We start from the raw sequence: 57,671 nt of genomic DNA, 5'->3' as shown, positions 1-57,671 counted from the left end.
GTGTGTCCGCGTCCGGGCCGATGATGTTGGCGAAGCGCAGCACGCTGACGGCGACGTCCGGACGCCGCCGTCCGAAGCCGCGGACGTAGCCCTCGACCTCGACCGCGTCCTTGGCGAAGCCGCCGGTGGGCAGCACCTTGGGCTGCATCAGCTCGTGGAAGACGGCCGGGTCGCGCGGCGCGGAGCCGTAGACGCTCGTGGTCGACTTCACCACCAGCCGTTTGACGCTCGGGGCCTTCTGCACCGCGGCGAGCAGCTGCATGGTGCCGATGACGTTGGTCTCCTTGACCACGCCACGGCTGGTCGAACCGAGCGTCGTGGTGCTGACGTTGAGATGCACCACGGTGGTGACGCCGTGCTCGGCCATCACCCGGGCCACCACCGGCCTGCGGATGTCCGCGCCGACGAAGGTGTAGGGGGCGTGGCCCTCCGGCTCCCCCTCCGGGGCCGGCTGCACGTCGACGCCGACGACGTGGTCGACACCGGGCTGGTCTCTGATCACCCGCGCGAACCGGCTCCCCAGATGCCGGCCGACCCCGGTGACGAGCACGACGTTCCCCACGACGACAGCCCTTCTCGATGCACTCGGTGCAGAGGTCGGCAGAAGACAAAAAGCCGCCCGCACCAGACACTAACGTCGGTGCGGGCGGCTGGACACCATCGGCAGTGCCGCGTGGTGTTACTTCTTGTTACGACGCTGAACGCGCGTGCGCTTGAGAAGCTTGCGGTGCTTCTTCTTGGCCATACGCTTGCGACGCTTCTTAATGACGGAACCCATTGACAACCTCACTCACTGGACACCCGCGAGTGCGGGCAACAGGGTCCAAACGACTGATGTAGGCCAACAGACTACCCAAGTCGGCGCGTGAAACGTAATCCGGCCCGGCGTGCGCGACGCCGGGCCGGATGGTTGTGCACTTGTGCCGCTACCTGTGCTGTTCTGTCGCGCCGTTCATGTGCTGTTCAGTCGTGCTACCCACCCGGCTACGCGGTCTCCCGTCCCACGTAGGAGTCGCGGAGGTAGTCGTGCACCGCTTGCTCGGGTACACGGAACGAGCGACCCACACGAATCGCGGGCAACTCACTGCTGTGCACCAGGCGGTACACGGTCATCTTCGACACTCGCATCACCGAGGCGACTTCCGCCACGGTGAGGAAGTTGACCTCGTTCAGAGGCCGCTCTCCAGACGCCATGACAACACCGAACCTTCTCCGTGTGACGGGCACCGGCTTCCCCTCCGGTGACTCCAGCCAGCACACGCGTATCCCCAGAGTAGTTGCGGGTGGTACGGGTGGGAAGAGGGAGAACCGGCCTCTCATTACTGAGACATACCGGCCAGTTGCAGTACGTAGGCAGTCAGCTGTCTGTAGCAGTCGGAGCGCAGGCCGTCGTCGAGCGGGATCGTCACGGCGACCAGTCCGGTCGCCTCCGCGACGAAGACGGCCGGGTCGTTGCTGTCGGCGAAGCCGACCGCACGGACCCCCAGCCGACCCGCGCCGCAGGCCCACCCGTGGTCGCCGAGCACCAGGTCAGGCAGGCTCTCGCCCTCCTCGGCCAGGGCCGCGAGGGCGATCCGCACCGGCTGCGGCGAGTGCGTGTGGACGGGGTCGCCCAGGGAGGGACGGCGGTCCTGCTCCTTGCTTGACGCGCTCTCTTCATACACCCTCAGCACGCCGACGTGCTCCCGGTAGTCAAGGGCGCAGCGGCGCGGGCCCTCGGCGAAGTGCATCGCAAAGCTCCGCCCGCACGCGGGCGTACGCAGGTCGCACCCGGCAGCGCGCAACGCCCGCCCGAACGCGGCGTACATCCCCGCCAGGTGGGGCGGATGCCCGGTCCCCAGCAGGACGCTGCCGCGCGCGTCGGCGGTCTCCCGGAGCACGACAGCGAGCCGGTCGAGCGCGTCGGCGGTCAGCTCGGGGTCGATGGTGTCCGGCCCGTGCAGGTACCCGGGGTCGGGATTGACCCCACAACGCCGCGCCATCAGCGCGAGCACCTCGTCCTTGCTCCAAGCTGTGTCCGGATCGAGCCCGAACAGCGCGTCGGCGTCCCCCCGCGCGAAGCGGGAGTAACTCCGCAGGTTGCTCTCGCGCAGGGTGCCGACATAGCCGGCGAGGCGGGTTTTGAGGAGATGCGCGACGAGGTCTTCTCTGGGGACAGTCACGGCAGCCTCTTTCGGACGTTGCTAAAGCAACAACCCGTGGTGGGGAAAAACCGCCTTGCGCGTAGCGATGATCGCCTGATCCACCCGGTCCGCCGGGTCGTACCCCGCGTCGAAGTCCTTCCACGTCGCGGCGAAACCGTCGCTCATCCGCTCCGGTGCGTGCGACCGCGTCAGGGTCCGGACCTCCTCGCGCCAGGAGGTTGGAGTCTCCGCCGCCGGGTCGATCGGCTGCCCGGCGGCGATCGCGACGAGGTGGGTCCAGGAGCGCGGGACCACGTCGACGACCGCGTACCCGCCGCCGCCCAGGGCGATCCAGCGGTCGTCCGCATGCGCGGACGCCAGCTCCGCCGCCGCGACCATCAGCGCGCGCTGCGCGTCCACGCTGACGGCGAGGTGGGCGAGCGGGTCCTCGATGTGCGTGTCCGCGCCGTGCTGGGTGACCAGCGCCTGCGGCCGGAAGGCCTCGACCAGCTGCGGCACGATCGCGTGGTACGCGCGGAGCCAGCCCGAGTCACCGGTCCCGGCGGGCAGCGCCACGTTGACCGCCGTACCGGCCGCGCCGCCGATCTCCTCCGGCCAGCCGGTCTGCGGGAAGAGCGTGCGCGGGTGCTCGTGGAGGGAGATGGTGAGGACGCGCGGGTCGTTCCAGAAGATCTTCTCGACGCCGTCCCCGTGGTGGACGTCGACGTCGACGTACACCACCCGTTCCGCACCGAGCTCCAGCAGGCGGGCGACGGCCAGAGCGGCGTCGTTGTAGATGCAGAAGCCCGACGCCTGGCCGGGCATCGCGTGGTGCAGGCCGCCCGCGAAGTTGACCGCGTGGCCGCCGTCGCGCCACACCGCCTCGGCCGCCGCGACCGACTGACCCGCGATCAGCGCGGAGGCCTCGTGGATGGCGGGAAAGGCGGGGTTGTCCTCGGTGCCGAGGCCACGCGCCGGGTTGGGGATGCCGGTCTCGGCGACCGCCTCGACGGCGGTGACGTAGCCGGGCTCGTGGACCAGGCTCAGCGTGGAGTCCCCCGCCGACGGCGCGGCGAGGACCTCGACGTCGGGCAGCCGGTCCAGCCCGAAGGCGCGGACCAGGTCCCAGGTCAGCCGCAGCCGGACCGGGTTCATCGGATGACCCGGTCCGAAGTCGTACCTGGTGAGGGCGTCGTCCCAGTAGAGCCGCGTAACGGTCATACCGTCACGGTATCGGCACCGGCCTCCGCCCCCGTCACGGCACCCGCACCGAAGGACCTGCTGACCAGGAAGACGGAGAGGATGAGCACCATCGGCACCAGCATCGCGATCCGGTAGCCCATGGCCCCCGCCAACCCGCCGACCAGCGGGGCGCCGACCAGGAAGCCGACGTAGTTGAAGATGTTGATCCGGGCCACGGCCGCGTCCGAGTCCTTCGGGAAGAGCCGCCCGCCCGCCGCGAAGACCTGCGGGACGATCACGCTGATGCCGAGTCCGACGACGGCGAACGCGGCGACGGCCACCCACGAGGTCGGCGAGAGCGAGACCAGCAGGAACCCGACCGCGCAGACCGCCGCACCGAGCCGGACGGTCCTGACGCTGCCCCAGCTCTGCACCCGGGCGTCGCCGAGCAGCCGACCGACCAGCATGACGACCATGTACGCGCTGTAGGGCACGGTGGTCATCTGCTCGGAGCTGTGCAGGCCCTCCTGGAGGTACTTGGCGGCCCAGTTGGAGACGGTCGCGTCACCGATGTAGGCGGCGCACATGGCCAGGCAGAGCGGCAGCAGCGGCTTCCACGGGATCGAGCGGGCGGCGGCGGCCGCGGCCTCCTCGACGGCGTGGCCGAGCTCCTGCGGGCCCGCGTACCAGCGGCCGACGATCAGCACGACCGCCGCGACCACGACGCCGACGGTCCCGAACATGGACAGCAGGCTGAGCTTGTAGTGGACCTGCGCCCAGGCCAGCGAGGCCCCGAGGATGCCGCCGAGGCTGTACGCGGCGTAGAAGGTCTGCATGACGCTGCGGCCGTAGCGGTGCTGCAGGGCCACCGCCGACATCGCCTGGCTGGCGTCCAGACCGCCGACCGCGAGCCCGAAGGCGGCCAGCGCGAGCGCGGCCTCCCAGAGCGTGTTGCCGAGTCCGACCCCGAGCAGGGTCAGGCAGACGATCGGCTGGACGACGCGCAGCACGGCCCGCGGTGAGGTCCGCTTGACCACGTACTCCAGGGAGATGGAACCGACCCCGGCCAGGATCGGCACCGCCGCGAGGAAGACCGGCAACAGGCCGTCGCTGATGCCGTACTGCTGCTGGATCCCGGGGATGCGGGTGACCAGCAGCGCGAAGACGGCGCCCTGGGCCGCGTAGCTGACCAGCAGGGAGGTGCGGGCCTGCCGAAGTCTCGGCGTGATCTCGGGTGTTGCTGTGGTCATCCGGGAACACCTCTGCTTGGTCCGCTGTGTCGATCCGCTGGGCTGTCGTACGTTGCTTGTCCGCTTCGGTCGTGCTCTGCCGTACTGCAACGGGTTACTACCGGCCGGTATCCGATCAGGTTGGCGTGAGCGTACGGACTCGCGGGCGGGAGCGGAACCCCCGTCCGAAAAGTGATCGCAAAAGGCAACCCGCGTCGGACCACGTCGTTCCCGTGCTGCCGAGCTCCGGTTCCCTACCGTGGGGCCATGGGAATGGGTACGCGTCTGCGGCTCCGCGCGTCCGGCGGGACCGATCCGGTCACGCAGGCGCTTGTCGCGCTCTTCGGGGCACCCCTGGTCGAGCCGATGCTGATCAGCGAGCGGCTGCTGCAACGGGTGCCGGTGCACCGGCTGCAGGAGACGCTGGACGGGCTGCGCGAGCGTCACGGCGAGCTGCGGAGCGTGCGACGGCGGCGTGACCTGCACCTGCTCGTCTTCGCCGGCGGCGGCTCGGAGCTGGTCTGGGCCCGCCTGGACGAGCATGGCCGGCTGGTCTCCTTCGTCACCGGCCCCGGCGCGCTGACGGCCCGCCACGCCGCCACCACGGTCCCCGCGCCGAGCCGCCCGGCGGAGGAGACCGTCCCGGTCGCGGTCGAGGCGCCGGTGCCGGTCGCGGTTGAGGCGCCGGTCGAGGTGCCGGTGCCGGTTCTGACGGTGACGCCGGTGGCGAAGTCGGCGGCTGCGGTGTCCCTGCAACGCACTGTGCTCGCCTACTCCGGCGCCACCGCGGCAGAACTGACGTTCCCTTGGATCACCGGGTCCGGGACGGGCTGGCTGCTGATCCTGGCGCAGACCCCCGCATTCGCCTGGTACGTGCTGCGGACCGCGCCCACCCACGCCCTGCCGCCGTGGTTTCGGCTGCTTGCACCGGCGCCAATCGTGATCACCCTGCTGGCGCTCGCCCGGGTCCTCGGCCTCGGCCTGCCGTGGGGGCTGCCGGGGCTGCCGGAGATCGGCCTCTGCGTGGGCGTGGTCGGCCTGACGGCCTGGACCCGGCAGCGGGCCCGCCCGGTCCCGGGCGCGCCGACGGCCCATCCGCTGCTGCTCCGGTCGCCGCTGCGCGACGGCACCTTCGTCTGCACCGAGGCGGGCGGCCCGGCGACCAACCGCCACGCGGAGGCTTCACTCCAGCCGGGCGGCGACCGCGCCCTCCGCTACGCCGCGGACCTGGTCCAACTCGGCGACGGCCCGCAGTGGCGCAGCCGTCGCGCGCTCGGACTCGCGCCCGCGTCCAACGAGCGGTACGCGATCTTCGGGCACCCGGTGCAGTGCCCCGTCGACGGCGTCGTCCTGGCCGCCGTCGACGGCCTGCCCGACCACGCCCCGCAGGTGTCGTCCGCCAACCACCCGGACGGCAACCACGTCCGCATCGGCACCGACCGCGGCGTGATCGTCCTCAGCGGCCTTCGCGAGGGCAGCGTGCAGCCGCGTCGCGGCCAGCACGTTGCGGCGGGGACGCCGCTGGGCTCGGTCGGCAACAGCGCTGAAGCGCTGGAACCGAGCCTGCGCGTCCGCGCGGAGAACAGCGTGGGGCTGGCCCTGCCCTTCCGCATCGAGGAGTCACCCGGAACCCCCTGCCGGGGGCGCAGGTTCACGATCGAGGACTGAGCAGAACCGTAGGCAAAGGGCGCGCTTGCACTATCCAGGGGCGCGGGGAACTGCGCGAACAACCACTGATGAGCGGATGGCCCTGAACCTTCGGAGCTCTACCGATCAGGGTGGCTTGTCGCGCAGTTCCCCGCGCCCCTGGCAAGTGCAAGCAGTGCCGGAACCTGACGCAGGTCCTCTATCAACCCCGTCGCCGCCCCCAGTCGCTGCCGCGGCGTCAGCGCGGCGTAGCCGTAGACGTCCATGCCTGCCGCCCGTGCCGCCGCGACACCCAGGGGGCTGTCCTCGAAGACCACGCAGCGCTCCGGGGCGACGCCCATCCGCTCCGCCGCGTGGAGGAAGAGGTCGGGTTCGGGCTTGCCGCGGCCCACGTCCTGGGCGCTGAAGAGCACGTCGTCGGAGAAGAACGGGCTCAGGCCGGTCACCGCGTGAGCCGTGCGGATCCACTCGTGGTGCGCGGAGGAGGCCACGCAGTAGCGGATGCCCCGCTCGCGCACCCACTTCAGCAGTTCCGGCGCGCCCGCCACCGGCGTCAGCCGCTCGCGGAAGGACGCGAAGACGCGCGCGTGGAAGTCCTCGTCGAAGGTCGCGGGGAGCTTTGCCCCCGCGTAGCGGTCGGCGATGACGTCGTGGACCGTGTGCGCCGCCGCGCCCATGAAGTCGCGGTAGGAGTCCTCGATCGTGGTCGGGAAGCCGAGTTCGGTCAGGTAGTCGGCGAGCAGTCGGTTGGAGAGCGGTTCACTGTCCACCAGGACGCCGTCGTTGTCGAAGATCACCAGGTCGTAGCGCAGCACCCGGTCAACCCTACTTCCCGCCCTACTTCCCGCCGGAGGCCAGCTCCTGGGAGCGGTTGCGGGCGGCCTCCAGCGCGCCCAGCAGGGCCGCGCGGACGCCGTGGTTCTCCAGCTCGCGGATCGCGGCGATCGTCGTCCCGGCCGGGGAGGTGACTGCCTCGCGCAGCTTGACCGGGTGCTCGCCGGAGTCGCGCAGCATGACCGACGCGCCCACCGCCGCCTGGACGATCAGGTCGTGCGCGACCGCGCGCGGCAGGCCGAGCAGGATGCCCGCGTCGGTCATCGCCTCGACCAGGTAGAAGAAGTAGGCCGGACCGGAGCCGGAGAGCGCGGTCGCCGCGTCCTGCTGGTTCTCCGGGACGCGCAGCGTCTTGCCGACCTGGCTGAAGATCTCCTCGGTGCGGACCAGGTGCTCCTCGCGGGCGTGGGAGCCCGCGGAGATGACGCTCATCGCCTCGTCGACCAGGACCGGGGTGTTGGTCATGACGCGGACCACGGGCGTGCCGGAGGCGAGCCGCTCCTCGAACCAGGAGGTCGGGATGCCCGCCGCGCCGGAGATCACCAGCCGGTCGGCCGGGAGCGCCGGGGCAAGCTCGTCCAGCAGCGTGCCCATGTCCTGCGGCTTCACCGTGAGGATCAGCGTGTCGGCGAGCTTGACCGCCTCCGCGTTGGTCACCGGCTCCACGCCGTAGCGCTCGCGCAGCTCCGCCGCCCGTTCGGGGCGGCGCGCGGTGACGAGGACGTCATCAGGCGCCTTTCCGGCCCGCAGCAGGCCGGAGACCAGGGCCTCACCGATCTTCCCGGTACCGAGGACGGCGACTCGTTGCGTCATGGAGCCAGTGTGGCACCGGGTCGCCGCGTCCTGCGGACGCGTCCGAGTGGCGGTCACCGAGTGGCGGTCATCGGGTGACGGTCACCGAGTCGCCCGCGCTGCCTGAGCGGTTCAGCCCCGGACCAGCGCGCGGGCGAAGAACGCCAGGTTCGCGGGGCGCTCGGCCAGGCGGCGCACGAAGTACGCGTACCAGTCCACGCCGTACGGGACGTAGACCCGGACGGTCTCGCCCGCACCGGCCAGTCGACGCTGCTCGTCCTCGCGGATGCCGTAGAGCATCTGGAACTCGTAGCGGTCCTGCGGGCGCCCCGCGCGGACGGCGAGGGCTCCGGCGATCTCGATCAGCCGGGGGTCGTGGGTCGCCACCATCGGGTAGCCCTGACCCTCCATCAACAACCGCAGGCAGCGCACGTACGAGCGGTCCACCGCGTCCTTCCCCCGGTACGCGACCGAGTCCGGCTCGGCGTACGCGCCCTTGACCAGCCGCACCCGTGAGTCCGCGCCGAGAAGGTCGCGGCAGTCCGACTCGGTCCGGCGCAGGTAGGTCTGGAGCACCACGCCCAGCCACGGGAACGCGTCGCGCAGCGAGGCGGCGGTCTCCAGGGTGAGGTCGGTGGCGGTGTGGCCCTCCATGTCCAGGGTGACCGTGGTGCCTGCGGCCTGGGCCGCCTCGCAGATCGCCCGGACGTGTCCGCGCGCCAGCACCGCTCCGTCCCGACCGAGGCCCGAGCCCAGCGCGGAGAGCTTGACGGAGACCTCCGCCCGCCGCGCCAGCCCGGCGTCGTCCAGGGCGCGCAGCAGGCCCGTGTACTCGGCGGCGACGGCTGCGGCGTGGTCCTCGTCGACGGTGTCCTCGCCGAGGTGGTCGAGCGTGACCCGCAGGCCACGCGCGATCAGCCGGTCGGTCACGGCCACCGCCTCGTCGCGGGTCTCACCCGCGACGAAACGTTCCACCACGGCCCGCCCACCGGGCGCGGCCACCAGCGCCCGCTGCGCCTGCGGACTCCGCGCGGCGGCGAACAGAACACGACGGGACAGCATGGGCTCAAGGCTAGGGCTTGTCGTGGGGGCCTGTCCGGCCACGACACCCGGCCCTGGCTGGGGCCTCCTCCGGGCTGACTAGGGGCAAACTCAGGGAAGTCCCCTATGGCTTCCGCGGCGTCGGAGGCGCACCGTGGACGTATGAGTAGTAGTGAGGTCAACCGGCGGGAGTCCAGCACTCTTGCTGTCGCCTCGGCGTCGCGCGGTCCTTGGAAGACGGCGGCTGCCGTGGGCGTGGTCGGCGCCGGTGCAGCCGTGGCCGTCGATCTGATCACGTTGCACTGGTCGCTGAGCATCCTGGCCGGTCCGGCCAGCATCGGCTTGTTCCTCTTCTTCCTGGTCGGCGGCGCGGGCGCAGCGCTCACCAAGCGGGGCGGGGACCACCGGATCCGGCGCTGGGCCGCGGAGCACCCGTGGGAGGCCGCGCTCGCCCCTGCGGGCGCGCTGTGGGTCACCAACGCGGTGACGGAGTTCGTCTTCAGCTCGGCCGGGATACTGAGCAGCATCCTGACGGGGCTGTGGCACGCGGCGATCCTCTACGCCATAGTCGGCGTGGTCAGCAGCGTCGCCGGCGCCCGCCGAAAGTCCTCCGGCAGCTGACGATCTTGTCAGATTCTTAACCGATCATTCCGGCGCGGCGGTTTGACCGTCGCCATACTGGCGCGGTGCCAGCGACAGATGATCACGAGAAGGACCCGTTCGAGGGGCTGAAGCTCGACGAGGACTTCATTCAGGGGGCCGAGCACAAGGAGCAGTCCGCCCGCGCCCGGATGCTCTCGGCCAGGTGGAAGCGCACCCCTCCGCAGGACACCGGGTGGCGGGTTCCCGTCACCCCGGTCAAGAAGCGCCGTCGTCGCTGGCAGACGCCGCTTTTCGTGCTGCTCGCCGCCGGACTGGTCGCGGCCAGCCTCGACGCGCACGCGATCCACGACTGGGCCTTCGGCAAGGCGCCGGGGGCGCAGTCGGGGAACAGCGTCCAGATCACCCAGGCGCCGGAGACGACCCGCCCGACGACCGCTCCGCCCACGCCGGCAGACACGAACACGCCGACCCTGGAGCACCCGTTCGCCGGCTCGCCCGCGAACACCTGGCCGGCGGGCGCCGCTGCCATCACCGTTCCCGCAGCTCACGCGGTCGGCGTGTACGACGCGAGCACGGTCGCCTCGTACCTGGCGCGGGCCAAGGAGTTCCTGGTCGACAGCAACCTCGCGCCCGACGTGGTCGGCGGCGGCTATCCCAGTGCCGCCCTGGCCCTGGTCGATCCGCTGGAGACACAGCTGGTGGGCCCGCTCCGCAGCGACCTGGCGCATCCCTCCGCCAAGAACGACCCGACCGACATGTTCACCCGCTTCAACCCCGACCAGGCGCGGCTGATCGGCTCGGTGATCAAAGTCGAGGGAGAGCTGAGCTACACGTCCGACGAACAGGGCGGGCTGGACATCCACGCCGACGTCACCTTCGTCTACCCGCTGCAGCCCGGTCCGCACCCTGCGCCGTGGCTGACCGCGTCCCCGAGCCCGTCCGGGGCGGCGGTCCAGGCCTCGCTGACGGACTCCCCCGACGACTGGGACGTGGCCCGCAGCATCATCCGGCGCATCATCGACTTCGACGTGCCCGATGCGGCCCACTGGCAGCACACCCCCGGCAAGCTGTGGATCACCAACTACACCCCCGACATCGGCAACAGCGCCTGCGGGGTCAGCAACGGGTACATCAACCCGGAGTTCCCGAGCGTGGCCAACACGGACACCGAAGCTCCGTCCGGCCCCGCCGAGGACCCGTACGACCGCAGCAAGCTCCCGGACACGAAGCAGCAGGGCTGCGGAACGCTCAGCCGCACCTGATCCGGTCCGGGCTGGTCAGCGCTTGCGCCGGCTGCTCGCCTTGGCGGCCGACCTGCCGCCGCCCGAGCGGGCCTTCTGCGGCTTGGGCGTAGCCTTGCGGCGGGCCGCGGCGGCCACGGCCCGCTCGTAGCGGGACCGCAGGAGGGACTCGCCCGGGGCCTCGACAAGGCTGCGGACGAAGTAGGCGACCAGGGAGCCGACGAAGCCGACGATCATCGGCACGCCCATCGACTTGTCGTCCTCCATCCAGCCGGACAGCGACTCCTTGCCCCGGGAGAGGATGGTCCAGTTCCGCAGCGCGGCGATGCAGCTGCAGACCGCGATGGCGAGCACCATGACCGCCTCGACGAAGCCGCCGGTCTGCGCGATGAAGACGCCCTCCACCGCGAGCTGCATGATGTAGCCGCCGAGCAGGGCGGCGACGAGCGCGCCGACGCTGACCCCGACCCGACGCAGCCAGTAGCCGCGCCCCCGCTCCACCCAGGTGGTGCCGAACCAGCGGATCGGCTCAGGAGCAGGGGCGGAAGCAGGGGTGCTGCCGCCAGAGGTGTTGCCGACATGGCTGTCGGACGTCACAGGGCTCTGGGCGGGGTTCTCGGCGCGCGGGGACACCATTCGATTATGCGTGGTCCGACGGGTGGGCCGTGGGACCACCCGGGTCAGCCCAGCTTCGAGACGTCGCGGACCGCGCCCTTGTCGGCGCTGGTGGCCATCGCCGCGTAGGCGCGCAGCGCGGCCGAGACCTTGCGCTCGCGGGCCTTGGGCGCGTAGACGCCGCCCAGCGCCTCCCGGCGCGTGGCCAGCTCGGCCTCCGACACCAGCAGTTCGATACCGCGGCCCGGGATGTCGATCCGGATCCGGTCGCCGTCCTGGACCAGCGCGATGATGCCGCCCGAGGCCGCCTCGGGCGAGACGTGGCCGATGGACAGACCGCTGGTGCCGCCGGAGAAGCGCCCGTCGGTGATCAGCGCGCAGGCCTTGCCCAGACCGCGTCCCTTGAGGAACGAGGTCGGGTAGAGCATCTCCTGCATGCCGGGGCCGCCCCTGGGACCCTCGTAGCGGATGACGACGACGTCGCCCTCCTTGACCTGCTTGGCGAGGATCTTCTCGACCGCCTCGTCCTGCGACTCGCAGACGACCGCCGGGCCCTCGAAGGTCCAGATCGACTCGTCGACGCCGGCCGTCTTCACCACGCAGCCGTCGACGGCCAGGTTGCCGTGGAGCACGGCCAGGCCGCCGTCCTTGGAGTAGGCGTGCTCGACGGAGCGGATGCAGCCGCCGGCCGCGTCGGTGTCCAGCGTCTCCCAGCGCTCGGACTGCGAGAACGCCTCCGCGGAGCGGACGCAGCCGGGGGCCGCGTGCCACAGCTCGACCGCGTCCGCGGACGGGGAACCGCCGCGCACGTCCCAGGTCTTGAGCCACTCGGCCAGCGAGTCGGAGTGGACGGTACGGACGTCCTCGTTGAGCAGACCGCCTCGGTGCAGCTCGGCCAGGATGGCCGGGATGCCGCCCGCACGGTGCACGTCCTCCATGTAGTAGGTCGTGGTCGGCGCGACGTTCGGGGCGACCTTGGCCAGGCAGGGGACCTTGCGCGAGAGCCGGTCGATGTCGTGGACGGTGAAGTCGACCTCGGCCTCCTGCGCGGCGGCCAGCAGGTGCAGGATCGTGTTGGTCGAGCCGCCCATGGCGATGTCCAGGGACATGGCGTTCTCGAACGCGGCCTTGGACGCGATCGCACGCGGGAGCACGGACTCGTCGCCCTGCTCGTAGTGACGCTTCGTCAGCTCCACGACCGTGCGGCCCGCCCGCTCGTAGAGGTCGCGGCGGGCGGTGTGGGTGGCCAGCACCGAGCCGTTGCCGGGCAGGGCGAGGCCCATGGCCTCGGTCAGGCAGTTCATCGAGTTGGCGGTGAACATGCCGGAACAGGAGCCGCAGGTCGGGCAGGCGTTCTCCTCGATCCGGCGGATGTCCTCGTCGGAGACGTTCTCGTTGACCGCGTCCGCGATGGCGTTGATCAGGTCGAGCTTGCGGACCGTGCCGTCGACCAGGGTGGCCTGGCCGGCCTCCATTGGGCCGCCGGAGACGAAGACCGTCGGGATGTTCAGCCGCAGCGCGGCCATCAGCATCCCCGGGGTGATCTTGTCGCAGTTGGAGATGCAGATCAGCGCGTCGGCGCAGTGCGCCTCGACCATGTACTCGACGCTGTCCGCGATCAGGTCGCGCGAGGGCAGCGAGTAGAGCATGCCGCCGTGGCCCATGGCGATGCCGTCGTCCACCGCGATGGTGTTGAACTCGCGCGGCACCGCGCCCGCGGCCTTGATCGCCGCGGAGACGATCCGGCCGACCGGCGCCAGGTGCGTGTGGCCCGGGACGAACTCGGTGAAGGAGTTGGCGACCGCGACGATCGGCTTGCCGATGTCCTCGCCGGCTACACCGGAGGCGCGCATGAGAGCGCGCGCGCCCGCCATGTTGCGACCGTGGGTGACCGTTCGAGACCTGAGCTGCGGCACTGTTCTCAACTCCTTGGCTAGTGCCGTCGAGGGTACGCCCTATGACCGCCCATCGGACAGACTGTCCGAGATGCGGTCACCTGAAGCGGGGCTGCCGCCGGGCTGGTCTGCGGGTGCGGCGGCGAGGTTGAGCCGGGTGAAGGCCAGCGCCTCGGCGAGGTCGGCCTCCCGTTCGATCGGGCCCGACGCCCGCCGGGTGTTGACCTCCAGCACCACATGCCCGTCGAACCGGTTCCGCGCCAACCGCTCCAACAGCTCCGCGCAGGGCTGGTTCCCACGCCCGGGGATCAGGTGCTCGTCCTTGGCCGAGCCGGACCCGTCGGCGAGATGGACGTGGCCGAGCCGGTCGCCCATCCGGTCCAGCATGGCGAGGGCGTCGGCGCGCGAGGTCGAGACGTGGGAGAGGTCGATGGTGAAGTGCCGGTAGTCCTCGGTCGTCGGATCCCAGTCCGGGGCGTAGGCGGCGACCTCGCGGTCGCGGTAGCGCCAGGGGTACATGTTCTCCACGGCGAAGCGGACGTCGGTCTCGTCCGCCATCCGCCACACGCCCTGCACGAACTCCCGGGCGTACTGGCGCTGCCACCGGAACGGCGGGTGGACGACGACGGTGCCCGCCCCGAGCTTCTCCGCCGCGCTGCGGGCCCGCTCCAGCTTCTGCCAGGGTTCCGTGCCCCAGACCCGCTGCGTGATCAGCAGACACGGCGCGTGCACGGCGAGGATCGGCACCTGGTGGTAGTCGGAGAGGCGGCGCAGGGCCTCGATGTCCTGGGAGACCGGATCCGTCCAGACCATCACCTCGACACCGTCGTATCCGAGCCGCCCCGCGATCTCGAACGCGGCGGCGGTGTTCTCCGGGTAGACGGAGGCGGTGGAGAGCGCGACCTTCGCCTTCGGCACGAGGATGCACTCTTCGTCTCGGTTCACGTCGGTACCGCGTGCTTTCGCCACAGCAATCAGCTTAGAGAAAGGCTGCGCACGGGCGGCCACTCGCACTGCCCCCAGGGGCGCAACTGCCACATCTGCCCACTCCTACTGGCCTGACGCCAGCCGGTCCAGCCGTCGCAGGATGACGCCCTCGCGGAGCGCCCACGGGCAGATGTCCAGCTCGTCCACGCGGAACAGGTCCATCGCGCCCTCGGCGACCAGCGCGCCCGCGAGCAGCTGTCTCGCGCGCCCCACCGAAACCCCGGGCAGCAGCACCCGCTGCTCCGTGCTCATCGCGGCGAGCCGCGGGACCCAGTCCTCCAGCGAGCCGCGGGTCAGCCGCCTGGGCACCAGCGGGCCGTCGGCCTCGCGGGCGGCGCCCGTTATCCGGGCGAGCTGCTTGAAGGTCTTGGACGTGCCCACCACGTGGTCCGGGGATCCCAGCCGGGAGACCTCCGCCACGGTGCGGGCGATCTCCGCCCGCACGTGCTTGCGCAGCTCGCGGACGCGCTCGGGCGCGGGCGGGTCGCCCGGGAGCCACGACGCGGTGAGCCGCCCCGCTCCGAGCGGCAGGGAGATCGCGGTGTCGGGCTGCTCGTCCAGACCACAGGCGATCTCCAGCGAGCCGCCGCCGATGTCGAGCAGCAGCAGTCGACCGCTCGACCAGCCGTACCAGCGGCGGGCCGCCAGGAAGGTGAGCCGGGCCTCGTCGCCGCCGGAGAGGACCCGCAGCTCGACGCCCGTCTCGTCGAGGACCCGCTTGAGCACCTTCTCGCCGTTGGTGGCCTCCCGGATCGCGCTGGTGGCGAAGGGCAGGACCTCCTCGACACCCTTGTCCTCGGCGACCCGCATCGACGAGGCCACCATCTCGACCAGCCGCTCCACGCCGTCCCCGTGGATCGAGCCGTCCGCATGGAGCAGCTCGGCCAGACGCAGCTCTATCTTGTGCGAGTACGCGGGCAGCGGCGCAGCACCCGGGTGTGCGTCCACCACGAGGAAGTGGACGGTGTTGGATCCCACGTCGAGTACCCCAAGTCGCATAACTGTCCACGCTACGCGATCGCTCAACGGATCGTCGCCGGTCAGCGCAGGGAGACGCCCAAGGAGACGGAGGCCGGCGCCACGTGGGGCACCTGGGCCGTGTGCCAGCCCGGCGCGATGCCGTTGGTGTCGCCGGGCTGGTCACCTGTGTAGGTGTAGAGCGGAGCCCCGTCGTAGGTGACCTGGTCGCCGACGCCGTCCGGGCGCTCCGTCGCCGCCAGGGTGCCGGGGATTCCGGGTGGCAGGTTCAGCGGAGTGCCGGGGGTGGTCAGCAGCGGACGGCGGGTCTTCAGGCAGCTGCCGGTGCAGCCGAAGACGCCTGCTGAGGGGTGGTCGCCGTCGAAGTGGTAAAGGACGAGACCGTTCAGGTCGCTGAGCACGCGGCCCTGGGTGTCGGTGTCGGTGACCAGCACGGTGAAGGGCGGCCCGGAGGCGGAGGGAGCTGGCGTCGGAGTGTGCGCGGCGGCCGGCAGCGGAGTGGGCGCGGCGCCGACGAGGGCGGGGACGAGCGCGACGGCGAGCGCCGCCATCAGGACCAGCCTGCGCCTGGTGTGCGGCGCGGCCGGTCCGGCTGGCCGGACGGGATTCGGGACGGGCATTGCGGCCTCCTGGGCCCTCAGTACTTGATCGTAACGCCGCTGACGGAGTGGACGTCGGTCCCCGCTCCTGTGCCTCCGGTGAAGCCGACCCGGACGTCCGTCGGCAGGGTGACCTTCACCGCGATCACCTGCTTGCCCGCGACCGACACCAGCAGACTGCCGTTGGACACCGTCACCGCGACCGCGACCGGGCCCGAGCGCAGGTTGGGGATCGCGCTGGACGTGGCCGCGTAGACGAGGTGCCCGGCCGTCGAGCCGACGGTGACCCCGACGAAGTTGGCCGAGGGGTCGGTCGGGTCCTTGTAGGTGTCCAGGGCGACCGCGACGCCCGGCAGGCCGAGCCAGCCGAGCCCGCCGCCGTCGGCGCCCAGGGAGGCGGGACCGCGCTTGGTCGCGTCGAGCATCGCGAAGGTCAGGCCGTCGGCTCCGGTGCCACCGCCGATGGCAGCGGTGAAGCTCGCCGCCAGGTTCGCGGAGGGGACGGCGGTGGACTGGAAGTCCGATCCGGCCTGGTCGCGCTTGGCCGGGGTGAGCTGGAGCGTGGTGCCGATCATCGTCGCCGAGCCGTTGCGGACCCAGCCGTTCGGTCCGGGCGGCGGGACCGCGTAGGCCGGGGCCGTGATCGCCGCGTTGCGGACGGTGTGAATGTCCGTCAGCGCCCCTGTGCCGCCGGTGAAGGCGAGGAACGCGGCGGGCGGCAGCGAGGCGACCGGGGTGGCGAAGAGCCGGACGCCGTCGAGGGTGACCGTCACGGTCCGGCCGCTGACCTGGACGCCCACGGTGTGCGGTCCGCTGCGCAGGTTGGGGACCTTCGTGCTGGTGGCGGCGTAGGTCAACCCGTTGGCGTTGGAGCCGGTGGCCAGGCCGACGAAGTTGTTCGACGGGTTGGCGGCGTTCTTGTAGGTGTCGAGGGTGACCGCGACGCCCGGCGACGGGGCCCAGCCGAGGTCGCCGCCCGGCTGTCCGACGGCGGTCGGAGTGACCCTGGCCGGGTCGAGCAGGGCGAAGGAGAGGCCGTCGGCCCCCGTTCCGCCGCCGATGACGGCGGTGAAGGTCGCGTTCAGCCCGTTGGTGACCACCGGCACCGGGAAGACCGCGGAACCCGCCTGCCGGGCCAGTGCCTGAGTCAGGTCGAGATCACCGCCCGAGAGCGACGCGGACCCGTTGAGCTGCCAGCCGCCCGCACCGGGGTCGGGGACGACGATCTGTCCGGACGGCTGCGTGCCGGTGCCGGTCAGCGTCTCGGGCTGCGGGCCGCTGCCGTCGTCGGCGGTGATCTGGTAGGCGCCGGTGAAGCTGCCGGTCGAGGTCGGCGAGAAGGTGACGCTCTGGTGCACCACCGCGCCCGGGTCCAGCTCCTGGCCCTCGCTGATCGGTGCGGTGGCGAGGAACGGCGCGGCCGGCGGCGCCGCCTTGGTGATGGTGAGCGGGATGTTGCCGGTGTTGCTGATGTCGAAGGTCAGCGTCTTGGACGTGCCGATCGGCACGGAACCGAACGACGTGCTGGTCGGGGTGATCGTGAGGTGCGCGGCGCCGGTCACGGCGCTGCCGGTGAGCGGGACCGTCGCCGTCCCGTCCGGGCCCACCACGCTGAGCGTGCCGCTGTCGCCGGACGAGGCGGCCGTCGGCGCGTAGGTGACCTGGACGGTCACCGACTGCTGCGGCTGCACCACCGTGCCGGCTCCGGGCAGCCCGGAGGCGGAGAAGGGAGCGCTTGGCGCGGACGTCGAGGTCACCGTCTCGGCGGAGGTGCCGGTGTTGGTGATGCTGACGCCCAGGGTGCTGGTGGTGCCGGTGGCCAGCTGGCCGAAGTCCAGAGCGGCCGGGAAGGCGGTGAAGCCGGGCCGGGTGCCGTAGGCGGTCGCGCCGAAGCCGATGGTGACGGTGGACGATCCGGTGGAGACGGTGAAGCTGACCACTCCGCTGGCGGGTCCGGGCGTGGTCGGCGTGAAGGTGAGCGGCACCGAGTAGCTCGCACCCGTGGCGAGCGTCTTGGGCAGCCCGGTCGCCGCGACGGTGAAGGGGCTGCCGGTGGGGGTGGTGACCGCGGTGACGGTGACCGGCTGGGAGGCCCGCACGGTGAGCGTCCCGGTCCCGGTCGTGCCGACGGCGACGTTGCCGAGCGCCGCCGGGGAGCCGATCAGCGCGGACGCGGCGGGCAGGCCGAAGGCGAGCAGATGCCCGTCGCGGGTGCCGACGTAGACCCGGCCGCCACTGGTCGCGGGCACCGAGAACTTGGACGCGGTCCCGATCGGCGTCGACCAGAGCAGGTGCATCGAGCCGCTGTTCGGTACCGCGTCGTAGGCGCGGAGCTGGCCGTTGGCGCCGTTGCTGCCGTCCGTGTAGACGGCCCAGACGGTCGCCGAACCGGGCGTGGTCCCGTCGGAGGTGACCACCGGGGAGCCGGAGGTGTAGCCGAAGGTCTCCGGACTGGCCCCGGCCGGGGTCAGTGTCGGGTTGCCGCTCCCGTTCAGCCCGAACTGGAGGGCGCGCAGGGGTCCGCGCGACCCGATCTCGTAGACGTAGCCGCCCTGCCCGCCGTAGGCGGCGGGATGTCCCCAGACACCTTCGAACGGGCCGGTGGCGCCGAGCACCGCGTCACCGCCGCCGGGGCCCTGGTCGCGTCCGCCCAGGTTGTCCCGGTCCAGCAGGAAGACCCGGCCGTCCTTGCCGACCTGAACCAGCAGATGCGGATGGGCGGAGCTGGCGCCGAAGGGGGAGGCGGGCAGGGCCACCGGCCCGCCGGAGCCGAAGTCCTGGTCGTTCTGGTCCAGCGTGGGCGCGTTGGACGGGCTGAAGAAGTCCTGGGCGTGCAGCGAGCCGTCGCTGTTGACGCCGAGTCGGATCACGGACTCGGAGAGCTGCCCCGGCGGCCTGCTGCCGGGATCGGGAGCGGGCGACATCCCGTTGCCGGTGGAGAGGATGATCCGGCCCGGCCCGTCGGAGACGAGGCCGCCGCCTGCCTGCCAGACCCCCGCCATGCCGTTGGCGGCGCTGTTCTCGGTGGCCCAGAGCTTCAGCGCCCGAGTGCCGGTGTCGATCCCGGCGACGTAGCCGACGTAGGGGTTGACGTCGCAGTGCGAGCCGAAGCCGGCGTAGACCTTGCCGTCGAGCAGCAGCAGGCCGGCCCGCTGGTTGACGGTGTAGGCGTCGAACGGGCGGGTCGGGTCGTTGGTCGGCGCACCCTGGACCTTGACCGGCCAGCCGCTGCGCTCGGCCCCTGAGCCCGGGTCGATCGCGTGGATGTACCAGTTCGGGTGGGTCTGGTCCGGTCCGTCGTTGACCTTGGAGGTCAGGTAGACCGTGTTGTCGGCCGAGTCGTAGACGGGGGTGCTGGTCACGCCGAGGTTGGGGGTGAGGTCGCCGCACCCGATCGCGGAGGCGGGCCACGGCGCGCCGAGGGTCCGGGTCCAGCGGACCGCTCCGGTGGCCGCGTCGATGCCGTAGACCTTGTCGTTCTCGGTCGCGGCGATCAGCGTCGAGCCGATGACCAGCGGCTGGGCGTAGACCTGGCCGTCCACTGCCGTGGAGAACTGCCGGCCGAACCGCGAACTGGACACCTGCGCGGGCGTGAGACCGGGCTCGCTCTGGTCCCAGCCGGTGCGCAGGGTGTCCTGCGACACGGTCCCCTCGTCGGCACGGGCCCGGTCGCCCGGGGCCACCACACCGACTGCCACCAGAGCAGTGGTCAGACAAGCCGTCAGAACGCTTGTCCAACAAGCAGATCTCCACCCTTTCGTCATGGCGGCAGGATGCGGCCCGGCTCCGGGCGGGACGGCACGGCACTCCGTCCCGACCTGCGGGTTTCATCCGCCCGGACCTGCCCGGTCACACCCTCGGCCCACATGGCCGACCTGCCGACGCCCTGCCCGACGCCTCGCGGGCCCTACCGGGGTCGGGCCGCGGTCGGGGCCGCTCGTCCTTCGGACACATTCGGGCACATACCGACAGGCCGTCGGGAAATTCGCCCGATACCGCCCCGCAGGCCGTGGCGGTGGTACGGCAGAACCGGCATAGGCTGAGCGGGTGGCAGCAGTAGACGTACAGATCAGCGGCACGATGGACCTGAAGGCGGCCAAGAAGGCCGCCAAGGCGGCGCGCAAGCGCGAGGTCGGGCTGGACTTCCCGCGCGCCTGGGTCGAGTTCGTCGACCCCGACGACGCCGAGCAGGTCTTCCGGTGCGACCTCACCTGGCTCACCTCCCGTTGGACCTGCGTCTTCGGCCGCGGCTGCCACGGCATCCGCCCGGGACGGGCCAGCGACGGCTGCTGCACGCTCGGCGCGCACTGGTCCGACGACGACGACCAGAAGCGCGTCCTCGGCCACGCCGCCCGGCTCACCCCGGAGACCTGGCAGTTCCACAAGCAGGGCACCGGCGCCAAGGGCATCTCCGAGCCCGACGAGGACGGCGAACTGCGCACCCGCCGGATCGACGGCGCGTGCATCTTCCTGAACCGTCCCGGCTTCGCCGGCGGCGAGGGCTGCGCGCTGCACACGCTGGCGCTGCGCGAGGGCCTCGAACCGTTGGAGACCAAGCCGGACGTCTGCTGGCAGCTCCCGATCCGCCGCGCCTACGACTGGATCGACCGCCCGGACGAGACCCGCTACCTGCAGATCACCATCGGCGAGTACGACCGCCGCGGCTGGGGCTCGGGCGGCCACGACCTGCAGTGGTGGTGCACCGGCAGTCCGGACGCGCACGTCGGGGCCGACCCGGTCTACGTCAGCTACCGCGCGGAGCTCGTCGAGCTGATGGGCGGGGACGGCTACGCCGAACTGGTCCGCCAGTGCGAACGCCACCTGGCCAACCCGGCCGGCCCCGTCGCCCCGCACCCGGCGGACCAGCAGCCGGACAGCTGACAGACCCTAGCGCCCTCCGGTCGGCACAGCGCTGCTGCTTGACGACGTGTCGGACGGCTGCGGCGTCGGGTCGGCCGACGGAGAACCGGACGGCGTGGACCCGGACGGCGTGGCGGATGCCGAGGCGGACGGCGTCGGTGCGGGCGTGGGCGTGGGCGAACTCGACGGTGTGGGCGGCGGCGTGGGCGACGCGGAGGTGGGGCTCGGCGTCGGGGACGGGATGCCGCGACGGGAGCTGCCGGTGCCGTAGAGGGTGACCGTGCTGCCCGAGGGCTGGAACACGATCTGGGCGGTCCACGGGTCGCGCGGCGTCTGGTCCTCGTCGACGGTGACCAGCACCGTCAGCTGCGCGCCCGGCGCGAGCGTGCCGCCGTCGCGGCTGAGTCGGAGCCAGGGGGCCTGCGTCGACGCGGTCCAGAGCAGGGCGCTGCCACCGGCATTGGTGAGCGTGATCACCGTCCGGCCGCCCGACTGCGCCGCCCCGACCTCGAGTTGCCCGGCGCCGAGGCCCGGGGAGCCGACCGGTATGGGAACCGTCCCCGGCGGCACGGTGGAGCCGGGCGGGGTGACGCCCGGAGTCGTGACCGTGAACGCGACGTTCTCGCCGAGGTGCCCGCTGCCCGAGCCGGCGGGGTCCGTCGCCGACCCGGAGGGAGCGGCCGAGCCCTCGGACGGATCGGCCGACTGCGGGTCGGCCACGCGCACCGACGTGACCTGCGCCGCCGGGATGCCGGGGGCGTCCGCCAGATGCATCGCCCACAGCGCGACCGCAGGCGCGGCCACGACCGCCGCCGCGACCGACCCGATGACCGTGCGATGCCGGACCGCGACCGCGCGCTCCGCCTGCGGCGGCAGGTGCACCGGGAAGCCACGCCGGTCGAACCGGGGGTCCGGGAGCGGCTCCTCCCCGCGAGGGGCCCGGAGGGCGGCGCGCGGCAGGTGCACCAGCGGCAGCGCCCCCGCGTCACGCGGCGTCCCCGGCCACGGGCCCTCCGCGACCGCGCGCTCGGCGGCGCCGCGGCAGGTCGGGCAGTCGTCGACGTGGCGCACCAACTCACCGCGCAGCGCCCGCCCGAGGACGGGCCCGCGTCCGCGTCCGATCCGGCTCAGCTCCGGGCACACGTCGGCGGTGAGCACGGCGAGGGCAGCGGCGGTCCGCTCCACCTCGCAGGTCCCCTGCGCGAGCAGCACCGCCGCGGCGTCCGGCCGCAGGCCGAGGACGGCGGCGACCTCGGGCGTCTCCAGCTGGTGCCGACCGGACAGCTCCAACGCCTCCCGCTGGGCGGGCGTCGTCCCCGCCGCCTCGGGCCAGGCGAGACGCGCGAGCCGGGAGCGCGCGGCGGGCGCGCTGCTCGCGCCGATTGCGCCGAGCGCCGGGGGTGGCGCGGAGGGGGCGGGCGACGCGGTGCGGGCCTCCAGCCGGAGCAGGCAGATGTGACGATTCAGCGCGTACAACCAGGCACGTTGCAGCTCCGGCCGACGGAGGCGTCGGCGGTGCCGAACGGCGAGCCGCCGCGTCTGGCGCACGGCGGCAACGGCTTCGTCCTGGTCACACAGCACGGAGAGGCTGTAGCTGAACAGGGCGTCGGCGAGCTGGTCCAGCACGGTGTCCACGCCTCCGACGGTAGGCGCGCCGCGCCACCCCCCTCGGGGGATGCGCCTCCGATCCACCCTTTCGGGTGATGTACACGCGCCACCGAGACAGCAATCAGAAGTGGGACAGCCACCTTGAAGCGCGAGGGAGGTTGCCCACCGGCTCTGTTGTCAGTGGTGCGCGGTAGCGTTCCCGACATGGCCGCACGATCGAGCTCGTCCAAGTCCCGCAGCAGCTACCGCTGCACCAACTGCGGTGCCACACCGCCCAAATGGACCGGACGCTGTGGCGAGTGCAACGCCTGGGGCACGGTCGAGGAGGCAGGCGGGCCCGCCGTGCGGACCACGGCGGCCGGGCCGGTCTCGGCCCCGGCGCGGCCCATCGGGCAGGTGGACGCGACGACCGCGGCCTCGCGGGCGACCAACATCGACGAGTTGGACCGCGTCCTCGGCGGCGGGCTGGTGCCCGGCGCCGTCGTGCTGCTGGCGGGAGAACCAGGCGTCGGCAAGTCGACGCTGCTGCTGGACGTCGCCGCGAAGGCCGCAGGTCCCGAGCACCGGACGCTCTACATCACCGGTGAGGAGTCCGCGAGCCAGGTGCGGCTGCGTGCGGACCGGATCAAGGCGTTGTCGCCGCACCTCTACCTCGCCGCCGAGACGGATCTGGCCGCCGTGCTCGGGCACATCGAGCAGGTCCGGCCGTCCCTGCTGGTCCTCGACTCGGTGCAGACCATCGCCTCCGCCGAGCTGGACGGCGCGCCCGGCGGACCCGCGCAGATCAGGGAGGTGGCGGGCGCGCTGATCCGCGAGTCCAAGACCCGGGCCATGTCCACGCTGCTGGTCGGCCACGTCACCAAGGAGGGCGCGATCGCGGGGCCGCGTCTGCTGGAGCACCTGGTCGACGTGGTGCTGCATTTCGAGGGCGACCGGCACGCCCGGCTGCGGCTGATCCGGGGCGTCAAGAACCGCTACGGGGCGACCGACGAGGTCGGCTGCTTCGAGTTGCACGACTCCGGCATCACCGGACTGCCGGACCCGTCGGGCCTCTTCCTGACCAAGCGGGCCGAGCCGGTGCCCGGCACCTGTCTGACCGTCACCCTGGAGGGGCGGCGGCCGCTGGTCGCCGAGGTGCAGGCGCTGCTGGTGGATTCGTCGATCCCGTCGCCGCGCCGGGCCACCTCCGGGCTGGAGTCGCCCCGGATCGCCATGATCCTGGCCATGTTGGAGCGCCACGGCGGAGTCCGGCTCGGCAAGATGGACATCTACGCCGCCACCGTCGGCGGGGTGCGACTCTCCGAGCCGGCCGCAGATCTGGCCATCGCACTGGCGCTGGCCAGCTCCGCCGCGGACACCCCGCTGCCTCAGGAGCTGGTCGCCATCGGCGAGGTGGGCCTCGCGGGCGAGGTGCGGCGGGTCACCGGCGTGGAGCGGCGGCTGGCGGAGGCGGCCCGGCTCGGCTTCACCCATGCACTGGTCCCGCCGGAGCCGGGCAAGGTGCCCAAGGGAATGCGCGTGATAGAGGTCACTACGATCGGCGATGCCATGGCGGCAATTCCGGGCAAGCCCGGACGTCTCGGCAGGGACCCCGACCGCCGCGGGCGCAGCAGCAACGGACAGCGGCGCAAGTCGGTCAGCGAGCTGATGGAGCGCGACAGCCTCGCCAACCAGTCCGACAAGGTCGATCTCACGAACGACCAGCAACGATCCGTGCCGGGATACTTGGACATTCCCGACAGTGCGGACGAGCTGATGCGCGGTTGGGACGAGATCGAGCCGGAGTAGTTCGCGAATGCCCACGTATTTTCGCGGAGGATCGGCAAAGGATCCGAAGCTGGAAGAAACCTGGGAGACGGCCGAACGCGTTGCACCGTTTGCCATGCCCCCGCAATATCCCGACACACTCGTAGGCGGTCATCGGTAAACTCGTACGCGCACACCGCACCCCCACCGGAGGAGTCGCCCTCGTGGCAGCCAACGACCGGGCGGATCGTTCCTCCCGCGAGGAGGCCCTGCTCCGGGCCTCGCTGAGTGCCGTCGCACCAGGTACCGCGCTGCGTGACGGCCTGGAACGCGTCCTGCGCGGCCGTACCGGCGGCCTGATTGTGGTGGGCTTCGACAAGCAGGTCGAGGCGCTCTGCACCGGCGGTTTCGTGCTCGACGTCGAATTCTCCGCGACCCGCCTGCGTGAGTTGTGCAAGCTGGACGGCGCGGTGGTCCTGGACAAGGACATCACCAAGATCGTTCGTGCCGGCGTGCAGTTGGTCCCCGACGCCGACATCCCCACCGAGGAGACCGGCACCCGGCACCGCACCGCCGAGCGCGTCAACAAGCAGACGGGCTACCCGGTGGTCTCGGTCAGCCAGTCGATGCGGTTGATCGCCCTCTACGTCAACGGCACGCGTCGCGTGATCGAGGACTCCGCCGCGATCCTCTCCCGCGCCAACCAGGCGCTGGCGACCCTGGAGCGGTACAAGCTCCGACTGGACGAGGTCTCCGGCACGCTCTCCGCGCTGGAGATCGAGGACCTGGTGACGGTACGTGATGTCGCCGCCGTGGCACAGCGGCAGGAGATGGTCCGCCTGATCGCCAGTGAGATCGCTGGCTACGTGGTCGAGTTGGGCACCGACGGCCGGCTGCTCTCGCTCCAGCTGGACGAGCTGATCGCGGGCGTCGAACCGGACCGCGAGCTGGTCGCCCACGACTACTTCCCTGAGCGGGCCGCGAAGCGCGGGCGCACCGTCCAGGACGTCCTTACCGACCTGGAGGCGCTGACCCACACCGAGCTGCTGGAGATCCAGACGGTGGCCAAGGCGCTCGGCTACCCGGGCACCCCCGAGGCGCTCGACTCCGCGGTCAGCCCGCGCGGCTACCGCCTGCTGGCCAAGGTCCCGCGGCTCCCCAACACCGTCATCGAGCGACTGGTGGACCACTTCGGCGGCCTGCAGAAGCTGCTCGCCGCCAGCATCGACGACCTGCAGGCGGTCGAGGGCGTCGGCGAGTCCCGGGCCCGCTCGGTCCGCGAGGGCCTCTCCCGCCTGGCGGAGTCGTCGATCCTCGAGCGCTACGTCTGAGGCCCGACGCGGCCCTACTCCGGCCGCTGCTCCGGTCCGGCTCCGGCTCCGGGCTGGTGCTCGGGCTCCCCGGTGCTCAGCTGCCGAACTGCGCCAGCTTGAACGAGTGCCAGGGCTGGGTGGCCACGCCGTTGATGCCGATGTGCACCACGTAGGTCCCGGCAGGGACGGCCGCACCGCCGGTGCCCGGGGTGCAGCCCGGCCTGGAGCTCGTCCGGCCCCAGCCGAAGGTCGCCTGCAGCGGGCCGTCGGTGGACGCCGGGACGGCGTACCACTGGGCCGAGGTGTCCTTCGGGCAGTCGCCGGACGACCAGACCTGCGCCCCGGTGTCGGCGGTGATGGTCAGCACCGCCGACTTCTGGCCGAGGTCGATCCGGCAGGGACTCTGCGCGGTGTTCGCGATGCCCAGCCGGAAGAGCGGGAGCTGCGAGGCCGCGTACGTCTGCTCGTTGCTGTTCAGGCTGAGGTCGAGGTCGGCCGCGTTGCAGACGGCCAGGCTCATCGTGCCGGGCAGGTTCGGCGCGGCCACGCCGGAGCCGCCGGTGCCTGCGGTTCCGCCCGACGTCGAGCCTGAGGCGCCCGATCCGCCGGTGGACGCGCCGCCGCCCGGCAGGGTCACCACTGGGGCGCCGCTCGGCGAGGGGGTCGGGGTGCTCGACCCGCCCGCGGGGGCGCTCGGGTTGGTACCGCCGGTGCCGCCGCCCGCCGTGCCGTCGCTGGAGCCGTGGCCCGTACTCGTCGGTCCGGGCGTGATCGACCCGACCGGAGTGCTCACGCTTCCGGCCGCGGCCTGCTTGCTGCCACCTGCGCCACCGAACACCAGTACGGATGCCAGCACGACCGCGCCCGCGAGGGCCGCCAGCACGACAAGACGCCGCCGCCAGTAGATTGACGCGGGCAGCGGTCCGACGGGATTGCGCAGAGAAGGCACGAGCAAACCTTACGAGAGTTCCACCCCGGCTCTGTGCAACACCACCGTACCTGCTGCTTCTTCTTTCACATCATCGTCCTGTTGAGCCGACTGATGGTCAGCGGTCCTCCGCTCGACTGATGTTGGGACTGGAGGCGTTATGACCGGCAGTACGGGAGCCGGACGGGTCCTCGTCGTCGACGACGACGCGGCGATCCGGCGCTCCCTGGAGCGCGGACTGCGGCTGAGCGGGTTCACCGTGCTGCTCGCCGCCGACGGGACGGCGGCCCTGGACCTGATCGCCACCGCCTCCCCCGACGTGCTGGTACTCGACGTCTCCATGCCCGGGCTGAGCGGCACCGAGGTCTGCCGCAGGCTGCGCGCGGGCGGCGACGAGACGCCGGTGCTGATGCTCTCCGCGCTGGACGAGCTGGCCGACCGCGTCGCCGGGCTGCAGGCAGGCGCGGACGACTACCTGATCAAGCCGTTCGCGCTGGAGGAACTGGTGCTCCGGCTGCACGCCCTGCTGCGTCGGCGTCCCGCTCCCCCGCCGACGGAGGTGCTGCAGGCGGGTCCGCTGGTGGTCAACCCGACGACCCGCCAGGCCTTCCGCGACGGCGTCGAACTGCGGCTCACCCGACGCGAGTTCTCGCTGCTGGAGCAGTTCGTCCGCAACCCCGGCATCGTGCTCACCCGGGACCAGCTGCTGGACCGCGTCTGGGGCTACGACTTCGACGTCCGCACCGACGCCGTGGACACCTTCGTCAGCTACCTCCGGCGCAAACTGGAGGAGGGCGGACGCCTGCGGCTGCTGCACACCGTGCGCGGCGTGGGTTTCGTGCTGCGGCTGCCCAAGGCCGGCGAGGGCCCGGGCGCCTCCGGCGGGCCGCGGAGTCCCGACAGGCCCGGCAGGTCCGGCAGGCCCGGCAGGCCCGGGAGTGCAGACAGAGCCGGCGCCCCCGGCAGACTCGGTAAGGAGGCCGGACGATGAAGCTCTCCACGCGGATAGCGCTCTCCGTCTCGCTGACCGTCCCGCTGCTGGTGCTGGCTGCCGGGGCGCTGCTGCTCGGCCTGGTCGGGCATGACATCTCCCAGCAGCAGAACACCCGGCTGCGCACGCTCGCCGTCGCCGTCGCGCCCGACGTGCGGTCGCTGCTCGCGGCGGACCGCGCAGGCCGCCCCAAGGTGGCCCAGAACCAGAACCGCCGCGTCCTCGACTCGGCACTCGACTCCGGCGTCCTCGTCCTCGACCCGCAGGGCACGACGGTGCTGAGCGGCGGCCCGCAGCCCGGTCCTGCGGTCGTACTGCCCGCGCCGACCGGCCGCCCCGAGACGGTCGCCGGGTTCCACGCCCTGGGCGAGTCCCTCGCGCAGGGTGGCACGCTCTGGGTATTCGCACCGGTCAGCGCGGACAACGCACAGCTCTCGGCGATCCGCGGCCGGGTGCTGCTGGTCGCCCTGCTGGCGGCTCCGCTGGCCGGTCTGCTGACGCTGGCGCTGGCCCGCCGCGCCACCCGCTCGCTGGGGACGCTGAGCGCCCAGGCCTCGGTGCTCGACCCGCGCGACGGCGCGGACTCGTTCCGGCACCGGCCCTCGCACATCACCGAGGTCGACGACCTGGCCACCGCACTGAGCGCGGTCCTGTCCCGCTACGACCAGCAGGCGACCCGCACCGGCGAGGCCCTGGAGACCGCCCGCTCCTTCGCCTCCGCCGCCTCGCACGAGCTGCGCACGCCGCTGATGTCCATGCAGACCAACCTCGACGTGCTGGCCGCGCACCCGGACCTCGCTCCGGACGAGCGCGGCGAAGTCGTCGCCGACCTGCGCGGCGAGCACGCGCGGCTGCTCGAACTCCTCACCGCGCTGCGCACGTTGGCGCGCGGCGACCTGGTCGAGGCGGAGGCCTTCACCGACCTCGACTTCGGCGAACTCGTCGACTCCTGCGTCCAGTCGGTCGCGCGGGGCGCGCCGGAGGCCTCGCTGATGCTGAGCGGCGGCTACGGCCTGTGGGTGCGGGCGTGGGAGCCGGGCCTGAAGATCCTGGTCACCAACCTGCTCACCAACGCGGTCGTCCACGGCCACGCACCGGGCGAGGCCTCCCGGATCGCGGTCTCCCTGACGGCGGCACCCGAGGCCGACGGCGGCCACGCGGTCCTGACCGTCGACGACTGGGGCCCCGGCATCCCCGCCGACCGCCGCGACGCGGTCTTCGACCGCTTCACCCGCGGCCAGGACAGCCCCGGCACGGGCCTCGGCCTCACCCTCGTCGCCCAGCAGACCGCCCTCCACGGCGGCACGATCACCATCTCCGAGGCGCCGGGCGGCCACGGCACGCGCTTCTGCCTGTGGCTGCCGCTGAGCGGCACACCGTTCCAGGAACCCACCCACCGCAACTGGCTGACGCAGACGCTGAACTTGAACTTGAAAGCGATGGGGTAGTTGCACTCACCCAGGGGCGCGGGGCTCTGCTGATATGCGGCTCCGCCGCTTGGGCGCGCAAGCGATCCACACAGCTGGCAGGCCGAACGGTCAGGGCCATCCGGTGGGGGTACCCCCGGCCGAAGGCTGGGGGAGGGTGGCTGCTCGCGCACGCAGTTGATCAAGCGGAGCCCCGCGCCCCTGAGCAGTGCAACTTCCCACGTGCGACAGTGCACGTCCGCTTGCGAGAAATCACGTGCCGTCCGCAGGACTAAACTCCCACCCGCCATGGAAACACTGCATCGCCCCGTCCTCGCCTGGTACGCCACCTCCGCCAGGGACCTGCCCTGGCGCGCGCCGGAGGCGACTCCGTGGGCGGTCATGGTGAGTGAGTTCATGCTCCAGCAGACCCCCGTCAAGCGCGTCCTCCCCGTCTACGAGGAGTGGCTCCGTCGCTGGCCGACGCCCGCGGCCCTCGCCGCGGACGCGCCGGGAGAGGCGGTCCGCGCCTGGGGGCGGCTCGGCTACCCCCGCCGGGCACTGCGTCTGCACGCCGCCGCGACCGCGATCCGGGACGAGCACGGCGGGGAGGTGCCGTCCGTGCATGCGGACCTGCTCGCGCTGCCGGGCGTCGGCGAGTACACCGCGGCGGCCGTCGCGTCGTTCGCGTTCCGGCAGCGGCACGCGGTGCTGGACACCAATGTGCGGCGGGTCTTCGCGCGGGCCGTGGACGGGCAGGAGTACCCGGCCAACGCCACCACCGCCGCCGAGCGCCGGACGGCGAACGCGCTGCTGCCCGACGAGCCGGAGACCGCCGCGACCTGGGCCGTCGCCGTGATGGAGCTGGGCGCGCTGGTCTGCACGGCGCGCAGCCCCGAGTGCGGCCGGTGCCCGATACGGAGCGACTGCGCCTGGCGGCAGGCGGGCAGCCCGCCGCACCAGGGTCCGGCCCGGCGCGGACAGACGTACGCGGGGACCGACCGGCAGGTGCGCGGCAAGCTGCTGGCCGTCCTGCGCGAGGCCCACGACAGCGTCCCTCAAGCGGAGCTGGACAAGGTGTGGGAGGACGCGGTCCAGCGCGCCCGCGCGTTGGACGGCCTGGTGGCGGACGGTCTGGTGGAGCCGGTCGCACCCGGGGTCTACCGACTGCCGCGCTGAACCCCCCAAGAGGACCCCCAACCGGACCCACGACAGGACCCACGACCGGGGCCACGACCGGGGCCCGCAACAGGACTGCAGCCTTACTTGCCGACCGGCTAGTGTCGTCGCGACAGGCACGCTAAGCTCGTCCCACGGGGGCAGTACCAAGCGCACGACTGCACCACCGCACACCTGCAACAACTGCACAGCGCAATCGCACACACCCACCGGCGGAGCGAGAGAGCCATGACCAGCCAGACCCCCCGGGGCGACACCCGGGCGCGCATTCTCGACGTCGCGCTGGAGCTCTTCGTGGAGCACGGCTACGACAAGACCTCGCTCCGGGAGATCGCCGACCGCCTTGGGGTCACCAAGGCCGCGCTGTACTACCACTTCCGCACCAAGGAGGACATCCTCGCGGGCATCGTCGCCAACATGGCGGCCCCGATCGAGGAGGCCATCGCCTGGGGCGAGCAGCAGGAGTACAGCCCGGAGGTGCGCGACGCGATCCTGCGCCGCTTCGCCGAGGGCATGGCCGACCGGCAGCCGCTGCTGCGCTTCTTCCACGAGAACCAGCCCGCCATCCGGGAACTGAACGCGGGCAACCAGTTCAAGGAGCGCATGATCGCGCTCACCCGACTGCTGCAGGGACCGAACCCGAGCTACGAGGACCGGGTGCGGGCCGCCGTCGGGCTGATGACGATCAACGTGGCCGCCTTCGTGGCGGAAGCGCAGGCCTGCGGGGAGGACCTGCACGACCTCCCGCCGCTGCCGGACGAGGCCGCCCGCCGCGACGTGGCCCTCCGCATCGCGCTGGACGTCGCCGACCGGATCGGCAAGACCCCGGCGGACGTCTAGCCAGGGCCGTGGCCAGCCGACGTCCAGCCAGGCCTGTGGCCGGACAGGCCCACCTCGCCTGAGCTGCGACTCCGGCCACGCCCGGTTACGGTCGAAGCAACACGCCGTTGATGCGTTGGAGCCCCCGTGACCCTGGTAGCCAAGCCCGGAACCTCCTGGGACGAGACCTACGCGCGCTGCCTGGCCGCCGCCCCGGAGGCCTTCGCGCCCGACCGGCTGCTGAACCTGGTGCGCGGCGGCTGGCACGCCGTCGGCGTCCCCGGCGAGCACACCACCCCGGTCGACGGGACGCCGATCCCCGGTCCGCCCCGGGTCGGCGCTCCGGAGGCACACGCGGCCGTCGACTTCGCCATCGCCGAGCACGGGCAGTGGTCCCGTGTCCCGCTGGACCAGCGGCGCGACCGGGTCGCCGCCGCCGTCGAGGCGCTCGCCGGGCACCGGGACCTGCTGGCGATGCTGCTGGTCTGGGAGATCGGCAAGCCCTGGCGGCTCGCCGGTGCCGACGTGGACCGCTGCCTGGACGGCGCGCGCTGGTATCTCTCGGAGATCGAGCGCCAGTTGGGCCTCGGGTCGGCGACGCCGCGGACGCCGCTGCCGGGGCCGGTCTCCAACATCGCCAGCTGGAACTACCCGATGAGCGTGCAGGTCCACGGTGAGCTGGTGCAACTGCTGGCCGGCAACGCGGTGGTGGCCAAGACGCCGTCCCAGGGCGGCTTCCACTGCCTGACGCTGGCCCATGCGCTGATGCGCCGGGCGGGGCTGCCGGTCACGTTGCTCTCCGGGAGAGGCTCGCTGCTCGCCGACGCGCTGATCCGCGCGCCGGGTCTGGGCGCGCTCGCGTTCGTCGGCGGCCGGGCCAACGGCCGCCGGGCGGCGACGGCGCTGGCCGATCCGAGTCGGCGTCACTTCCTGGAGCAGGAAGGCCTGAACACCTGGGGCATCTGGGAGTTCAGCGACTGGCCCGCGCTCGCAGCGCACCTGCGCAAGGGCTTCGAGTACGGCAAGCAGCGCTGCACCGCCTATCCGCGCTACGTCGTCCAGCGTTCGCTCTTCCCGCAGTTCCTGGAGAGCTACCTGGCGGTCCTGGGCAGCCTGCGGTTCGGCCATCCGCTGGCCGTCCCCGCCCCGGACGAGCCGCTGCCGGAGCTGGACTTCGGGCCGGTCATCCATGCGGCCAAGGCGGCCGAGCTGCGCACCCAGTTCGACGAGGCGGTGGCCGGGCGCGCCGTCCCGCTGCACCAGGGCTCCCTCGCCGACGGCGCGTTCCTGGACGGTCAGGACACCTCCGCCTACCTCGCACCCGCCGCCGTGCTGTCGCCGCCCGCCAGTTGGTCGCTGCACCACAGCGAGCCGTTCGGGCCGCTGGACTCCATCGTGCTGGTCGACACCGAGGCCGAACTGCTGGCCGCGATGAACGCGGGCAACGGTTCGCTGGTGGCCAGCATCGCCACCGACGACCTGGCCTTCGCCGAGCGGATCGCGCCGGACCTGCTGGCGTTCAAGGTCGGCGTCAACAAGCCGCGTTCGCGCGGCGACCGCGCGGAGGTCTTCGGCGGCCTCGGGGCGTCCTGGAAGGGTGCGTTCGTCGGCGGCGACCTGCTCGTCCAGGCGGTCACCTACGGGCCCGGCGGCGCGGAGGAGAAGCTCTTCGGCAACTTCCCCGGCTACTCGCTCTACCCGGCGCGCTGAGCACGGACTTTCGCGCCCGGCCTCCCGGCCTGGAACTCCCCTTGTTTGACGGATTGTCAATAGCTGGTGGCCACAAGCTTCGTACCCATGCGAGTGGCTCCGTGCTGTCCAGGGCCGTGGTTGACCGGTTGGTAATGCCATGTGACGCTCCTGCTGAGCCTGCGGCAAAGGAGCCAGCCATGTCGACGCACGACCTCTACGCCACCCCGCCCACCGAGAAGTCGTGGTCCGTTCCGGCCTCCGGCTCCGCCCGCTTCAACTGGGAGTACGACGAGGGCCGGGAACGGCTGCTCAACCTGTACCAGAAGGGCAAGGACAAGCAGTGGGACCAGGTCAAGCGGATCGACTGGTCCCTCGAGGTCGACCCGTACGACCCGCTGGGCGTCCCCGACGAGGCGATGACCCTCTACGGCACCCCGTACTGGGACAAGATGAGCGAGGCCAACAAGGCCGACATGCGCCGCCACTACGCCTCCTGGCAGTTCAGCCAGTTCCTCCACGGTGAGCAGGGCGCGATGGTCTGCGCGGCGCGCATCGTCGAGTCCGTGCCGGACATGGACGCCAAGTTCTACTCGGCGACGCAGACCATGGACGAGGCCCGTCACGTCGAGATCTACTCGCGGTTCCTGCACGAGAAGATCGGCATGCTCTACCCGATCAACGACAACCTGCAGTCGCTGCTCGGCGACACGCTGCGCGACTCCCGCTGGGACATGCCCTACCTGGGCATGCAGGTGCTGATCGAGGGCCTGGCCCTGGCCGCCTTCGGGATGCTGCGCGACACCACCACCAAGCCGCTGCCCAAGCAGCTGCTGGCCTACGTGATGCAGGACGAGGCCCGGCACGTGGCTTTCGGGCGGATGGCGCTGCGCGACTACTACGCACAGCTGACGGACGCCGAGCGCGCCGAGCGCGAGGAGTTCGTGATCGAGGGCTGCTACCTGATGCGCGACCGGCTGCGCGGCGTGGAGGTGCTGGAACACTTCGGCATCCCGGCCAAGGACGCGGACGAGATCAGCGAGCAGAGCGAGTACCTGCAGTTCTTCCGCAAGCTGCTCTTCTCCCGGATCGTGCCGTGCGTCAAGGACATCGGCTTGTGGGGCCCCAAGCTCCAGCAGGCCTACCTCGACATGGGCGTGTTCGACCTCGGTGACTCCAACCTGGACCTGCTGATGCGGCAGGACGAGGAGATAGCCGAGAAGCTCGACGCCGAACGCTTCGCGGCCGAGGAGGCCGCCCGCGTCGACGAGGTCGGCGAGGCGATCGCCCAGGGCGCCGAGGCCTGAGCGATCGCCTGGTTCCGGTGGGTGCCGGGGTGACCGTCAGCGGGTGACGGTCACCACGCGGTCGGCGGAGCTCGCGAACGGGTCGTACGACGCCTCGACCCCGAGCGTGTCGCCCTTCCCGGTACCGGCGTCCCAACCGGCCACCCGCACCCGCACCGTGTAGCTGACGGACGCGCCGTTCGCCCAGTGGGCGGGGATCGCGGGCAGCCCGGCGCTGTCGGTGCCGAGCGGCACCCAACGGTCGTTCTGCCAAAGGTCGTAGGCCAGGCTCGCGGTCAGCGGCACGGACTCGTAGGACGTCGTCAGCAGGCCGGGCTGGAGCGACTGGGCGACGGGCGCGCCGGTACGGTTCGTGAGGGTGTAGCGCATCACCAGCGGCTGCGCGGCGGAGAGGGCGCTGCCGCCACCGGTCAGCGTCTGGACGATCGGACCGCCGGTCTTGGCCGTGCCGACCTCGAGGTCCAGCTGCTTGGCAACCGTGGCTCCGCCGCCGGTGCCGATGTTGAAGCCGAGCTGCAGTCGGTCGTCGTTCACCGGCCAGGCCTTGGTGGCCGCCAGGGTCACCTTCCAGGTGTAGGTGGCGTGCGCGGGCAACGTGAACGCGTCGCCGAACTGGCCGCCCTTGGGGTAGAACGAGCCGATCAGCCCACCGTCCTGACCGCCGAACGTGAGCGCCGTGGCGGGCGCGTGCACGGGCGTCATGCCCAGCGTCACCTGGTTGTCCCCCACCGGCAGCGCCCCGTGCGCCCCGCCGCCCAGCTCGCTCCCGAACGCGACGTCCGTACCCGAGGTGTTGCTGACGGACAGGTCGAACACCTCCGCCCGCCCACCGGGCATCAGCGGACCGGCCTGCATCCGACCCAGCGTCAGCACCAGCGGGCTCTTCGCAGCAGTCCCCGCCCCGGTCTGCGCCGCCTGCGCCACCCCGGGCAGGACGACGGCAGCAGCCGCAGCGACGACTGCGGCGGACCCGGCAACAACCCTGCGGCGAACAACCTTGCGACGAACGGACATGAGCCAACCCCCCACACCACGAGCACCTTCAGTGATCGCCCTCCCGGCGACACCTGGATCCTCGCCGACGAACGGTTCGTGTCCGATCCCCGGAGTGTCATGGCTCTGCAACAGTCGGAAACCGCCTTACCGGCCTGCCGCCTGACGGATGATGATCCGTATGACGAACTCCGACGGCCGCGAGGACCGCATCGACCTCGCCGACGCGATCGCCGCCATCCGGGACCAGCTGGTCGACGCCGCCGGGCGGGGCGCCGGCGCCGAGATCGGCTTCGAAGTCGGGCCGATCGAGCTGGAGTTCACGGTGGCGCTGAAGCGCGACGCGCGGGCCAGGGGCGGGGTGCGGGCGTGGGTGTTCTCCGCCGACGGCGAGGTGGGCGAGGCGCACGACCGGACCCACCGGGTCGCGGTCACGCTCACGCCGAAGTCCCGTACCAGCGGCGGGTCGGTCGAGGTGGGCAACCACACCGCGCCGGACCTGTCCGGGTTCTGACGGCGCGGCTCCCCGGACAGCGAGGTGATCACGGACCGGGTTGCCTGGCGGTGGTCGGTCCGTATGACTTCACGCTGCCGGCGATCGCCGCAATGATCGCCGTCAGAACGCCGAAGATGACCGCCAGCCCCAGGACGACCCCGTTGCTCCTGTGGAAGCCCAGGACGAAGTTGAGCTGAGCACCAATGGACGTGCCGAACTGCAGCGGCGACACAAAGAGGGTCACCACGACGTAAAGCACGCAGAGCGCACACAGTGTCCACGCGCCGGGTATCCGGCGGTTGAACGTGAATCCCGCTGGGACCAACAGCAACCCGGCGCTGACGAAGCCGCCGAGCGAGTTCTCAAACACCAGGCTGTCCACGTGACCGGCGTAGAGGACGTTGAAGAGCCCGAACCAGGCGAGCATGCCGGCGGTGAGCAGCGCCAGGACACCAGCGATCATCGCCGCTACGGGATGCGCCCTCGGCTTGGGCTGTGCCGCCCGCGGGCTGGGCCCGCCGCCCCACGGCACCGGTCCGCCCGCCAGCGGCGGCTGAGCCAGACGGACGGGCGCGCCGCCGGGGAGCGCGCCGGGCCCGGCCGGCCCGAAGCCCGGCGCCGGTGCGGGCGGGGCGTCGAGGTGTGTGGGTACGTAGCCGACCCCACCCGTGCGCGCCACCTCGTCCAGCGCTGCCAGCGCCTGCGCCGCCCCGGCGCGCTGCGTCGGATCCTTCGTCAGCAGCGCAGCGAGGACCGCCCCCAGGCCCTGCGCGCGCAGCGCAGGGCGTGGCATCCCGGTGACCACGGCGATGCACAGCGCGGCGAACGTCTCGGCGCTGAACGGGGGTTCCCCCTCCACCGCGCAGTACAGCGTCGCCCCGAGCGACCACAAGTCCGTTGCGGGCGCGGGGGGTTGGCCGGAGAGCTGTTCCGGGGCCATGTAGGCCGGGGTGCCGATGAGCGTACCGGTGTGGGTGAGTGCCGTCGTGGAATCCACCATGTGCGCGATGCCGAAGTCAGTGATGACGACCCGGTCGTCCATCAGCAGGACGTTGTCCGGCTTGAGGTCACGGTGGATGATCCCGGCCGCGTGGGCGCGGCTGAGCGCGCGCAGCATCGCCGCACCGATCTCCGCGACCCTGCGTGCCGGCAGGCCGCCGCTCTGCTCGATCGCCGTAGCCAGGGACGTTCCGGCCACGTACTCCATGACGATCACTGGCGCGCCCGCGTGCTCGACCACGTCGTGCACGGTGATGATCCCGGGATGGTTCAACTGCGCGGCCGCACGCGCCTCACGCAGCACGCGCTGGAGAAGGACCTCGCGCTGATCAGCGGTGATTCCCTGCGGGAACATCACCTCCTTCACGGCGACGTCCCGCCCGAGCGTCTCGTCCCGGCCCCGCCACACACGGCCCATGCCGCCCTGCCCGATCAGCTCCACACGCCGGTACCGGCCGCCGATCAACTCCCCGTTTGTTTCTGCCACATCGGACACTCTAGGTGTACCGCCGCCAACGCCCCAGAGCTCTCCGCCGGTTCGCCAGGAAGACGATCACCGGGCGGGTGGTCCGGCGTCCGGAGGCCCGACCCCGGCCCCCCGACCGCTTCGCTTGCGGTCCGTTCCCCGGCGACACGAGAATCTTGGCGCATGGTCGGTGCGTGCTCGATTGACGATCCGTCACCGCTGTGCAACCGCAGTGACCAGCACGTTCAGGGGGAAGGACGAGGGGTGACGCATCCGCAGCGCGAACGGCTGGCCGTGGTGCTCGGCGCAGGCCAGGGCAGCGGCTACCTGCTGAATCCGTGGACGGTGGTCACCGCGGCGCACGTCGTCGGCGACGAGACGACGGTCCAGGTGGCGATTCCCGGAGCGGGCGGGCCGAAGACCTGCCGGGTCGTCTGGCGACGGCAGGACAACCAGTGCGACGCCGCGCTGTTGGTCGCCGAGGAGGATCTCCTGCCGGGCGAGACCGTCCGTGGGTTCGAACGGCTCTCCTGGGGGCTGCTGAGCGGTCTCACGGCGCTGGCCGGGGCGGTCGCCGTCGGGTTCCCCCAGATCCAGCGGTCTGCCGACCAGCGCTTGGACAGCGAGCAGATCGTCGGCACGCTCAAACCCGGCACCGGACTGGTCGGCGGCCGGGCCGTACTGGACAGCGAGCACGCGGCTCCGCCCACCTCGGAGGACGGCTCACCCTGGGCCGGGATGTCCGGCGCACCGGTCTTCCTGCACAACTCCCTGGTGGGACTGGTCCGTTCGGCGCCACAGCAGTGGGGCGAGGCGCGGCTGGAACTGACCCTCTGTAAGGAGTTCGTGCTGCACGTCGAGGTCCGCCGCATCCTTGAGGACAACAACGTCGCCGACGCCATGACCACCCTCGAACCGCCCGCCGACTCGTTCGAGGACCGGCTGCGCGAGTACCTCGGCCAGGAGTGGGGCAAGGTCAGGATCTACGGCGTCACCCGCTCCGGGCGCGGGGACAGCGGTTGGCAGCTCGACGTCGCCTACCTCAGCCTCGAACTCGCCGACAGCGAGCGCCCGCAGCGCGAGATCGGCGACGAGGACCCCACCCCCGTGGCGCGGCGCGTCGAGGACGCCCTCGCACAGCAGCAGCGGATCCTGCTGCGTGGGAACGCGGGCTCCGGCAAGACCACGCTGCTGCAGTGGCTCACCACCCGCTGCGCCCGCGACGAACTCCCGGTCCAGCTGCGCCAGTTCAAGGACTGCATCCCCATCCTGCTGAAGCTGCGCACGATCGCCCGCGCCGGGCAGGCCCTGCCCGGACCCGAGGAGTTCCTCAAGGCCTCCGGGAATCCCCTGGCCGGGTTCCCCGGCTCGGAGGGCTGGGTCAGCCGCCGGATGGCCGAGGGCCGGGTGCTGCTGCTGGTGGACGGGATCGACGAGGCGCCCGCCGGCGAGCGGCGCCGCGTGCGGGAGTGGTTGACCGGGCTGCTGGCCGCGTACCCCGGGATCCGTTGCCTGGTCACCACCCGGCCGTCCGCCGTCCGCGAGGGCTGGCTCGGCGAACTCGGCTTCGCCGAGCTGGACATGCTGCCGATGAGCCGGGGCGACGTGGCCGCGTTCATCGACCGCTGGCATGCCGCGGCAGCGGCTGGGGCGGAGGGCGACGAAGAGCAACGCGAGCGGCTCGCCCGTTGGCGGGCGATGCTGACCGACGCGGTCGGCCGCATCCAGGACCTGGGCCGGCTGGCCGCCAACCCGCTGATGTGCTCCCTGATCTGCGCTCTCAACGCCGACCGCCAGGGCCACCTGCCGTCCGGCCGGATGGCCCTCTACGACGCGGCGTTGGAGATGCTGCTGGTCCGCCGCGACGAGGAGCGGGGCGTCGACCCGGCCTCGGAGGGCCTGGCGCTCAACGAGCTGCAGCAGCAGGCGCTGCTGCAGAGGCTCGCGTACTGGCTGATCCGCAACGGGCAGTCGGAGCTGTCCGAGGCCCAGGCGCTGGCCCGGATCGAGCACGCGCTGCCGCAGATGCCGCAGATCCGGGGCGACGCGGACCGCGTCCTTTCGCAGCTGACGGTGCGCAGCGGAGTGCTGCGTCAACCGGAGCCGGGCGTCGTCGACTTCGTGCACCGCACCTTCCAGGACTACCTCGGCGCGCAGGCGGCGATCGAGGAGGGCGACATCCCACTGCTGGTCGACCACGCGCACGAGGACCAGTGGGAGGACGTGATCCGCCTCGCCGTGGGCCACGCGCGTCGACGCGAGCGCGCGGACCTGCTGGAGCGCATCCTGCGCCGCGCGGAGACGGAGCCGCAGCACGCCCACCGGCTGCGACTGCTCGCTGCCGCCTGCCTGGAGCTGGCGGTCGAGTTGGACCCGGCCGTACGGGAGTCGGTCACGACGGCGGCAGCGGCGCTGATCCCACCGCGTACGACCGAGGCGGCCAAGGAGCTGGCGGGCGCGGGCCCGGTCGTCCTGGAGCTGCTGCCGGGCCCTGCGGGCCTGGACGACGCGACAGCCCTGGCCGTGGTCGTCTGCGCCACGACGATCGGCACCGAGCGGGCCACCCCGCTGCTCGCCGCGTACGCGGACCACCCTGCCATTGAGGTCCGGTCCCAACTCGCCTACGCCTGGCCCCGCTTCGAGACGCAGGAGTACGGGCGCGCGGTGGTCACCAGGCTCGCGCAACGCGAGAACGTGCGGCTGATGGTCACCGGTCGGGCCGAGGCGGAGTTCCTGGCCACGCTGCCGGCCGTGCACCGGGTGGAGTTCTCCGGCGCGCTGCCCGAGGAGACCGTCCGCCTGGTCCCGCGGGAGAACCTGCGCGAGCTCCGATTCCACGAGAATCCGCACGGGGTCGACTTGTCCCTGGTCCACGAGACGCCGAAGCTGTCCATGCTCATGCTGCTCAACAACAGCGGCGCGTTCGACATGTCACCGCTGGCGGAGACAAACATCAGGCGCCTGGTCGTCCTCGGCAGCCCCGCCGTCACCCACCTGGAGGCGCTCGGCCGGATGCCGAGGCTGCAACACCTCAGCTTCGCCGACGCGGCCTCGCCGCACAGCGGGAGGCTGGACCTGACGCTGATCCTGGCGGCGCCCCGACTGGCGTCGGTCCGGCTGATGGCAGCAGACCTCAACCCGGTCAACTGGGCCGCCCTGCGCGGCCACGCCGGGCTGACCGACCTCGACATCGAGGATCTCGACCTGCGCAGTCTGGCCGAACGCGACCCGCTCCCCCACGTCACCAGCCTGAGCCTGCGGAACGCCTCCTACACGGACGGCTTGGAGCGGGTGGCAGAGGCCTTTCCCGGCCTGCGGCTCATCTACTTCCTCGGTGATGGCGTTCCCCTCGACATGAACGAGCTCCGCCCCGGGACGCTCGTCGCCACGGAGCTCGCGATTCAGCTGCGGGGAGCAGAACCTGCGGCAGCGCCGCCGTCGGCCTCGCTCGAACGGTTCACCTGGCACTCGGTGCTGTGACGAAGGGCCCGGCTCCCTCTCGGGGAGCCGGGCCCTTTCGTCTGCCTTGCGACTACCGCATCAGCCCTTGGTCAGGTCCGGGCCCGCCGCGACCGGCGGGGCGTCCGCGACCGGGGTCTTGTCCGCGCCGACGAAGGTGAACTTGGCGTCCTTGCCCTCGCCCTCGACGTCCACGACGACGATGTGGCCGGAGCGCAGCTCGCCGAAGAGGATCTTCTCCGACAGCATGTCCTCGATCTCGCGCTGGATCGTGCGACGCAGCGGACGCGCACCCAGCAGCGGGTCGTAACCGCGCTTGGCCAGCAGCGCCTTCGCGGCCGGCGTCAGCTCAAGGCCCATGTCGCGGTCCTTGAGGCGGTCGTCCACCTTGGCGGCCATGAGGTCGACGATCTGGATGATCTCGTCCTCGCCGAGCTGGTGGAAGACCACGATGTCGTCGACGCGGTTGAGGAACTCGGGGCGGAAGTGCTGCTTGAGCTCCTCGCCGACCTTGGCCTTCATCCGGTCGTAGCCGGTCTGCAGGTCGCCCTGGGCGGCGAAGCCCAGGTTGAAGCCCTTGGAGATGTCCCGGGTGCCGAGGTTGGTGGTCATGATGATGACCGTGTTCTTGAAGTCCACGACCCGGCCCTGGGAGTCGGTCAGACGACCGTCCTCCAGGATCTGCAGCAGCGAGTTGAAGATGTCCGGGTGGGCCTTCTCGACCTCGTCGAAGAGGACGACCGAGAACGGCTTGCGGCGCACCTTCTCCGTCAGCTGGCCGCCCTCCTCGTACCCGACGTAGCCGGGCGGGGAGCCGAACAGCCGCGAGACGGTGTGCTTCTCGCTGAACTCGGACATGTCGAGCTGGATCAGCGCGTCCTCGTCGCCGAAGAGGAACTCGGCGAGCGTCTTGGACAGCTCCGTCTTACCGACGCCGGACGGGCCGGCGAAGATGAACGAACCGCCCGGACGCTTCGGGTCCTTGAGGCCCGCACGGGTGCGCCGGATGGCCTGGGAGAGCGCCTTGATGGCGTCCTTCTGGCCGATGACGCGCTTGTGCAGCTCGTCCTCCATGCGCAGCAGACGCGAGGACTCCTCCTCGGTCAGCTTGAAGACCGGGATGCCGGTGGCGGTCGCCAGGACCTCGGCGATGAGCTCCTCATCGACCTCGGCCACGACGTCCATGTCGCCGGCCTTCCACTCCTTCTCGCGCTTGGCCTTGGCGGTCAGGAGCTGCTTCTCGTTGTCGCGCAGGGACGCGGCCTTCTCGAAGTCCTGCGCGTCGATCGCGGACTCCTTCTCGCGACGGACGTCGGCGATCTTCTCGTCGAACTCGCGGAGGTCCGGCGGAGCGGTCATCCGGCGGATGCGCATCCGGGAGCCGGCCTCGTCGATCAGGTCGATGGCCTTGTCCGGCAGGAAGCGGTCCGAGATGTAGCGGTCGGCCAGCGTCGCCGCGGCGACGAGGGCGGCGTCCGTGATGGAGACGCGGTGGTGCGCCTCGTAGCGGTCGCGCAGGCCCTTGAGGATCTCGATGGTGTGGGCGAGCGACGGCTCGGCGACCTGGATCGGCTGGAAGCGGCGCTCCAGGGCCGCGTCCTTCTCCAGGTGCTTGCGGTACTCGTCCAGCGTGGTGGCGCCGATGGTCTGCAGCTCGCCACGGGCCAGCATCGGCTTGAGGATCGAGGCGGCGTCGATCGCGCCCTCGGCGGCACCGGCACCGACGAGCGTGTGGATCTCGTCGATGAACAGGATGATGTCGCCGCGGGTGCGGATCTCCTTGAGCACCTTCTTCAGGCGCTCCTCGAAGTCACCGCGGTAGCGGGAGCCGGCGACCAGGGCACCGAGGTCAAGCGTGTAGAGCTGCTTGTCCTTGATCGTCTCGGGCACCTCGCCCTTGACGATGGCCTGGGCCAGACCCTCGACGACGGCCGTCTTGCCGACGCCGGGCTCGCCGATGAGGACCGGGTTGTTCTTGGTGCGGCGGGACAGCACCTGCATGACCCGCTCGATCTCTTTCTCGCGCCCGATGACCGGGTCGAGCTTGGCCTCGCGGGCGGCCTGCGTCAGGTTGCGGCCGAACTGGTCGAGGACCAGGGAGGTCGACGGGGTGCCCTCGGCGGGGCCACCGGCCGTCGCGGCCTCCTTGCCGCCGCCCTGGTACCCGGAGAGCAGCTGGATGACCTGCTGCCGCACCCGGTTCAGGTCGGCGCCCAGCTTGACCAGGACCTGGGCGGCGACACCCTCACCCTCGCGGATCAGGCCGAGCAGGATGTGCTCCGTGCCGATGTAGTTGTGACCCAGCTGGAGGGCCTCGCGGAGCGACAGCTCCAGGACCTTCTTCGCCCGCGGGGTGAAGGGGATGTGACCGGACGGGGCCTGCTGCCCCTGACCGATGATCTCCTCGACCTGCTGGCGAACCGCCTCGAGCGAGATCCCGAGGCTCTCCAGGGCCTTAGCGGCGACACCCTCACCCTCGTGGATCAGGCCAAGAAGGATGTGCTCGGTGCCGATGTAGTTGTGGTTGAGCATCCGGGCTTCTTCCTGAGCCAGGACGACAACCCGCCGCGCGCGGTCGGTGAACCTCTCGAACATCGTTAATCGCTCCTCAGAGCGGTCGGGGCAGTGAGGGAATCCCCTCCCTGTCCTACCGCATGCTAGTCCCGGAGGCCGGAACAGCTCCTCACTCCAACCGTCGACACCCGCCAGTGGGGGACCGTGCGACGGCCGACAATGACTCCAACCGAATGCTGCGGGATGGTGTTCCCGCAGGCCAGGCAGATCCACCTGGAATCGCTACGCCGACGGCGAACGCATCCGCCGACACGCCGCGACACCACCGCATCCGGCCTCCCACATGGGCATTCATACCCTCTGGCGTACCCCATCCATACCGGGGTGACTCCGTCTGGTGTTCGCCCACCGAGGAATCCGCTTGAGGCCCGGTGGGGCCGCCACCGGAATCCGCTTGAGGCCCGGTAGGGCCGTAACCGGAATCTGGTGCAAGCAGTTGCTACGAGTGTGCCCCATCCCGTGCACAAGAAGCAGCCTCATGACAAGCAGGCCGCGGCTCCCGACGCGGGGAGCTGCGACCTGCTCGGCATGCCGTTCGCTGCAGGGGTGCGGGTGGTGCACCGGATGGACCGGCTGGCCCGGCCGACCGGGCCGGTCCTGGTGGCGCGGAACCGCCTGCTGCTGACGGTCCCTGCCGGGGCGGCGGAGCAGCTGCCGGGCCTGCTGTGCTGGCTGGGCTGGGCCCACCTGGACGGCGTGCTGACGGCCGTTCCGGCCGAGGCACCGCGCCCCGTCGGCCTCCGTCTGCTGCGCGCCGGCGCTTCCCCGTGCGGGGAGCCACTGGCCCGCCTCGTCGACACCTGCGCCGACGCCTGTGCCCGCGTGCAGTTGGATCACTGCCGGGAGCACCGGCGAACCGGAACTACTCAGCCGTGGGCCTTCTCGTACGCCTCACGGACGTTGCTCGGCACCCGGCCGCGCTCGTTGACCTCGTAGCCCTGCTCCTTGGCCCAGGCACGGATCTTCGCCGTGTCCGGGTTGCCGCCGACCGGACGCACAGCGGCGGCGCGGCCACCACGACCGGCACGGGCGCCGGCCCGGCCGCTCTGCTTGCGGCCCTTGTCCGTGTAGGGAGCGAGCAGCTCACGCAGCTTGCCCGCATTTCCATGGGTGAGGTCGATCTCGTAGGCAACCCCGTCGAGAGCGAACGTCACTGTCTCGTCCGCCTCGCCGCCTTCGAGATCGTCGACAAGAAGGACCTGGACCTTCTGCGCCACGGGCGTCCCTTTCCTCAAAAGCCTGGATTACTTGTAGGAAAGCAAACCGTCTTCCCGCGAAAAATTCAACCGGCCCTCAGGAACTCATCTCTCACAGATGCAGGAGCATCCGCCTGTTGCCGAGGGTGTTGGGCTTGACGCGTTCGAGATCCAGGAACTCCGCGACACCTTCGTCGTAGCTCCGCAACAGCTCGTCGTAGACGTCGGCGTCGACCGGAGTCGAGGCGATCTCCTGGAAGCCGTGTTTGGTGAAGAACTCGACTTCGAACGTCAGGCAGAAAATACGACGCACACCGATCCACCGCGCGGTCTCCACCAGCTTCTGCAGCAGCAGATGACCGATCCCGGTGCCGCGGCAGGAGGTGTCCACCGCCAGGGTACGCACCTCGGCCAGGTCCTCCCACATCACGTGCAGCGCACCGCAGGCGACGACCTCCGCATTGTCGTCGCGCTCCGCCACCCAGAACTCCTGCAGCGACTCGAACAGGGTCACCGTCGGCTTGTTGAGGAGGATGTGTTGACGCGCATAGCTGTCGACGAGGCGGCGGATCGTGGACACATCGGTGGTCCGCGCGCGGCGGATGGTGACCTGCATGGAGAGACGCTACCGCGTCGGCTACCGCACCTCCGGAGGGCCCTCGTCGGAGGCGTCGATATCCGCCGGGAAGATGGACGGGGCGAACACCCGCAATGCGTCGCCGAGCGCCTCCTGCTGCTCCGGTGACATCATGCCGAAGAAGTGCACCAGGGCCGCCGCCGGGTTGTCACTCGTCTCCCACGCGTCGTTCATCAGGGTCGCGGTATACGCCTCGCGCGTGGACACCGGCGCATATCGATAGGCGCGGCCTTCCTGTTCCCGGCGCAGCCACCGCTTCTGGAACAGCTTGTCCATCACCGTCATGACGGTGGTGTACGCGATCTCGCGTTCCTGCTGCAGATCTTCCAGAACCTCGCGAACGGTGACGAGCCGGTTCCACTGCCAGAGCCGGGTCATCACTTCGTTCTCGAGTTCACCGAGTGGGCGGGCCATGACAGTGCAAATATCACTTTTGCCCGAATTAATCCACAAGGCAGGGCTGCCCAACGGCATGCCCGAAGGCATGACTGAGGGGCACGAGGGCGGTGATTCCCGCGCTCTCGCGCCCCTCAGGCGTGCTCAGGACCGGCTGCAGCCAGGCTCAGTGCGAGCTCTGCGAGGACCTGATGGCGTCCGCCACCGCGTCCTCCTTGGTGGCGTTGGCGCCGCCCTGGTTGCGGAAGAGCGCGCGGATCATCAGGCCGAAGAAGACGGCCATCACAGTGGGCGGAGTCAGAGCCTCGATGTACTGCATGGGCCCGACTCTACTCGGGCCGTCACGAGCAGGGTCACTCGGGCTTCACGAGGGGGAACAGCAGGGTCTCCCGGATCGGCTTGCCGGTAAGAAGCATCACCAGTCGATCCACACCCATGCCCATGCCGCCGGTGGGCGGCATGCCGTACTCCAGGGCCCGCAGGAAGTCCTCGTCCAGCTGCATCGCCTCGACGTCGCCGCCGGCCGCCAGCAGGGACTGCTGGGTCAGGCGGTCACGCTGGTCGACCGGGTCGATCAGTTCGGAGTAGGCGGTGGCGACCTCCTTGCCGAAGATCACCAGGTCCCACTTCTCGGCGACGCCGTCGATCGAGCGGTGCTTGCGGGTCAGCGGCGAGACCTCGGTCGGGTAGTCCCGGATGAAGGTCGGCTTGACCGCGTTGTGCTCCAGCAGGCGCTCGACGAACTCGAGGATCAGCTGGCCGTGGCCCCACTTCTTCTCGTAGGGCACGCCGTGCTCGTCGGCGAGCTTGCGGAGCTCGTCCACCGAGGTCTCCGGGGTGACCTCGACCCCGAGGTGGGCGCTGATGCCCGGGTAGACGCTGACCTGCTCCCACGGCTCGGCCAGGTCGATCTCGACCTCCTCGCCGTGCTGGTCAAGGCCACGGATCACGGTGGTGCCCAGGGCGTCCTTGGCCGCGTTGAGGATCAGCTCGCGGGTCAGCTCGGCCTGGGTGTCGTAGTCGCCGTAGGCCTCGTAGGACTCGATCGCGGTGAACTCCGGGTTGTGGGTCGCGTCGGCGCCCTCGTTGCGGAAGTTCCGGTTGATCTCGAAGACCTTCTCCACGCCGCCGACCATGAGCCGCTTGAGGTACAGCTCGGTGGCGATGCGCAGGTACAGCGTCATGTCGTACGCGTTGATGTGGGTGGTGAACGGACGCGCGTTGGCGCCGCCGTGGATCGGCTGCAGCATCGGCGTCTCGACCTCGAGGAAGCCGCGGCGCTCGAAGGTGTCGCGCAGCGAGCGCAGCACGCGGACGCGCAGCTGCATCATCTCGCGGGCCTCGGGGTTGACGATCAGGTCCACGTAGCGCTGGCGGACGCGGGCCTCCGGGTCGGCCAGGCCCTTGTGCTTCTCCGGCAGCGGACGCAGGCACTTGGAGGTGAGCTCCCAGCGGTCGACCATGACCGACAGCTCGCCGCGGCGGGAGGTGATCACCTCGCCCTCGACGCCGACGTGGTCGCCGAGGTCGATGTCCGTCTTCCACGCGGACAGCCGCTCCTCGCCGAGCTTGTCGAGCGAGAGCATGACCTGCAGGTCACCGGTGCCGTCGCGGAGGGTGGCGAAGCAGAGCTTGCCGCCGGTGCGGCTGAGGATCACGCGGCCGGTGATGCCGACCCGGTCACCCGTCTGTGCGTCTGCCTCCAGGGCCGGGTAGGCCGCCCGCAGGTCCGCCAGCGTGCTGGTACGCGGGAACCCGACCGGGTACGGGTCGACGCCGGCGGCGCGGAGCCGCTCCAGCTTCTCGCGCCGGACGCGCATCTGCTCGGGAAGTTCGTCGGACGCGCCTACGGCGGTGCCTGCTGCGGCTGCGGGGGTCTGCTGATCGCTCACCTCACCAGGGTATCGACCGCACGGGCGTGCCCCGCCACTCGTTAAACCCGGGAGGGGCGTCCAAGGACGCTTCTCCCGGGCTCGGGTGACGCGGCGCGGGGAGTCGCTGTCCAGCCTCCGGAAATCACAGAAAATCCTCGGGACACCCCAAGGATCGACACATCGTCGACAAACTGAATTCCAACGCCAGGACGGGACAGCCGACGGCAAAGAACCGGCAGGTTCTTACCGACTTCTGTCCCCTCCTCCGGCGCGGAGACGGATCCGGGCGTCAGCTGTGGCTGCCGCCCACAGTTCCGTTGCGACGGCGCCGGGAGAGCACGAGTGCCGCTCCGCCGAGGACGACGGCCGCGAGTCCGGCACCGGCCAGCGGGAGGGTGTCGTCGCCGCCGCCGGTGTGCGCCAGCGAGCCGCCCGGAGCGGTCGGCGCGGCGGAAGCCGTCGCAGCCGCGGTCGCCGAGGCGGACGGGTGCGCGACCGGGGACGCCGAGGCCGACGGGCTCCCGGCCGCGGGGGTGGCCGTCACCTGGAAGGTCGCGACGTTGTTCAACGGCGTGTTGTCGTCCGGCTGCCCCACCGCCACGACGGTGCCCGGCACCGCGTGCAGCGTCCGGGTCGGCTTCAGGGTGAAGGCGAAGTCCGCCTCCGCGCCGGGCCGCAGGACCCTGGTGACCAGGCAGACGTAGAGCGCGCCGGGGACGCCGTCGCCGGCGGCCTGGGCGCGCAGCCGGGTGAGCCCGGCCACGGGCGGCGGACCGTCCAGGGGCTCGGCCTGGCAGCCCTTGGGCGCGGAGACCACGCTGACGCCCTGCGGCAGCATCGCAACCAGGGCCGCCGTGGTCCCGGCGGGGCTGCCGGACATCTGACGGGTCGGCACCGTCCCGTCGTTCCGGACGCCGAACACCGTGGTCGCCATCCGGCCCACGGTGCCGGTCACGTCGTGCGCGACCGCGGCGACGTCGTCCGGGCTGACCAGGTGCAGTTGGGAGACGGCGACGTTGTTGTCGTAGTTGATGTCAGGGACCACATGCGGGACCGTCTGCCGGGCCGATGCCGGAACCGGCACGAGGGCGAGTGGTGCGCCGTGGCCGGGCGTGCCACCGGTGATCGAGGAGTCGATCGCACCGCCGGTCACGTCCCACCCGTACATCAGCATGCCGTCCACGGCCTGGGGTACGGCCGAGACCGGGGCCGGGGTGGCGAGCTGGTAGGTCTCGCCCGGCTTGACGACCGTGTCGAAGTGGCAGACCACCGCGGTGGGGTCGCCCGTACCCGCGTCGGCACCGTAGCGGCAGTTGCCGAAGCCGCCGCCCACCGACCAGGCATCACCTTCGAGCGAGTCGAACAGCAGGGTGATACCGGAGGCGTCCTGGTCACCGACATTGGTGACCTGCGGATTCACCGTCAGGGTCCGGCCCGGGGCGAGGGTCAGGGTGGTCGGCATCGGCAGCACGGCAAGGTCGGGGCCGTCGCCGACGACGACCGTGGTCGTGGTCGGCGGGCCGCTCGGGTCCTCGGTGGCGTTGGCGGCGGTGACGGTGAACCGCACCGAGCCCTTGGCGGCGACCTTCGCGCCCGGCAGCGAGCGAAGGCCCACGTCGACCTGGCCGATCCCGTCGACTGAGCCGAGCGAGCATGCGGCGTGGAGCCTGGCGGCGTCGGTGAAGCGGCAGTTGCCCGGCAGCGAGAGGCCCGCCACACCGGCGAGCCGGCTCGCGTCGACGGCGACCTCGACCCCGGAGAGCGGAGCCTCCTCGGACATCACCGAGACGCCGACGCTGTGGTACTGCTGCGCCTGGACACCGGACGACTGCGGAAGCAACGTCACCTGCGGCGTGGAGACCACCGCGAGGAAGTGCGAACCGGCAGCGCCGGCCGGGACAGCGCTGAGGCCACCCACGGTGAGAACGGCAGCGGCCGCAACTCCGAGACGAGTTGCGGCACGCGTGCGTATGAAAGGCATCTGTGATTCCCACGTGAGCGAAGTGTGAAGGGTGCGCTGGATCCAACCACTTCACCGCTCTCGCAGGCCAGAGCTGTGGCCCGACCGTTATCCGCCGGTCAGGGCGCAGCCGGACCGAGCCCGGTGACGTCCGGTCACCCGGTGCCGGTGGCGAGTTCCTCGTCCTGGCCGGTGTTCTTGCGGACGCCGCGCGGGAAGAGGTCGCCCGGGGTCGGAATCGGGCGGACCGGGCGGTCGGAGGCGGGGCGGGCCGGGGTCCGGCGCTGCGGGTCGGACTCGGACGCGGGGGTGGACGCCGGGGTCGGGCGCTCGGTGTTGCTGCTCATGGCGATCGTTCCTCCACGACGGATGGACAGGGGGTACGACTCCGCGCGGGTCTTCTCGCGCAGCCTGGCCGGGCGGTTCGCTCGCGCGAAGTCCGCCACCTTCCCCCCGCTCAGCACGCTCGCGATCCGCGGCGGGCGCGGAATCTCCGGCACCGCCTGTGCCGCTCCCCCGATCGGCGCCAACGGGCCCGGCGACGGCTGCTCCGGCACCTGCTGCTGACCACGTGGCGCGCTCAACGCGACCACCTGCGCGGCGGGTTCCCGTTCCGGCAGCGCGGGGCGCGGCAGCTGCTGTCCCGACGGCCCTGACGGACCGTCGAGTCGCTTCCGCGCACTGACTTCTGCCAGCTCCGCGCAGCGGCGGCGCAGGGCAGTACGGCGGCTGCGCTCGGCGGTCGCGCAGGGCATCGCGCCGAGGGCGCGCAGGGCGGAGAGGTCGTCGGAGTCCGGCAGGTAGCCGTCGGCGACGGCCTCCTCCAGGCGCTCCAGATAGCCGGTGGCACTGCCGGGCAGTGCGGCGCGGTAGCGGACCAGCTCCGCCAGCGCGAACGCCCGCATCCTCCCGCCCTCGTGCACCGCTTCGTCGATCGCCTCGGAGAGGCACAGAACGTCCTGGACGTCCTCCACCCAGGCGGCGTGCGCGCCGTGCGCGGCCTGCGGGACCAGACCGAACACGTCGGGTCTGCTCTCGGCGCTGACCGCGCTGACCGCCGCGACCGCGTTGACTGCGCTGATCGTGCTCGTCGTGCTCGTCGCGCTCATCGCGACCGGTGGATTGAGGACGTGGGCGAGGGCCCGACGGAGGACCCGCAGCTCGTCTGCGCTGAAGGCCATGCCGCCGCGAGACCCGTGAGGCGTAGGCATGGGACGACTGTACGTAACGAAAAGGGAAAATCGGATGAACCACGCCAGTTTCGGCGGGTCGTCCGATTTCTCCCCTTCCGTTTTCGAGTCCGAATTGCCTTATGAGGCGGCGTTGTTGCGCTCGAAGACCAGCCGCAGCCCGACCAGCGTCAGCCAGGGCTCGTGCACGTCGATGCTGGTTGCCTCGCCGAGCACCAGCGGCGCCAGGCCGCCGGTCGCGATGACCTGGACGTCGTCCGGGTCCTCGGCGAGCTCCGCCGCCATCCGGTTGACGATCCCGTCGACCTGTCCGGCGAAGCCGAAGAGCACGCCGGACTGCATCGCCTCGACGGTGTTCTTGCCGATCACCCCACGCGGCCGGGTCACCTCGATCTTGCGCAGCATCGCGCCGCGCACGCCCAGCGCCTCCACCGAGATCTCGATGCCCGGCGCGATCGCCCCGCCGACGAAGTCGCCGCGCTCGTTGATCGCGTCGAAGCTGGTCGCGGTTCCGAAGTCGACGACGATGCACGGGCCGCCATAGAGGTGCTTGGCCGCCAGCGTGTTGACGATCCGGTCGGTGCCGACCTCCTTGGGGTTGTCGGTCAGCACGTGCACGCCGGTCTTGACGCCCGGCTCGACCAGGACGGCCGGGACGTCGCCGTAGTAACGCCGGGTCACCTCGCGCAGCTCGTGCAGGACCGACGGCACGGTACAGCAGATCGCCAGCCCGTCCACGGACTCGGTCTTCAGCACCGGGTGCGCGCCCATCAGCCCCTGCATCAGCACCGCCAGCTCGTCGGCGGTGCGGCGCGGGTCGGTGGAGACCCGCCAGTGCTCGACGATCTCCTCGCCGTCGAAGAGACCGAGCACGGTGTGGGTGTTGCCGACGTCGATGGTGAGCAGCATGGGCGCGCCGTTCCTGGTCGTGGGTGGGCAGGGACTGGACGGAGAGTCAGGACTGTCCGCGCAGGTCCAGGCCGATGTCGAGAACGGGGGACGAGTGCGTCAGCGCGCCGACGGCCAGGTAGTCGACCCCGGTCTCGCCGACCTCACGCGCGTTCGCCAGGGTGAGCCCGCCGGAGGACTCCAGCTTCGCCCGGCCCGCGACCAGCGCGACGGCCTCGCGCAGCTGCGGAACGGTGAAGTTGTCCAGCAGGATCAGGTCCGCGCCCGCCTCCAGCACCGGCGGGATCTGCTCCAGCGTGTCCACCTCGACCTCGACCGGCAGCTCCGGGTACGCCTTGCGCACGGCCTGGAACGCCTCGGCGACGCCACCTGCGGCGACCACGTGGTTGTCCTTGACCAGCGCCGCGTCCGACAGCGCCATCCGGTGGTTGACGCCGCCGCCACAGCGGACCGCGTACTTCTCCAGCGCGCGCAGGCCCGGGGTGGTCTTGCGGGTGTCACGGACGACGGCCTTGGTGCCCGCAAGGGCGTCGGCCCAGGCGCGGGTCGCGGTGGCGATCCCGGACATGTGGCAGAGCAGGTTGAGCGCGGAGCGCTCCGCCGTGAGGAGGTCACGGGTCCGGGTGGTCACCGAGAGCAGCACCGTGCCGGCCTCGACGCGGGCACCGTCCTCGACATGCCGCTCGACGGTGAACTCCTCCTCGGCGACCAGCGAGAGCACGGCCTCGGCGACGCGCAGCCCCGAGACGACACCGGCCTGACGCGTGGTGAAGTCCGCGGTGGCGACCGCGTCCTCGGGAACGGTGGCCACCGACGTCACGTCCTCGCCCCCGGCGAGGTCCTCGGCGAGCGCGAGCGTCGCGATGTCCTCGACCTCGACGGGGTCCAGCCCGGCGGCTTCCAGCAGGGCCGCGAGCTCGGGGTCGAGGCCGGTCTCGTACTCGCCGCAGGCGCAGTCGTCGCCGCAGGCGTCCTGGAGGACGGGGAGCTCATCGTGGGTGTGCACTGAGGTTCCTTTTACTCGGAGGGTTCGTTGCAATTCGCAAGGGGCGCGGGGAACTGCGCGACAAGCCACCCACGCAGGTACAACACCGAACAAGCAGGGCCATCCGCACAGGGTGGTGTCTCGCGCAGTTCCCCGCGCCCCTGGCGAATTGCAACTTCCCCGCTTGCAAAAGTGCCGCACTCACGATTTCAGTCGCTGACGCGAAGCGTGCCGTCGACCAACGTCGTGACCAGGTGCCTGCGCCACCGCTCGTCGTCGCGGTCCGGTGCGTCCTCGCGCCAGTGGCAGCCGCGCGTCTCCTCGCGGAGCAGCGCCGCCGCGGTGAGCGCCGACGCGACCAGGTGGAGGTTGGTGGCCTCCCAGGTCTCGACCTGGACCGGCTCCCGCTTCTCCGTCTCCGGTTCCGACTCCGCCAGCGCCGCCAGCCGCTCCGTCGCCTCAGCCATGCTGCCCGCACTCCGCAGGACGCCGACCCCGCGCGTCATGACGCGCTGGATCTCCGCCCGCGACTCGGCGGCCAGCAGCGGGACGACCTCGACCGGGCGGGTCGTGTCCTCGTGACGCGGCGTCAGCCTGCCGAGCCGGTCGCGCTCGATGATGTCCGCCGCGATGCGCTCCGCGAAGACCAGACCCTCGAGCAGCGAGTTGGACGCCAGCCGGTTCGCGCCGTGCACGCCCGTGCAGGCCGCCTCGCCGCAGGCGTAGAGGCCGGAGACCGAGGTGTGGCCGCGCAGGTCGGTGCGGACCCCGCCGGAGGCGTAGTGCGCGGCCGGGGCGACCGGGATCAGCCCGGTCACCGGGTCGATGCCGTGGGCACGGCAGGAGGCGAGGATGGTCGGGAACCGCTCCTCCCACATCTGCGCGCCGAAGTGGCGGCCGTCGAGGAACATGTGCTCCGCGCCGGTCTCGGCCATCCGCCGCGTGATGCCCTTGGCCACGATGTCGCGCGGCGCGAGCTCGGCCAGCTCGTGCTGACCGACCATGAACCGGACGCCGTCCGCGTCCACCAGGTGGGCGCCCTCGCCGCGGACCGCCTCGGAGATCAGCGGCTGCTGGCCCTCCGCGTCCGGGCCGAGCCAGAGCACGGTCGGGTGGAACTGCACGAACTCCAGGTCGGCGACCTCCGCACCGGCCCGCAGGGCCAGGGCGACGCCGTCGCCGGTGGAGACGGCGGGGTTGGTGGTGGCGGAGTAGACCTGGCCCAGGCCGCCGGTGGCCAGCACCACGGCCCGCGCGTGGACCGCGCCGACACCGTCGCGCTGGCCCTCGCCCATCACGTGCAGGGTCAGCCCGGCCGTGCGGCCCTCGGCGTCGGTGAGCAGGTCCAGCACCAGGGCGTGCTCGATCAGCTCGATGCCCTCGTCGTCGCGGACGGCCTCGACCAGCGCGCGCGATATCTCCAAGCCCGTCGCGTCGCCGCCCGCGTGGGCGATCCGGCGGCGGTGGTGGCCGCCCTCGCGGGTCAGCAGGATCTCGCCCTGGGCGTCCGTGTCGAAGGCGGCGCCGGTCTCGATCAGGCGGCGGACCGCGCCGGGGCCCTCGGTGACCAGCATCCGCACGGCGTCCTCGTCGCACAGGCCCACGCCCGCGACGAGGGTGTCCGCCAGGTGCTGCTCGGGGGTGTCGCCCTCGCCGAGCGCGGCGGCGATGCCGCCCTGCGCCCAGCGGGTCGAGCCCTCGTCCAGCACCGCCTTGGTGACGACGAGCACCCGCAGACCGCCCGCGCGCACGCGCAGCGCGGTGGTCAGCCCGGCCACGCCGGAGCCGACGACGACCACGTCCGCGGTCGTGGTCCAGCCGGGGGCCGGTGCGGCCAGTCTTCGGACCGACGCCGATGACGATGCCGATGTCATGAGTGACTCCGTACTGCTACGAGGGGGTTCGGCACAATCGCGTCGCCCCGCGTCAGACCACTGCCCTCCGGGGCAGCGGCGGCGTCCGCGCCGGTGTGGGTGATCCGGTTGTCGCGGTCGACGAAGACGATACGCGGCTCGTAGGAGCGGGCCTCGGCGTCCTCCATCTGACCGTAGGCGATCAGGATCACCAGGTCACCAGGGTGGACCAGACGGGCCGCCGCACCGTTGATGCCGATCACGCCGGTGCCGCGCTCCCCGGCGATGGTGTAGGTCTCCAGACGCGAACCGTTGTCGATGTCGACGATGTGGACCAGCTCGCCGGGCAGGATGTCAGCGGCGTCGAGGAGGTCCTCGTCCACGGTGACCGAGCCGACGTAGTGCAGGTCGGCCTGGGTGACGGTGGCCCGGTGGATCTTGGACTTGAGCATCGTGCGGATCATGGTGTGGTCACGTCTCCTGTAGGGGTACATGCCGGGCCCGGACCGAGCGGTCAGAGCGGTCAGAACCGAAGTCGTACGTTGTCGATCAGCCGGGTCGCCCCCACCTTGGCAGCGACGGCCAGGACCGCCTCGCCGGTGAAGTCGTCCCGGTCGATCTCGGTGAAGTCGCTCGGGTCGATCAGGCCGAGGTAGTCGAGGGCGATGGTGCTCCCCGCCTCTTGTGAAGGCACAGCCTTGGAGGGCACAGCCTCAAGCACGCTCGAAGCGGCCTTGCGTACCGCTGACGGCTCGCCGCCCGCCTCCCGCGCGTCGCGGGCGGCGAACAGGGCGCGGGAGAGCGTCAGCGCGCGCTCCCGCTCCACGGCGGAGAGGAACCGGTTGCGGCTGGACAGCGCCAGCCCGTCCGGCTCGCGGACGGTCGGCACGCCCACGATCTCCACCGGGAAGTTCAGGTCGGCGACCATGCGCCGGATCAGGGCCAGCTGCTGGCCGTCCTTCTCGCCGTAGAAGGCCAGGTCGGGGCCGGTGAGGTGGAGCAGCTTGGCCACCACCGTCAGCATCCCGTCGAAGTGCCCGGGCCGGGACGCGCCCTCGTAGCCGGTGCCCATCGGCCCGGCGCTCAGCCGCACCTGCGGCTCGCCGCCGGGGTAGACCTCGTCCACGCCGGGCGCGAAGACGACGTCCGCGCCGGAGTCCGCGGCCAGCACCAGATCCGCCTCCAGCGTGCGCGGGTAACGGTCCAGGTCCTCCCCCGCACCGAACTGCAGCGGGTTGACGAAGACGGTGACGACGACCGTCCCCTCCTCGCCGACGCGGGACCGCGCGGTACGGATCAGCGTCGCGTGCCCCTCGTGCAGCGCACCCATCGTCATCACCACCGCGCGCGGACGACCGATGGGGGTACCCCCGGCCGAAGGCTGGGGGACGGCGGCCACCGCCTCCAGCTCGGCCTTGGTGTGCACCAGAACGGTCATCAGAACTCCCGTGTCTCGTCCGCGAGGGCGTCCAGCAGAGCCTCGGCGGCCTCGGGCTTGAGCATCCCGTTCGCGAGCGCGCGGTCGGCGGTGGCCCGGGCCATGGCCCGGTAGGCGTCCAGCAGTTGGGGCGTGGTCCGGCGCAGTTGCGCGACGTGGGCGCGCACCGTCCCGGCGTCGCCCCGGGCGACGGGGCCGGTCAGCGCGGCGTCGCCGGCGCGCAGGGTGTTGTCGAGCGCGGCGCCGAGCAGCGGCCCGAGCATCCGGCCGGGCTCGGCGACCCCGGCGAGCGAGAGCAGCTCCATCGCCTGGGAGACCAGGGTGACCAGGTGGTTCGACCCGTGCGCGAGCGCCGTGTGGTAGAGCGGACGCGCCTCCTCGGGCACCCACTCGGGCTCGCCGCCCATCTCCACGACCAGCGCCTCGGCGACCGGCCGCAGTTCTTCCGGCGCGGTGACGCCGAACGGGCAGCCCGCGAGACGGGCGACGTCGACGCTGGTGCCGGTGAAGGTCATCGCCGGGTGCAGGGCCAGCGGCAGGGCGCCGGCGCGGGTGGCGGGCTCCAGCACGGCGATGCCCTGGGCACCGGAGGTGTGCACGATCAGCTGGCCAGGGCGTACGGCGCCGGTCGCGGCGAGGCCCGCGACGAGATCGGCCAGCACGTCGTCGGGCACGGTCAGCAGCACGAGATCGGCGGCGGCCATCACCTGCGGCGGCGTCACCAGCCGTACCCCGGGCAGCAGGGCGGCTGCGCGCCGCTGCGACGCGAGGGAGACGCCGGAGGCGGCCACGACCTTGTGCCCGGCGTACTGCAGGGCCGCGCCGAGCGCGGGCCCGACGCGTCCCGTCCCGACGACGCCGACGGCGAGGCGCCCCGGCCTGTTGTCCGGCGCGTCCGGATCCGGCGACCCGAAGGCGGGCAGCCCGAAGTCGTCTGTGCTCATTGCTCACGCCTCACAGCGGTGCAGTTCCGTTCCAGTCCTCAGCGGGTACCAGACGTTCCGGCCCAGTGTACGACCGCAGGGTCGGCTGTCGCTGTGGCCTACGCCATGCACCGCCTGGGCGCGCGCTACGCCTTCGGAGGCTCGTTGTAGGCGTCAGCCCTGGGCTGCGCGCCGAGCGCGTGGATCGCGTCCATGATCTCGTCGGTGATCTCCCGTCGAACCGGGCCCACCGGCGTCTCCCCGATCCGTTCGGAGAAGTCCAGCGGCTCGCCGAACCGGATCGTCACCCGCCGGATCCTCGGCAGGAGCTTGCCCACCGGCTGGATCCGCTCCGTGCCGGTCAACGCGACCGGGACCACCGGCGCGCCCGAGGCGAGCGCCAGCCACGCCACACCCGTGCGGCCCCGGTACAGCCGACCGTCCCGCGAGCGCGTGCCCTCCGGATAGATCCCGAAGGCCCCGCCGCCCTGCAACACCTCAAGCCCCGCGTCGAGCGACGCCTGCGCCGAGCGGTGCGTGCCGCGTTCGACCGGGATCGAGTCCATCGCGGTGAAGAAGATCTTGTTGAGCCGTCCCTTGAACCCCGCGCCGGTGAAGTACTCCGCCTTCGCCAGGAACGACACCGGACGCGGCGCCAACAACGGGATCACCGCGCTGTCGATCGCCGCCAGGTGGTTGCTCGCAATGATCACCGGGCCGCGCTTCGGCACGTTCTCCCGGCCCACCACGACAGGCCGGTAGACGATCCGCGCCAGTGGGGACAGCACCAGCTTGGCGAGGGCTTGCGACACAGTTCCTCCGGAGTCGACGGACGGACGCTGGGGATCGTACGTCATCGACAGCGGCGGGAGGCGAGACCGTCTGAGACGCTGGCTGCATGGGACACACAGACGAGAGCACCACCGCCACCAGTATCGACCCGGCCGACCGCCGCTTCGCTGCGGTGCGCGGCAGCGAGCGCCAGCTGTCCGGGATCCGGCCGCAGAGCCTCGCCGAACGCCTCGCCGACCTCTCGGGCGAGGCCGGACAGGCCGCGTTCGACCTGGACGGGCGCCCCGACGTCTACGGCGACGGCATCGTCACCGCGCTGGAGGACCGGGTCGCCGAGCTGCTCGGCACCGAGGCCGCGGCCTTCTTCCCGACCGGCACGATGGCCCAGCAGGTCGCCCTGCGCTGCTGGGCGGAACGGACCGGCAACCCCTTGGTGGCGATGCACCCGCTCGCCCACCCCGAGGTGCACGAACGCCAGGCGTACTCCCAGTTGACGGGCCTGCGCTCGGTCTGGCCCACCACCGCGCCGCGGCTCCCCTCCGCAGCCGAAATTGCCGACTGCGACGAGCCGTTCGGCACCCTGATGCTGGAACTGCCGCTGCGCGACGCGGGTTTCATGCTCCCCACCTGGGACGAACTGGCGGCGACCGTCGCGGCGGCGCGCGAGCGGGACGCAGTGGTCCACTTCGACGGCGCGCGGCTGTGGGAGACCGAGCCGCACTTCGGCCGCAGCCTGCCGGAGATCGCGGGCCTGGCCGACTCGGTCTACGTCTCGTTCTACAAGACCCTCGGCGGCATCAGCGGCGCCGCGCTGGCCGGACCCACCGAGTACGTCGCCCAGGCGAGGGCCTGGCGGCACCGCTACGGCGGCCAGCTCTTCCAGCAGTGGCCCGCCGTGCTCTCCGCGTTGGTCGGGCTG

At 71.6% G+C, this 57,671-nt stretch carries 50 protein-coding genes (2 of these 50 running past the window's edge); 16 read left to right on the top strand and 34 right to left on the bottom strand.

Annotated elements, in window-relative coordinates:
- From ABH940_RS23680 to ABH940_RS23655, 6 genes are all read right to left on the bottom strand, one after another.
- Positions 1-562 carry the 5' portion of an NAD-dependent epimerase/dehydratase family protein gene (locus ABH940_RS23680; protein ID WP_370067471.1) on the bottom strand. It extends 500 nt beyond the left edge of the window, so the window shows 562 of its 1,062 coding nt (coding positions 1-562); the start codon lies at positions 560-562; its stop codon lies off the left edge, out of view.
- 117 nt (positions 563-679) lie between these two features.
- Complete coding sequence (locus tag ABH940_RS23675; protein ID WP_003948845.1) at positions 680-778, bottom strand: 30S ribosomal protein bS22; 99 nt, start codon at positions 776-778, stop codon at positions 680-682.
- A 206-nt stretch (positions 779-984) separates the two neighbouring features.
- Complete coding sequence (locus tag ABH940_RS23670; RefSeq protein WP_037602249.1) at positions 985-1,194, bottom strand: helix-turn-helix domain-containing protein; 210 nt, start codon at positions 1,192-1,194, stop codon at positions 985-987.
- A 125-nt stretch (positions 1,195-1,319) separates the two neighbouring features.
- Positions 1,320-2,162, bottom strand: coding sequence for a phosphatase (locus ABH940_RS23665; protein WP_370106114.1), 843 nt, complete (start codon positions 2,160-2,162; stop codon positions 1,320-1,322).
- 21 nt (positions 2,163-2,183) lie between these two features.
- Entirely contained in the window at positions 2,184-3,344 is a 1,161-nt protein-coding gene (locus ABH940_RS23660; protein ID WP_370067465.1) for an acetoin utilization protein AcuC, read from the bottom strand.
- Positions 3,341-4,555 (bottom strand): MFS transporter, encoded by a 1,215-nt coding sequence (locus ABH940_RS23655; RefSeq protein WP_370106113.1) that lies wholly within the window; start codon positions 4,553-4,555, stop codon positions 3,341-3,343. Before ABH940_RS23655 ends, ABH940_RS23660 begins: the two co-directional genes overlap by 4 nt.
- Before the next feature lie 246 nt (positions 4,556-4,801).
- Here ABH940_RS23655 and ABH940_RS23650 point away from each other — a divergent pair, with 246 nt between their 5' ends.
- A complete protein-coding gene (locus tag ABH940_RS23650; RefSeq protein ID WP_370106112.1) occupies positions 4,802-6,202 on the top strand; it encodes a hypothetical protein in 1,401 nt (466 codons plus the stop codon).
- Positions 6,203-6,300: 98 nt separating this feature from the next.
- On the opposite strand, the gene ABH940_RS23645 is transcribed toward ABH940_RS23650, so the two are convergent.
- The 3 genes from ABH940_RS23645 to ABH940_RS23635 all read right to left on the bottom strand — a co-directional run bounded on the left by ABH940_RS23645 (position 6,301) and on the right by ABH940_RS23635 (position 8,869).
- Entirely contained in the window at positions 6,301-6,993 is a 693-nt protein-coding gene (locus ABH940_RS23645) for an HAD family hydrolase (RefSeq protein WP_370106123.1), read from the bottom strand.
- A 25-nt stretch (positions 6,994-7,018) separates the two neighbouring features.
- Positions 7,019-7,828 carry a pyrroline-5-carboxylate reductase gene (proC, locus tag ABH940_RS23640; protein WP_370067459.1) on the bottom strand — a complete coding sequence of 270 codons (810 nt, stop codon included), beginning with the start codon at positions 7,826-7,828 and terminating at the stop codon, positions 7,019-7,021.
- Between the two features lie 111 nt (positions 7,829-7,939).
- The gene (locus tag ABH940_RS23635; protein WP_370067457.1) at positions 7,940-8,869 is read right to left on the bottom strand and encodes a proline dehydrogenase family protein; all 930 of its coding nucleotides are present in this window, start codon (positions 8,867-8,869) and stop codon (positions 7,940-7,942) included.
- A gap of 141 nt (positions 8,870-9,010) precedes the next feature.
- Here ABH940_RS23635 and ABH940_RS23630 point away from each other — a divergent pair, with 141 nt between their 5' ends.
- Both ABH940_RS23630 and ABH940_RS23625 read left to right on the top strand, forming a co-directional pair.
- Entirely contained in the window at positions 9,011-9,469 is a 459-nt protein-coding gene (locus ABH940_RS23630) for a hypothetical protein (protein WP_370067455.1), read from the top strand.
- Positions 9,470-9,534: 65 nt separating this feature from the next.
- A complete protein-coding gene (locus ABH940_RS23625; protein ID WP_370067453.1) occupies positions 9,535-10,713 on the top strand; it encodes a hypothetical protein in 1,179 nt (392 codons plus the stop codon).
- A 15-nt stretch (positions 10,714-10,728) separates the two neighbouring features.
- Here the strand turns inward: ABH940_RS23625 and ABH940_RS23620 are convergent, their stop codons facing one another.
- The 6 genes from ABH940_RS23620 to ABH940_RS23595 all read right to left on the bottom strand — a co-directional run bounded on the left by ABH940_RS23620 (position 10,729) and on the right by ABH940_RS23595 (position 19,464).
- Positions 10,729-11,325 carry a hypothetical protein gene (locus ABH940_RS23620; protein WP_370067451.1) on the bottom strand — a complete coding sequence of 199 codons (597 nt, stop codon included), beginning with the start codon at positions 11,323-11,325 and terminating at the stop codon, positions 10,729-10,731.
- 47 nt (positions 11,326-11,372) lie between these two features.
- Entirely contained in the window at positions 11,373-13,223 is a 1,851-nt protein-coding gene (gene ilvD / locus ABH940_RS23615) for a dihydroxy-acid dehydratase (RefSeq protein WP_370067449.1), read from the bottom strand.
- A gap of 39 nt (positions 13,224-13,262) precedes the next feature.
- Positions 13,263-14,147, bottom strand: coding sequence for a sugar phosphate isomerase/epimerase family protein (locus ABH940_RS23610; RefSeq protein WP_370067447.1), 885 nt, complete (start codon positions 14,145-14,147; stop codon positions 13,263-13,265).
- 105 nt (positions 14,148-14,252) lie between these two features.
- On the bottom strand, positions 14,253-15,188 hold the full coding sequence (locus ABH940_RS23605; protein WP_370067445.1) for a Ppx/GppA family phosphatase: 936 nt from the start codon (positions 15,186-15,188) through the stop codon (positions 14,253-14,255).
- Between the two features lie 41 nt (positions 15,189-15,229).
- A complete protein-coding gene (locus ABH940_RS23600; RefSeq protein WP_370067443.1) occupies positions 15,230-15,787 on the bottom strand; it encodes a hypothetical protein in 558 nt (185 codons plus the stop codon).
- Positions 15,788-15,804: 17 nt separating this feature from the next.
- Positions 15,805-19,464, bottom strand: a complete 3,660-nt coding sequence (locus tag ABH940_RS23595; protein WP_370106111.1) for a choice-of-anchor D domain-containing protein — start codon at positions 19,462-19,464, stop codon at positions 15,805-15,807.
- Between the two features lie 382 nt (positions 19,465-19,846).
- Here ABH940_RS23595 and ABH940_RS23590 point away from each other — a divergent pair, with 382 nt between their 5' ends.
- A complete protein-coding gene (locus tag ABH940_RS23590; protein WP_370106122.1) occupies positions 19,847-20,647 on the top strand; it encodes a hypothetical protein in 801 nt (266 codons plus the stop codon).
- Positions 20,648-20,653: 6 nt separating this feature from the next.
- Here the strand turns inward: ABH940_RS23590 and ABH940_RS23585 are convergent, their stop codons facing one another.
- On the bottom strand, positions 20,654-22,261 hold the full coding sequence (locus tag ABH940_RS23585) for a hypothetical protein (RefSeq protein WP_370106110.1): 1,608 nt from the start codon (positions 22,259-22,261) through the stop codon (positions 20,654-20,656).
- A 177-nt stretch (positions 22,262-22,438) separates the two neighbouring features.
- Here ABH940_RS23585 and radA point away from each other — a divergent pair, with 177 nt between their 5' ends.
- Together radA and disA are read left to right on the top strand one after the other, a co-directional pair.
- On the top strand, positions 22,439-24,022 hold the full coding sequence (gene radA / locus ABH940_RS23580) for a DNA repair protein RadA (protein WP_370067437.1): 1,584 nt from the start codon (positions 22,439-22,441) through the stop codon (positions 24,020-24,022).
- Between the two features lie 182 nt (positions 24,023-24,204).
- Positions 24,205-25,311 (top strand): DNA integrity scanning diadenylate cyclase DisA, encoded by a 1,107-nt coding sequence (gene disA / locus ABH940_RS23575; RefSeq protein WP_370067435.1) that lies wholly within the window; start codon positions 24,205-24,207, stop codon positions 25,309-25,311.
- A 76-nt stretch (positions 25,312-25,387) separates the two neighbouring features.
- On the opposite strand, the gene ABH940_RS23570 is transcribed toward disA, so the two are convergent.
- A complete protein-coding gene (locus ABH940_RS23570) occupies positions 25,388-26,242 on the bottom strand; it encodes a hypothetical protein (protein WP_370067433.1) in 855 nt (284 codons plus the stop codon).
- 139 nt (positions 26,243-26,381) lie between these two features.
- On the opposite strand from ABH940_RS23570, the gene ABH940_RS23565 reads away from it, so the two are divergent.
- The 6 genes from ABH940_RS23565 (at position 26,382) to ABH940_RS23540 (ending at position 33,612) form a co-directional block, all read left to right on the top strand.
- Positions 26,382-27,212 carry a response regulator transcription factor gene (locus ABH940_RS23565; protein WP_370067431.1) on the top strand — a complete coding sequence of 277 codons (831 nt, stop codon included), beginning with the start codon at positions 26,382-26,384 and terminating at the stop codon, positions 27,210-27,212.
- Positions 27,209-28,660 (top strand): sensor histidine kinase, encoded by a 1,452-nt coding sequence (locus ABH940_RS23560; RefSeq protein ID WP_370067429.1) that lies wholly within the window; start codon positions 27,209-27,211, stop codon positions 28,658-28,660. Before ABH940_RS23565 ends, ABH940_RS23560 begins: the two co-directional genes overlap by 4 nt.
- A gap of 267 nt (positions 28,661-28,927) precedes the next feature.
- Positions 28,928-29,797 carry an A/G-specific adenine glycosylase gene (locus ABH940_RS23555; protein WP_370106109.1) on the top strand — a complete coding sequence of 290 codons (870 nt, stop codon included), beginning with the start codon at positions 28,928-28,930 and terminating at the stop codon, positions 29,795-29,797.
- A 228-nt stretch (positions 29,798-30,025) separates the two neighbouring features.
- Complete coding sequence (locus tag ABH940_RS23550) at positions 30,026-30,637, top strand: TetR/AcrR family transcriptional regulator (protein WP_370067425.1); 612 nt, start codon at positions 30,026-30,028, stop codon at positions 30,635-30,637.
- Between the two features lie 126 nt (positions 30,638-30,763).
- Entirely contained in the window at positions 30,764-32,326 is a 1,563-nt protein-coding gene (locus tag ABH940_RS23545) for an aldehyde dehydrogenase family protein (RefSeq protein ID WP_370106108.1), read from the top strand.
- Positions 32,327-32,505: 179 nt separating this feature from the next.
- Entirely contained in the window at positions 32,506-33,612 is a 1,107-nt protein-coding gene (locus ABH940_RS23540; protein WP_370067421.1) for a ferritin-like domain-containing protein, read from the top strand.
- Between the two features lie 36 nt (positions 33,613-33,648).
- Here ABH940_RS23540 and ABH940_RS23535 read toward each other — a convergent pair whose 3' ends face one another.
- The gene (locus tag ABH940_RS23535; RefSeq protein ID WP_370067419.1) at positions 33,649-34,626 is read right to left on the bottom strand and encodes a hypothetical protein; all 978 of its coding nucleotides are present in this window, start codon (positions 34,624-34,626) and stop codon (positions 33,649-33,651) included.
- Between the two features lie 160 nt (positions 34,627-34,786).
- On the opposite strand from ABH940_RS23535, the gene ABH940_RS23530 reads away from it, so the two are divergent.
- Complete coding sequence (locus ABH940_RS23530) at positions 34,787-35,119, top strand: trypco2 family protein (protein WP_370067417.1); 333 nt, start codon at positions 34,787-34,789, stop codon at positions 35,117-35,119.
- Positions 35,120-35,147: 28 nt separating this feature from the next.
- Here the strand turns inward: ABH940_RS23530 and ABH940_RS23525 are convergent, their stop codons facing one another.
- Positions 35,148-36,587 carry a serine/threonine-protein kinase gene (locus ABH940_RS23525; RefSeq protein WP_370106107.1) on the bottom strand — a complete coding sequence of 480 codons (1,440 nt, stop codon included), beginning with the start codon at positions 36,585-36,587 and terminating at the stop codon, positions 35,148-35,150.
- Positions 36,588-36,830: 243 nt separating this feature from the next.
- Here ABH940_RS23525 and ABH940_RS23520 point away from each other — a divergent pair, with 243 nt between their 5' ends.
- Positions 36,831-40,046, top strand: coding sequence for an NACHT domain-containing protein (locus ABH940_RS23520; RefSeq protein ID WP_370106106.1), 3,216 nt, complete (start codon positions 36,831-36,833; stop codon positions 40,044-40,046).
- A gap of 60 nt (positions 40,047-40,106) precedes the next feature.
- Here the strand turns inward: ABH940_RS23520 and ABH940_RS23515 are convergent, their stop codons facing one another.
- Positions 40,107-42,620 carry an ATP-dependent Clp protease ATP-binding subunit gene (locus ABH940_RS23515; RefSeq protein ID WP_370067410.1) on the bottom strand — a complete coding sequence of 838 codons (2,514 nt, stop codon included), beginning with the start codon at positions 42,618-42,620 and terminating at the stop codon, positions 40,107-40,109.
- 438 nt (positions 42,621-43,058) lie between these two features.
- On the opposite strand from ABH940_RS23515, the gene ABH940_RS23510 reads away from it, so the two are divergent.
- Entirely contained in the window at positions 43,059-43,535 is a 477-nt protein-coding gene (locus ABH940_RS23510; RefSeq protein ID WP_370067408.1) for a hypothetical protein, read from the top strand.
- Here the strand turns inward: ABH940_RS23510 and ABH940_RS23505 are convergent.
- The 14 genes from ABH940_RS23505 to ABH940_RS23440 all read right to left on the bottom strand — a co-directional run bounded on the left by ABH940_RS23505 (position 43,466) and on the right by ABH940_RS23440 (position 56,772).
- Positions 43,466-43,816 (bottom strand): Lsr2 family protein, encoded by a 351-nt coding sequence (locus tag ABH940_RS23505; RefSeq protein WP_370067406.1) that lies wholly within the window; start codon positions 43,814-43,816, stop codon positions 43,466-43,468. The genes ABH940_RS23510 and ABH940_RS23505 overlap by 70 nt on opposite strands.
- A gap of 91 nt (positions 43,817-43,907) precedes the next feature.
- A complete protein-coding gene (locus ABH940_RS23500) occupies positions 43,908-44,411 on the bottom strand; it encodes an amino-acid N-acetyltransferase (RefSeq protein WP_370067404.1) in 504 nt (167 codons plus the stop codon).
- Positions 44,412-44,432: 21 nt separating this feature from the next.
- The gene (locus ABH940_RS23495) at positions 44,433-44,846 is read right to left on the bottom strand and encodes a BlaI/MecI/CopY family transcriptional regulator (protein ID WP_370067402.1); all 414 of its coding nucleotides are present in this window, start codon (positions 44,844-44,846) and stop codon (positions 44,433-44,435) included.
- Positions 44,847-44,994: 148 nt separating this feature from the next.
- Positions 44,995-45,147 (bottom strand): hypothetical protein, encoded by a 153-nt coding sequence (locus tag ABH940_RS23490; protein WP_370067400.1) that lies wholly within the window; start codon positions 45,145-45,147, stop codon positions 44,995-44,997.
- A gap of 34 nt (positions 45,148-45,181) precedes the next feature.
- Positions 45,182-46,720: a bifunctional lysylphosphatidylglycerol synthetase/lysine--tRNA ligase LysX gene (lysX, locus tag ABH940_RS23485; protein WP_370067398.1), complete on the bottom strand. Its 1,539-nt coding sequence runs from the start codon at positions 46,718-46,720 to the stop codon at positions 45,182-45,184.
- 271 nt (positions 46,721-46,991) lie between these two features.
- Positions 46,992-48,620, bottom strand: coding sequence for an LPXTG cell wall anchor domain-containing protein (locus ABH940_RS23480; protein ID WP_370106105.1), 1,629 nt, complete (start codon positions 48,618-48,620; stop codon positions 46,992-46,994).
- 197 nt (positions 48,621-48,817) lie between these two features.
- A complete protein-coding gene (locus ABH940_RS23475; RefSeq protein WP_370106125.1) occupies positions 48,818-49,873 on the bottom strand; it encodes a hypothetical protein in 1,056 nt (351 codons plus the stop codon).
- A 99-nt stretch (positions 49,874-49,972) separates the two neighbouring features.
- Positions 49,973-50,761, bottom strand: coding sequence for a type III pantothenate kinase (locus ABH940_RS23470; protein WP_370067394.1), 789 nt, complete (start codon positions 50,759-50,761; stop codon positions 49,973-49,975).
- 46 nt (positions 50,762-50,807) lie between these two features.
- Positions 50,808-51,767 carry a carboxylating nicotinate-nucleotide diphosphorylase gene (gene nadC / locus ABH940_RS23465; RefSeq protein WP_370067392.1) on the bottom strand — a complete coding sequence of 320 codons (960 nt, stop codon included), beginning with the start codon at positions 51,765-51,767 and terminating at the stop codon, positions 50,808-50,810.
- A 188-nt stretch (positions 51,768-51,955) separates the two neighbouring features.
- Positions 51,956-53,620, bottom strand: a complete 1,665-nt coding sequence (locus ABH940_RS23460) for an L-aspartate oxidase (protein ID WP_370067390.1) — start codon at positions 53,618-53,620, stop codon at positions 51,956-51,958.
- Positions 53,617-54,063, bottom strand: a complete 447-nt coding sequence (gene panD / locus ABH940_RS23455; protein ID WP_370067387.1) for an aspartate 1-decarboxylase — start codon at positions 54,061-54,063, stop codon at positions 53,617-53,619. The genes ABH940_RS23460 and panD overlap by 4 nt, the downstream gene beginning before the upstream one ends.
- 59 nt (positions 54,064-54,122) lie before the next feature.
- On the bottom strand, positions 54,123-55,040 hold the full coding sequence (panC, locus tag ABH940_RS23450; RefSeq protein WP_370106121.1) for a pantoate--beta-alanine ligase: 918 nt from the start codon (positions 55,038-55,040) through the stop codon (positions 54,123-54,125).
- The gene (locus ABH940_RS23445; RefSeq protein ID WP_370067385.1) at positions 55,037-55,981 is read right to left on the bottom strand and encodes a Rossmann-like and DUF2520 domain-containing protein; all 945 of its coding nucleotides are present in this window, start codon (positions 55,979-55,981) and stop codon (positions 55,037-55,039) included. The genes panC and ABH940_RS23445 overlap by 4 nt, the downstream gene beginning before the upstream one ends.
- Before the next feature lie 125 nt (positions 55,982-56,106).
- On the bottom strand, positions 56,107-56,772 hold the full coding sequence (locus ABH940_RS23440; RefSeq protein WP_370067383.1) for a lysophospholipid acyltransferase family protein: 666 nt from the start codon (positions 56,770-56,772) through the stop codon (positions 56,107-56,109).
- Between the two features lie 86 nt (positions 56,773-56,858).
- Between ABH940_RS23440 and ABH940_RS23435 the strand changes: the two genes are divergently transcribed.
- A protein-coding gene (locus tag ABH940_RS23435; protein ID WP_370106104.1) for a low specificity L-threonine aldolase crosses the window boundary here: on the top strand, positions 56,859-57,671 show its 5' portion. The gene runs 327 nt beyond the window's last position; only the first 813 of its 1,140 coding nucleotides appear in the window; it begins with the start codon at positions 56,859-56,861; its stop codon lies beyond the right edge, outside the window.

It is taken from the genome of Streptacidiphilus sp. BW17 (assembly GCF_041262485.1).
GTDB lineage: Bacteria > Actinomycetota > Actinomycetes > Streptomycetales > Streptomycetaceae > Streptacidiphilus.
The sequence above is the reverse complement of the archived record's forward strand: the minus strand, read 5'-3'. Positions and strand labels throughout refer to the sequence as shown.

What these genes read in the sequence shown, in the direction of transcription:
- ABH940_RS23475 (WP_370106125.1), bottom strand. Translation starts at nt 49,873, where the DNA reads ATGCCTACGCCTCACGGGTCTCGCGGCGGCATGGCCTTCAGCGCAGAC.
- ABH940_RS23600 (WP_370067443.1), bottom strand. Translation starts at nt 15,787, where the DNA reads ATGCCCGTCCCGAATCCCGTCCGGCCAGCCGGACCGGCCGCGCCGCAC.
- ABH940_RS23500 (WP_370067404.1), bottom strand. Translation starts at nt 44,411, where the DNA reads ATGCAGGTCACCATCCGCCGCGCGCGGACCACCGATGTGTCCACGATC.
- ABH940_RS23590 (WP_370106122.1), top strand. Translation starts at nt 19,847, where the DNA reads ATGGACCTGAAGGCGGCCAAGAAGGCCGCCAAGGCGGCGCGCAAGCGC.
- ABH940_RS23515 (WP_370067410.1), bottom strand. Translation starts at nt 42,620, where the DNA reads ATGTTCGAGAGGTTCACCGACCGCGCGCGGCGGGTTGTCGTCCTGGCT.
- ABH940_RS23565 (WP_370067431.1), top strand. Translation starts at nt 26,382, where the DNA reads ATGACCGGCAGTACGGGAGCCGGACGGGTCCTCGTCGTCGACGACGAC.
- ABH940_RS23535 (WP_370067419.1), bottom strand. Translation starts at nt 34,626, where the DNA reads ATGTCCGTTCGTCGCAAGGTTGTTCGCCGCAGGGTTGTTGCCGGGTCC.
- ABH940_RS23675 (WP_003948845.1), bottom strand. Translation starts at nt 778, where the DNA reads ATGGGTTCCGTCATTAAGAAGCGTCGCAAGCGTATGGCCAAGAAGAAG.
- ABH940_RS23445 (WP_370067385.1), bottom strand. Translation starts at nt 55,981, where the DNA reads ATGAGCACAGACGACTTCGGGCTGCCCGCCTTCGGGTCGCCGGATCCG.
- ABH940_RS23630 (WP_370067455.1), top strand. Translation starts at nt 9,011, where the DNA reads ATGAGTAGTAGTGAGGTCAACCGGCGGGAGTCCAGCACTCTTGCTGTC.
- ABH940_RS23560 (WP_370067429.1), top strand. Translation starts at nt 27,209, where the DNA reads ATGAAGCTCTCCACGCGGATAGCGCTCTCCGTCTCGCTGACCGTCCCG.
- ABH940_RS23655 (WP_370106113.1), bottom strand. Translation starts at nt 4,555, where the DNA reads ATGACCACAGCAACACCCGAGATCACGCCGAGACTTCGGCAGGCCCGC.
- ABH940_RS23670 (WP_037602249.1), bottom strand. Translation starts at nt 1,194, where the DNA reads ATGGCGTCTGGAGAGCGGCCTCTGAACGAGGTCAACTTCCTCACCGTG.
- radA (WP_370067437.1), top strand. Translation starts at nt 22,439, where the DNA reads ATGGCCGCACGATCGAGCTCGTCCAAGTCCCGCAGCAGCTACCGCTGC.
- ABH940_RS23460 (WP_370067390.1), bottom strand. Translation starts at nt 53,620, where the DNA reads ATGACATCGGCATCGTCATCGGCGTCGGTCCGAAGACTGGCCGCACCG.
- ABH940_RS23635 (WP_370067457.1), bottom strand. Translation starts at nt 8,869, where the DNA reads ATGCTGTCCCGTCGTGTTCTGTTCGCCGCCGCGCGGAGTCCGCAGGCG.
- panD (WP_370067387.1), bottom strand. Translation starts at nt 54,063, where the DNA reads ATGATCCGCACGATGCTCAAGTCCAAGATCCACCGGGCCACCGTCACC.
- ABH940_RS23495 (WP_370067402.1), bottom strand. Translation starts at nt 44,846, where the DNA reads ATGGCCCGCCCACTCGGTGAACTCGAGAACGAAGTGATGACCCGGCTC.
- ABH940_RS23550 (WP_370067425.1), top strand. Translation starts at nt 30,026, where the DNA reads ATGACCAGCCAGACCCCCCGGGGCGACACCCGGGCGCGCATTCTCGAC.
- ABH940_RS23530 (WP_370067417.1), top strand. Translation starts at nt 34,787, where the DNA reads ATGACGAACTCCGACGGCCGCGAGGACCGCATCGACCTCGCCGACGCG.
- ABH940_RS23650 (WP_370106112.1), top strand. Translation starts at nt 4,802, where the DNA reads ATGGGAATGGGTACGCGTCTGCGGCTCCGCGCGTCCGGCGGGACCGAT.
- ABH940_RS23555 (WP_370106109.1), top strand. Translation starts at nt 28,928, where the DNA reads ATGGAAACACTGCATCGCCCCGTCCTCGCCTGGTACGCCACCTCCGCC.
- ABH940_RS23660 (WP_370067465.1), bottom strand. Translation starts at nt 3,344, where the DNA reads ATGACCGTTACGCGGCTCTACTGGGACGACGCCCTCACCAGGTACGAC.
- proC (WP_370067459.1), bottom strand. Translation starts at nt 7,828, where the DNA reads ATGACGCAACGAGTCGCCGTCCTCGGTACCGGGAAGATCGGTGAGGCC.
- ABH940_RS23470 (WP_370067394.1), bottom strand. Translation starts at nt 50,761, where the DNA reads ATGCTGCTCACCATCGACGTCGGCAACACCCACACCGTGCTCGGTCTC.
- ABH940_RS23490 (WP_370067400.1), bottom strand. Translation starts at nt 45,147, where the DNA reads ATGCAGTACATCGAGGCTCTGACTCCGCCCACTGTGATGGCCGTCTTC.
- ABH940_RS23605 (WP_370067445.1), bottom strand. Translation starts at nt 15,188, where the DNA reads ATGCGACTTGGGGTACTCGACGTGGGATCCAACACCGTCCACTTCCTC.
- ABH940_RS23540 (WP_370067421.1), top strand. Translation starts at nt 32,506, where the DNA reads ATGTCGACGCACGACCTCTACGCCACCCCGCCCACCGAGAAGTCGTGG.